The sequence below is a fragment of the Arthrobacter sp. AOP29-A2-19 genome (assembly GCF_058138025.1).
Genome location: NZ_CM176894.1, coordinates 3615665 through 3672125, shown reverse-complemented (window position 1 = coordinate 3672125; position 56461 = coordinate 3615665). Strand labels below are relative to the sequence as shown.

Below are 56461 nucleotides of genomic sequence, written 5' to 3'. Positions count from 1 at the left end.
CCGCGGGAGCCCTGCCGCCAAGCCCCCGGGCAGCACGGCGGCACGACGACGGCCCGGCCGCCTTCCCAGCGAAGGTGGCCGGGCCGTCGCCGTACCTTGGCAAACGCGAGAACCGGGTGCCGCGCGACCCGTCCCCGGTTGCCTACGCCCGCGGCCCGGCGGGCGCGAACGCCCCCCGGTACCGCGCGCCCGGGTGGGTTTCCGGGAGGCGGTCGCGGCCGAACAGCTTGCGGCGCAGCGTCCCCTCGGCGTACTCGGTCTTGGCCAGACCGCGGCGCTGGAGCGTGGGCAGGAGCTGCTCGTTGAACTCAATGTAGGTTCCGGGCAGGCGCCAGTTGATGACGTTGATCCCGTCCACCCCCGCCGCCTGCCACGCCTGGAGCTGGTCGGCGATCTGGTCCGGTGTGCCGGCCACAACGCCGCGGTCGATCCGGCTCTCCGCCAGGTCCGCGAGCGTGGGCTCCCGATCCGGCGTCGCCTTCCGAAGCCACTCCACGTGTCCCTGGCCGCCGTTGTTGGGGATGTCCTTGAGCCGGGTGTCCGACGGCAGTCGTGTCCCGTCCGGCAGGACGCCCAGCGAGGCGTGCGTCAGGTAGCCGACCACCGAGGAATACTCGGCGTAGTCGGCCCGTTTGCGGGCCACCTCGGCGGCCGTCGCGCCGACGATGAACGTGATGCCCTGGAAGAACGCGATGTCCTCCGGGGCGCGTCCCGCCTCGACCGCGAGCGTCCGCGCCCACTCCGTGTGCTGCCGGGCGACGTCCGGATTCGGCGGACCGATGAAGACGGCCTCGGCGTGCCGCGACGCGAACCGGATGCCGCGGTCCGAACCGCCGGCCTGAAACAGCAGCGGGGTGCGCTGCGGCGAAGGGGACGGCAGGTGCGGCCCCTCCACGCGGTAGCGTTCGCCCACGTGGTTGATCTTGTGGATCTTGGACGGATCCGAGTACCGCCCGCCCTCGCGGTCCACGAGCAGGGCGCCGTCTTCCCACGATCCCTCCCACAGCTTGTAGACGACGTCGAGGTACTCGTCGGCCCAGTCGTAGCGAGCGTCGTGCTCCACCAGCTGCGGCAGCCCGAAGTTTCGGGCGGCGTTTTCCTGGGTGCTGGTCACGATGTTCCACGCGACGCGCCCCTTGGACAGGTGGTCCAGCGTAGAGGCCTGGCGGGCGAAGTTGAACGGGTGGTTCTGCATGACGTTGGACGTGTACGCCAGGCCGATGTTCCTGGTGACCACGGCGAGCGCCCCGAGCAAAACGGCCGGATCGTTGGACGGAATCTGCAGTCCCTCGTTGACGTTGTCCACGTGGGATCCGCCCGCCGGCCCGTACAGCCCCGTGACGTCGGCGAAGAACATGGCGTCGAACAGCCCGTCCTCGAGTGTCCTGGCGAGGTCCAGCCACAGGTCCAGCCCGTTGAATCCGGTCTGTCCGGCATCCGGGTGCCGCCACTGGCCGTGGTGGATGTGGGAGGGAGTGTTCATCAGGAACGCGTTGAAGTGGAGTGGTTTGCTCATGCCTGCTGCTCCTGGGTCCGTCCGGCGGCGCCGACGAAGATCGGGGTGGTCTGGTGGTCTCCGGTCAGCCGCTGTTGGCCCACTGCGCGGGCGCGATACATGACCGGGTTGTGCTGCGCGAGGACACGGGCGTTGCGCCAGTGGCGGTCCAGCCGGCGCGACTCGGACGCCGCCGACGCGCCGCCCACCTCGAACAGGCGGTTGGCGACGTCCAGCGTCTGTTCGGAGATGAAAATCTGCGCCTCGGAGACGAGCGTGTCCAGCTCCTCCACGTCCGGGTCGTCGACCGGCCCGTGGCGGGACGCGTCGGCGACGCGCTCGACCTCCAGCGCGGCGGCCCCGAACGCCGCCTCGAGGGCGAAGACCGTGCTGCTGATGCGGCCCACCACCTCCTGGACGAGCGGGTCGCGCCGCGGGCTGTCGCCGACGCCGTGGGAGAACACCCGCCCGCGGCCGAGGACGTATTCGATCGCGTCGCGGCGGGAGGCCTTGGCGATGCCCACGAGCGCGGCCAGCAGGACGGCCTGGACATAGGACGCCGTGAATCCGGGCCGTTCCCCGGAGGCCGACCATTCGACGTTGTCCGTCTCCACGGGCACGCCGGTGAGCCGGGTGGTGCCGGACGCCGTCAGCCGCTGGCCGAAGCCGTCCCAGTCGTCGACGAGCTCGAGCCCGGGCGCGTCCCGGTGGACGGTGGCCCTCACGCTCCCGCCGTCCTCGGTGTCCGCGTGCACCCGGATCCAGTCGGCGTACAGGCTGCCGGTGCTGTAGAACTTGGTTCCGTCGAGGCGGTGGGCGCCGTCCCGGGCGGAGAGGATGGTCGAGTTCCTGCCGGGGGCGTTCCCCTTCTCCGTCGTCGCGTTGCCGAAGATGTCCCCGGCCACGACACGCGGTAGCCAGCGGGCCCGCCGTTCGGCGTCGGCACCGGAGACGAGGGACTCGACGCTCGTGAAGTGCGCCCGAAGGGCTTGGACCAGGTTCGAGTCCGCCGCGCCGAGTTCCACCAGCAGCAACAGGGTCTGGGACAGCGTCGCTCCGCCGCCGCCCCAGCTGGCGGGCACACGCACCGCGGTAAATCCGGCCCTCTTCAGCCTCTCGACGGCGTCGTACGCCAGCGTCCTCGAGGTCTCCCGCGCGGCGGCTCCGGCCGCGATCTCGTCCAGGACGGGTCGGAAGCGCGCCAGCAGTGCCCGGGTCGTGGGCGCCGGGCCCGCGTCGGCCGGACGCGCGCCGGCGTCGTGGGTTTGGTTGTGCGTGGCCGTGGCGGTCATGCCAGTCCCTTCGTTGCGTGTCCGAGCCGCGGGGCGGCGCCGAGCAGGCTCTTGGTGTACGGGTGCGAGGGGTTCCCGAAGACCTCTTCGGCGCGTCCGGCCTCCACCACGCGGCCCTCGCTCATCACCGCGATCTCGTCGCTGACGTGCCGCACCACGCCCAGGTCGTGGGAGATGAACAGGTAGCTCAACGCGAACTCGCGCTGCAGCTCGTCGAGGAGGTCCAGGACCTGCGCCTGGATGGAGACGTCGAGCGCCGACACGGGCTCGTCGCACACGATCACGTCCGGCCCGGACGCCAGCGCGCGGGCGATCGCGATGCGCTGGCGCTGTCCGCCGGAGAGCCGCAACGGGTTCCGGTTGGCCACGGCCGGGTCCAGCCCGACCGTTTCCAGAAGCTGCGCGACCTCGTCGCGCCGGTCCCCCCGGTTCAGCTTGCCCGTGTCGATCAGGGAGTCGGACAGGATCTCACCCACCGTCCACTGCGGATCGAAGGAACCGAGCGGGTCCTGGTAGATGGCGGCGATCCGACGGCGGTTGGGTCGGCGCTCGCGTTCGGGCAGGCCGCTCCACGGCTTGCCGAGGAGCCGGACCCCGCCGGCGTCCGGGGCGGTGAGGCCCAGCGCGATCCGGGCGACGGTGCTCTTGCCGGATCCGGACTCCCCCACGATGCCCAGGGTCGCGCCCCGGTTCAGCGAGAAGGAGACGTCCGCGACGGCGACCCGTGCGGTTCCGTCGGGGTTGCGGTAGGTCTTCCGCAGGCCGTCGCCGACCAGGATCGGCCCCTCGACGGCGGCGGGTAGGCCTCCGGTCGGCTGCCCGGCGCGCCGCTCCTGGATCAGCCGGTGCTGGCGCTCCGAGATGCCGACGGGGGTCTCGGCCAGTGGGGTTCCGCGGGGACGGTCCGTCGGCACAGCGCGCAGGAGCTTGCGCGTGTACTCGTGCCGGGGGTCCTGGAGGACCTGCTCCGCCGTTCCCGACTCGACTATGCGGCCGTGGCGCATGACCGCGATCCGGTCCGCCATGTGCCCGACGACGGCCAGGTCGTGGCTGATCAGCAGCAGGGCCGTGCCCTGTCCCTTGAGGTCCCCCAGCAGCGCGAGGATCTGCTTCTGCACGGTGGCGTCGAGCGCCGTCGTCGGCTCGTCGGCGACCAGGAGGGGCGGGTTCAGCGCGATCGCGGAGGCGATGAGCGCGCGTTGGCGCAGGCCACCGGACAGCTCGCCGGAACGCTGGCGGATCCGCTGCGCGGGGTCCGGGATCCCGACATCGGCGAGCAGTCCCAGCACAGTATCGTGGCGCTGTCGACGGGTCTGGCGGGTGTGCAGCCGCAGGGCGTCCTCGATCTCGCGACCGATGGGGCGCAGGGGATCCAGGGAGACGAGGGCGTCCTGAAGGACGTAGCCGACCCGGGTCCCGCGGACCTTCCGCCACTTGGCGGGCGAGTTGCGCCGCTGGTCGATTCCGCCGATCTCGATGCGGTCGGCCTCGACGCGTGCGTTGTCGCCGGTCAGCCCGATCAGCGAGCGCGCCGTCACGGACTTTCCGGAGCCGGACTCCCCCACGATGGCGAGGCACTCCCCGGGGGCGATGTCGAAGTCGATTCCGTGGACCACGGGCGCGGCATCCTGCGGCGCGCCGAAGGCGACGCGGAGGTTTCGGACACTGACCACCGCGGGCGGCGTTTGGGTGTCGGCTGGAGTGGGGTTGGTCATCACTTGTCCTTGAGTTTGCGCTGGAGACCGTTGCCGAGGACGGTGGTGGCGGCGGCGCTGAGCACGATGAACAGCCCCGGGAAGAGCGTGATCCACCAGGCGATGCTCATGTAGCCGCGGCCCGCCGCGAGCATCGAGCCCCATTCCGGGGCGGGAGGCGTGGCGCCGAGGCCGAGGAAGCTGAGCGAGGAGGCCCAGACGATCGCCTGCCCGACGCCGAGTGTGGCGAGGACGAACAACGGGGCGGCGACGTTCGGCAGGATGTGGCGGCGGATGATGAACCACCGGGACCGGCCCTGCACGATCGACGCCTCGACGTAGCCGGAGCGCCGGACGGAGAGGACCTGGGTGCGGATCATCCGGGCGTAGCCGGGAGCCGTCGAGAGGCCCACCGCAAGGGTTGTCGTCACCACGCCGGGGCCGAGGATCGTGATGACGAGCAGGGCCAGGAGCAGGCCCGGGAACGCGAAGAGCACCTCCAGGAACCTGGAGACCCCGAAGTCCACCTTCCGGGTTCCCAGCCCCGCCATCGCGCCGAGCACAACGGCGACGCCGAGGCCGATCACCGTGGCCAGGATGCCGATCAGCAGCGAATCGCGGGCGCCGTGGATGACGCGGGTGAAGACGTCGCGCCCGGACTCGTCCGTGCCGAACCAGTGCCCGGCAGACGGCGCGGCGAACGCGTTGGCCGGTTCCATGGCCAAGGGGTCCCCGGACGCGACGAGTCCCGGAACGGCCGCCGAGAGACCGAGCGCCAGGATCACGGCGGCCGGGATCGCGATGTCGAGGGGGACGTTGAGGCGCGGACCGCGCCTGGCCGCGGACGGCCCGCCGGCGCCCCCGGCATCGCGTGGGGTCGAGACCCCGTGGTTCTGCTCAATGGTCTGTGTCATGGTGCCTCCGATGGGGACTGGTCCGTTGCGGACGTGCCGTGCGCGGGCGGTGGAGCGATCGTGCGGTTCGCGGCGCTCATGCTTCGCGCAGCCGGGGATCGACGAGGCGGTCGGCGAGGTCGCTCAGGAGCGTGACCACGATGTAGATCGCGGCGACCAGGATAACGACGCCGAGAACAACCGGGACGTCGCGGACGAGCACCGACTGCAGCAGGGTGCGCCCGATCCCCGGACGGGCGAAGACCGTCTCCGCGACCACCGCGCCGCTGATAAGCGAGCCCATGGCCCAGCCGGACAACCCGATGCCGGGGAGCGCCGCGTGGCGGAGGGCGTGGCGCAGGCTCACGCCCGTCTCCGCCTCGCCGCGCGCGCGTGCGGAGAGCGCGAACGGCGAGCGCATCGCCGTCTGCATGGACTCGCGCATGACCTGTCCCAGGAAGCCGGCCAGGGGGATGGCGAGGGTCAGGACGGGCAGCACCCGGCTGGGGAGGCCCGGCGCGCCGCTTGTGGCCGGCAGGAGCTGCAGGTTGACGCTGAACAGGAGGATCAGGAGCGTCCCGAGCCAGAACTGCGGCACGGCCGCCGCGACGATCTCCAGGATGTTGCCGATCGCGGCGGCGGTTCGGCCCCCGCGGGCGGACCACAGGGCCAGCAGGAGGGCGAAGACCCAGGCGGTGGCCAGCGCGGCGACGGCCAGGACCATCGTGTTGCCCAGCTGCTCGCCGAGGATGTTGGCCACCGGCTGGCGGAATTGGTACGACTGCCCGAGGTCGCCGCGGAGCAGGTTCCCGAGGTAGGCGACGTATTGGACGAGGACCGGACGGTCCAGCCCGTTGTTGGCGCGCGCCTCCTGGCGCATCTCCTCCGTGGCGTTGTTCCCGGGCCCGCCGAGCAGCGCGTCGACGGGATCGCCCGGCACCAGGCGCAGGGCGAAGTAGGAGAGGGTGGCGACGGCCCAGAGCACAAAGAGCGCTCCGCCGAGGCGCTGCGCGATCCAGCGGGCGGCCGACGGCGTGGCGACACGGGGGCGGACGGGGACGGAGAGAGCGGGAGCGGTCATCAGCGGTCCAACCATGTGTCGTAGAAGGTGGGCATGCCGAGCGGGGAGACCAGCCGGACGCCTTCGACGTCGGCGCGGAAGCCCAACCGGGTCTGCTGGTCGAAGATCGGGAGGTTCAGGTACTGCCTGTGGATGAGCCGTTGGGCCTCGGTGTAGCCCTGCCGGCGTTCCTGCTCGTCGGCGGTCGTGGCCGCGTCCCGCAGCAGGACGTCGATCTCCTCCGCCACCGGCCCCTCGAGCCCGTGGTTGTTGGCGTGGTAGCCGCCCTCGACCACCGAGGCGATCTTCGATGTGTCGTGGGTGAGGTTCAGGACGGCCGGGGAGTTCTTCGTGTAGTACAGCGGGGACAATCCGTAGCGCCACTGGTAGCGCTTCTCGTTGAAGGAGGTCGGTTCCTCCTGGCTGATGAGCAGCTCGAAGCCGACGGCCTTGGCGCTGGCCTGGAATTGTTCGAGCACGGGCACCGGAACCAGCACGGCGTCGGTCTGGATGACGGTGGACGATAGCCGCTTGCCGTCCTTGGTCCGGTATCCCTCCTCGTCGCGCCCGGTCCACCCGGCCTCGTCGAGGAGGGCGTTGGAGCGCTCGACGTCGGTTCCGAAAACGTCCGGGTCCTGGAGGTTGTACTTGGTGATGCTGCTCAGCACGGAGTTGGAGCGTTCGACGGTGCCGAGGAAGATGCTCTTGAGCGCGGCGGCGACGTCGACGGAACGGACGAATGCCTGGCGGACGCGCACGTCGTCGAACGGCGCCTCCTTGGTGTTGAGGGTCAGGTTGACCACGTGGCCGGGGCGCGAGCCGATGAGCGTCTCGAGCGCGGGATCGGCGTCCGCGGCGATCGCGTCCTGCGGCTGGATGACGTCGATGACGTCGACCTCGCCCGCCTGGAGGGCGGAGTACCGCGCCGCGTGGTCGGGCAGGAACCTCCAGACGATCCTGTCCAGGTAGGCCGGACCCGCGTGGCCGGCCGTCGGGGCCGGCGTGTGGTATCCGTCGTTGCGGACCAGCGCGATCTCGCGCTGCTTGCTCCAGCTCTCCACCCGGAACGGACCCGTGCCGACCGGGGACAGGCAGTTTGCGTCCGCCCCGCGGGCCAGGGCCTTCTGCGACTGTATGGGCACCCACACCTGGGCGAAGTGCTCCAGCAGGGCGTTGTCCGGTTCGGAGAGGTGGAGGCGCGCGGTGAACTCGCCGACGCGTTCGACGGACGCGATCTTCTCCACCGCCAGCAGGGCGGTGCTCGAGAGCGTCTCCGGGTCCTTGATGTACGCGACGTTCTCGACGATCGTTTCGGCGTTGAGCCGCTGGCCGTCCGTGAAGAAGACGTCGTCCTTGACGGTGATGTCCAGCGACAGGCGGTCCTCGGACCACTTCCACGACTTGGCCAGCCACGGGCCGATTTCGCCGTCCTCGTCCTGGAAGAACAACGGCTCCAGGTACTGCGTGGACACGAGCGCCTGGGGGACGTTGCCGGACACGATGGGATCCAGGCAGCCCGGCTCGTTGTCGCCGGTGGCGTAGGTGAGGGTGCCGCCCGCGACGGGCTCGCCCGTGCGCGCGCCCTGCTCGGCCTCGCCGCCTCCGCAGGCGGTCAGGGCGAGGACGCCGGCGGCGATGGAGGCAAGCGCGGCGACGCGGCGGCCGGACCACCCGGATCGCCGCGGGTTGGTCCCTGCGTGCTGGCGCGGGGCGTCCCGGCCTGGTGGCGGCGGGTACGCCGGCTGGCGGTTTGTCACGGTCTACTCCTCGAACCCATGCGCGCCGGGGCCGGCGCACGTCTTGGTACGAGTTGACCGGAGCCCGCCGCGGGATCCAAGGAGCGCGTAAAGGGGTCACACACGGCGACATGCGCGGCCACGAATCGGCCCTTCCGGCGTCACACTCCCGGGTGCCGTGCCGCCCGCGCGCGTCATACGCGGTCATGTGGGTCACGCGCCGTCACATGCTTGACCCCGGGAGCGCCGCGGACGCGCTTGTGGCCGACCTCCGGAAGAGGCCGGCCACACGAGTGGTCGATCGGGCGCCCGCGCCGGGGCCTAGGCCCTCCCGCGGATCAGGTCCGCGCACCTCTCGCCGATCATCATGGTGGTGATGTTCGGATTGACGGTCACCAGCTCCGGCATCACGGACGCGTCGGCGACCCGCAGGCCGGTGACTCCCTTGACGCGCAGCTGGGGATCGAGCGGCGCCGCCGAATCGGTGTCCGCGCCCATCTTCACGGTTCCGGCCGGGTGGTAGACCGTGTTGTGCGTCTTGCGGATGTACTCGCGGATTTCGTCGTCGGACTGGACGTCCGGGCCGGGGTAGAGCTCGCGTCCGGCCCATTCGGCCATCGCGGGCTGCGCCACGATCTCGCGGGCCTTGCGGATGCCGGCGACCATCACGCGCATGTCGTGACCGTCCTCGTCCGTGAAGTAGCGGGGGTCGACCATGGGCTTGTCCCGGTAGTCGCGGCTGCGCAGCCGGACCGTTCCACGGGAGCGGGCGTGCGTGACGTTTGGGGTCAGGCAGAATCCGTTCTCCGTGGTCGGGTAGCCCTGGCGGAGCGTGTGCATGTCGAAGGGCACGGTGCCGTAGTGCATCATCAGGTCCGGCCGGTCCAACCCCTCCTCGGTGGGCGTGAAGACGCCGATCTCCCACCACTGGGTGGACTGCTCGACCATGGGCCTCTTCGCCTCCCACTGGATGACGCCCTCCGGGTGGTCCTGGAGGTTCTCGCCGACACCGGGCGAGTCCACCAGGACCTCGATCCCGTGGTCGGTCAGGTGTCCCGCCGGGCCGATGCCGGAAAGCATCAGCAGTTTCGGGGAGTCGATTGCCCCGGCGGACAGGACCACCTCGCGGCGCGCGGACAGCGTGTGCGTGGTGCCGAAGGCCGAATCGACGACGTCGACTCCCGTACAGCGGCGGTCGTCGCCGAAGTTCAGCACCCGGGCGCGCAGGCCGGTGAGCAGGGTGAAGTTGGGGCGGTCCATGATCGGGTGGATGTAGGACACGGAGCTCGAGGAGCGCGTGCCGTCGCCCCGCCGGTTGATCTGGAAGAAGTTGGCCCCGTTGATCACCGTTCCGCCGTCGTTGAAGCGGGCGCGCGGGATGCCCGCCTGCTCGCAGGCGTCCAGGATCGCGACGCCGGACGGGTCCGCCGGCGGCACGTTCATGAGGTGCACGGGACCGGAATCGCCGTGGTGCGGCGCGTCCGGTCCCGCATCCTCGTTGGTCTCCAGGCGCTGGTAGAGGGGGTAGGCGGCGTCGGCGTTCCATCCGGCGGCGCCGTGCACGGACTCCCACTCGTCCAGGTCCTCCCGGGGCGCCCAGAAGGCGATGCAGGAGTTGTGGCTGGAGCATCCGCCCATCACTTTGGCGCGCGCGTGGCGCATAAAGGAGTTGCCGTTCTCCTGCGGCTCGATCGGGTAGTCCCAGTCGTAGCCGGACTCCAGGAGCTCCATCCAGCGGTCCAGCTGCAGTATCTCCGGCAGGTCCCGGTCGTCGGGACCTGCCTCGACGAGTGCCACCTCGACGGAGGGGTCCTCGCTCAGCCGTGCAGCAACGGCTGCCCCCGCGGAGCCTCCCCCAACGACGATGTAGTCGAATTCGCGCCCGTTCAGCGTTTCGTTCTGGGTCATGGCGTCACTTTCCCTGTCCGTGGTCCGCAAACCAACCGGTGACCTGCGGATCCGTGTTCTGGTAGATGTGTTTGGCCTCTTGGTATTCGGCGAGGCCGCTGGGGCCGAGCTCCCGGCCGACGCCGGACTGGCCGAAGCCGCCCCATTCGGCCTGCGGGAGGTAGGGGTGGAAGTCGTTGATCCAGACGGTGCCGTGGCGCAGCCGGCCGGCGACCCGCTGGGCGCGCCCCGCGTCCTGGGTCCAGACGGCGCCGGCAAGCCCGTAGTGCGTGTCGTTGGCCGTGGCGACCGCCTCGTCCTCGCCGGAGAACGTCTCGACCGTGACAACGGGCCCGAAGGCCTCGTCCACCACCACGGACATGCCGCGCCGCACGCGGTCCAGGACGGTCGGGAGGTAGTACTGGCCCGCGGCCAGGTCCCCTCCGCCGAACGCGCCGCCGCAGCGCAGGCGCGCGCCCTCGGCCACACCCGCGCGGACGTAGGCGTCCACCTTGTCCCGGTGCGCGGCGGAGATCAGCGGCCCGGTCTCCGCGTCCTCGTCGAACGGTCCGCCCAAGCGGATGCCCTCGGCGCGGCGGACCAGCTCGTCCACAAACCGCCCGGCGATGGACTCCTCGACGATCAGGCGGGCGCCCGCGGAGCAGACCTGGCCCGAGTGCACAAAGGCCGCGTTCAGGGCGTTGTCCACGGCGGCGTCGAAGTCCGCGTCGGCGAAGACCACGTTGGGGTTCTTGCCGCCGAGTTCAAGGGCAACCTTCTTCACGGTCGACGAGGCGGCGGCCGCGATCCGCTTGCCGGTCTCGAGGCCGCCGGTGAAGGAGACCATGTCCACGTCCGGGTGCTCGGACAGCGGGGCCCCGGCCTCGGCGCCCGCGCCCGTGACCAGGTTGGCGACTCCGGCGGGCAGACCGAGCTCCTCGAAAACGTCCATCATGAGCATGGCGGTGGACGGGGTCAGCTCGGACGGCTTGAGCACAAACGAGCAACCCGCCGCGAGCGCCGGCGCCATCTTCCAGGCCGCCTGCAGCAGCGGGTAGTTCCAGGGCGTGATCATGCCGCAGACGCCGACCGGCTCGTGGACGACCCGGCTGACCACGCTGTTGTCCCCGGCGTCGACCACGCGGCCGGCCTCCTGGCCGGCGAGGCGGCCGAAGTACTCGAAGCACGCGGCGATGTCGTCCATGTCGATGCGGCTCTCGACGATCCGCTTGCCCGTGTCCAGCGACTCGGCGCGGGAGAACTCCTCCCGGCGTTCGCGCAGCCGCGCGGCGGTCCTCAGGAGGAGGTCGCCGCGGCGCGGGGCCGGGACGCTGGACCACACGCCGGAGTCGAAGGCGGCGCGGGCCGCGGCGATGGCCAGTTCGGTGTCCTCGCGGGCGGCCTCCGAGACCGTGGCGACGACGGAGCCGTCGGCCGGGCAGACGATCTCCCGGGTGGCCCCGGAGCGGGCCGCGGTCCAGGCTCCGTTGATGTACAGGGACGTGGCCGCGGGTGCGGGTGCGGTGGTCATGGTGTCTCCTTCTCGGCGTGGTTCCGGTCGGTGTGGTTCGGGTCGGTGTGGTCTGATGTCCCGGGTGAGGAAGGCCGAGGCTCGGGGAGAACGGCCGCGGCGGGCACCAGCGCGTCCTCTTCCACGGTTTCGTAGTCGCCCTCCCACTCGGCCTTTGGCGCAACGCTCTCGGCGACCGTGCTGGACGCCAGCGTCTCCCGGTTTTGGTGGAGGAACTCCAGGTGGACCTCGTAGTGGTCCAGCACATCGGCGATGACCTGCTCGCGCGAGGACCCGAAGAGGTCGTAGCCGTGGCTTCCCTCGAGGGAGAAGACCTCCATGCGGTAGTACTTCTCCCCCGCGGCGGTCGACTTCGCGTAGGAGGGGACGTCGTGCTGCACCGGGTAGACCTGGTACTTGAAGACGCGCTCCTCGCCGAGCTCGACGTAGAGGTCGGCCGTTTCGATGCCGACCTGCTCGACGATCCCGCCCTCGAGCCGGGCGTGGACGCCCTGCGTGACGAGCTCTCCCCTGACCTCCTCCAGGGCGGGACGGGCGACGTCCTCCACAAAGCGCTGCGCCTGGCGCCGGCCGGGATAGCTCATGGCGCGGGAGAGCCGCTGGCGCCATCCGCGGCGCGCGTCCTGGCCCGCGGAGTTTGCGCGCGACGAGAGCACGGAGGGCAGGCCGGCACGGAAGCTGGCGGCCAGCGCCGTCTCCACGCGCAGCGCCTTGTAGAGGCCCAGCATGATGAACAGCAGGACCACCGAGAAGGGCAGGCCCATGATCACCGTCGCGCTCTGCAGCGTGGGCACGCCGCCGACCAGCAACATGGCCAGCGTCAGCAGTCCGGTGGCCATCGCCCAGAAGATCCGCAGCCAGCTGGGCCCGTCGGAGTCGGCGTCCTTGAGGTGGGAGGTGAAGTTGCTCATCACCAGGGCGCCGGAGTCCGCGCTGGTCACATAGAACAGGAGTCCGGTGAAGGTGGCGATGGCGGCGCTCACCGGCGCGGCCGGGTACTGCTCCAGCAGGCCGTAGAACGCGCGCTCCGGTGTGCTCATGGCCATTTCCCCGAAGGCCGCGTTACCGCCCATCACCAGGTCCAGCGCGCTGTTTCCGAAGATTGAGATCCAGAGCAGGATGAACGCGAAGGGCACCACCAGCACGCCTGTGACAAACTCCCGGATGGTGCGGCCGCGGGAGATGCGCGCCAGGAAGAGGCCGACGAACGGCGCCCAAGCGATCCACCAGGCCCAAAAGAACAGCGTCCACGAGTTCAGCCAGTCGTCCGGGCGGTCGTAGGCGAACGTGTCCAGGGCCATCGCGGGGAAGCGCGAAAGCGTGTCTCCGATGTTCTGGATGATCGCGTCGAAGAGAAACGTGGTCTTGCCGGCGATCAGGACGAACAGCATCAGCGCGACGGCCAAAAGGATGTTCAGTTCGGAGAGGCGGCGGATGCCCTTCTCCACACCGCTCACGACGGAGACGGTGGCCATCGCCACGGCGATCGCGATCAGGGCGATTTGGACCGCCGTCGTCTCCGGGATGCCGAACATGAAGTTCAGGCCGTAGTTCAGCTGCGCGACGCCGATGCCGAGGCTGGTGGCGATGCCGAAGATCGTGCCCAGGACGGCCGCGATGTCCACGGTGTCGCCGATGCGACCGTGGATCCGCTTGCCGAGGATCGGGTAGAGCGCCGAGCGGATGCTCAGCGGCAGGTTGTGCCTGTAGGCGAAGTAGCCCAGGGCCAGTCCCATCAGCGCGTAGAGGCCCCATCCGAGGATCCCGTAGTGGAAGAGCGTCCAGGCCATGGCCTGGCGCGCCGCGGCGACGTCCCCGCCCTCTCCGGTCGGAGGCTGGAGGAACTGCGTGACCGGTTCGGCGACCGAGAAGAACATCAGGTCGATCCCGATGCCCGCGGCGAAGAGCATGGCGGTCCACGTGAACAGGTTGAAGGTGGGCCGCGAGTGGTCCGGGCCCAGCCGGGTCTTGCCGACCTTGCTGACGGCGACGGCCACCACAAAGGCGAGGACCAGGACGACAACCAGCGAGTAGTACCAGCCGAACGTGGACCCGACCCAGGCCACCACCGTGTTGATGACGGCGTCGGCGGATTCGCGATCGAGGATGGCCCACAGGGCGAAGGCCAGGATGGCGATCGCGGAGCCGAAGAAGACGGTCTTGTTGACCCGGGATTGTTCCTGCGGGCCGGGCGGAGCGGATTGGGTGTCGGCGGAGTTCATGTTCGTCCTTGCATCGAGGCTGGAATCGTACAGAGCAGAGGGTCCGCACCATCGCGCCGTTTGGCCGGACCGGTTGCCCACGCTAACAAAGGGACCCGGACCCGGGTTCGGGGTTGCGCGCGCAAATATCACAGTCGATCCGGTGACCAAGCCCACGCGCACGTGTGGCCGGCCTCGCAGGGAGACCGGCCACACGGCGTCGTGCATTCGGCGGGCGCACGTCCCGCTCGCGCTACAGCGCCGCGGCCTCGCCCACGGCCTTCGCCACGGCGTCCGCGACGCGCGGGTCGAGCGGCGACGGCACGATGTGGTCCGCGGCGAGCCGCTCCCCGGCGAGCGCCGCGATGGCGTTGGCCGCCGCGATCTTCATGGCGGGCGTGATGCGGCGCGCGCCGGCGTCCAGCGCGCCGCGGAAAATGCCGGGGAACGCCAGCACGTTGTTGATCTGGTTCGGGAAGTCCGAGCGGCCCGTCGCCACGACGGCCGCGTACTTGGCCGCCACGTCCGGCAGCACCTCGGGGTCCGGGTTGGACAGCGCGAAGATGATCGCGTCCTCGTTCATCCCGGCGAGGTCCTCCTCGGCCACCTTCGACGAGGAGACGCCCACCAGGACGTCCGCGCCCTCGAGCGCCTGGCGGATGCCCCCCATGATGTCGTTCTTGTTGGTCTTGGCCGCGTACTTGGCCTTGATCGCGTTCAGGTCGTCGCGCTCGCGGTGGATGGTGCCCTTCGAGTCCACGAGCACCACGTCCCCGACGCCGGCGTTCACGAGGATCTCGGCGATCGCGATCCCGGCGGCGCCCGCGCCGCTGACGACGACGCGCAGGTCCCGGAGCGTCCGTCCGGTGACCTTCGCGGCGTTGGTCAGGGCCGCGAGGACCACCACGGCGGTGCCGTGCTGGTCGTCGTGCATGACCGGGCAGTCGAGCGCCTCGATCAGGCGCTCCTCGAGCTCGAAGCAGCGCGGGGCGGCGATGTCCTCGAGGTTCACCGCGCCGAAGCTCGGGCGCAGCCGGACCAGCGTCTCGATGATCTCGTCGACGTTGGTGGTGTCCAGGACCAGCGGGATGGAGTTGAGTCCTCCGAAGGTCTTGAAGAGCGCGGACTTCCCCTCCATCACGGGCAGCGACGCCGCCGCGCCGATGTCGCCGAGCCCCAAGACGGCGGTGCCGTCGGAGACCACCACAACGAGGCGCGACGCCCAAGTGTGGGTGGCGTGCTTGGCCGGATCCTCGGCGATGGCCCGGGAGACCTGGGCGACGCCCGGCGTGTAGGCGATGGACAGGGCGCGCTTGGAGTCCAGCGGCATGGTGGACTCGACGGAGAGCTTGCCCCCCTCGTGGGAAGCGAAGATCTCGTCTTCGGTGATGGGCGCGATGATGGACTGTGAATCTGTGGTTGCGGCGGACATGCGTCACTCCTGAAAAAGAAAGTCTCTGAACGGTCAGCGGGCGTGGCGCGGGTTCCGCGGGAAACATCGCGGCCCGTGTTCGGGCGGCGGGATTCCTGCCTCGCTCTGCGGATGCCGGCCCGGGGTGGGGGCACGCACCTTCGCAGTGGTCAGTACTTTCTTTAGACCTCGCTTTCCACGGTACGTCATGGCGGGGCGCCCCGCCATGTGCGGCTTCGGAAAAAGTCGTGGACAAAAACTTGACCCGACGGCGCACAATATCCCTATGACCAGCGACGCGACGGGCACGGGGGACTTGGGCCCCGACCATGTGGACCTCAGTATTTCCGCCAGGGTGCTGGCGGACCGCCTGCCGCCGGGATTCGTACTCGGCGCGGCCACCAGCTCCTACCAGGTGGAGGGCGCCGTGCGGGAGGACGGCCGCGGCCCCAGCGTCTGGGACACCTGGCTGCGCGATCCGGAGGCGGCCGTGGACGGTTCCACCGCCGACGTCGCCGCCGACCACTACCACCGGATGCCGGAGGACGTCGCCCTGATGGCCGGCATGGGCCTGGACGCCTACCGCTTCTCCGTGGCCTGGCCGCGGATTTTCCCGGACGGGGGATCGATTCCCAACCGCCGGGGGCTGGACTTCTACCACCGCCTGCTGGACCAGCTGGACGCCCGCGGCATCGCGCCGATGCTCACCCTGTTCCACTGGGACACTCCCCAGTACATCGAGGACGACGGCGGGTGGCTGGAGCGCGACGCGGCGCACCGCTTCGCCGACTACGCGGCGGTCATGGGCCGGGAGTTCGGGGACCGGGTCCGCTGGTGGTGCACCGTTAACGAGCCGGCCACGGTGGCCGGGAACGGCTACGGGGCCTCGCTGCACGCCCCCGCGACAAACTCGGGGGTCAAGGCGCTCCGGGCCGTCCACCACCTGCTGCTCGGCCACGGCCTCGCCGTCCAGGCGCTCCGCGCGGAGGGGGTGTCCGGCGGCATCGGCATGTCCAACGTCCACTCCCCCAGCGAACCGGCGGACCCGGGAAGCTTCCTGGACCGGGCCGTCGCCGGGATCGTGGACACCCTCTACAACCGGCTCTTCGCGGACCCGGTGCTGCTGGGCACCTACCCGTCCCTGGTCCAGGCCGCCGCGCAGATGGCGGACCTGCGGATCCAGGACGGCGACCTGCAGACCATCCACCAGCCCCTGGACTTCTATGGTCTGAACTACTACATGCCCACGCTGGTGGCCGCCGGACCCGGCAAGGACGGCCCGCTCCCGGCGTCGCTGGTGCTGCCCACCGGCGGCGAGCCGGAGGACGCGACCACGCCCTTCCACATCGTCGAGTGGCCCGACGCCGAACGGACGGCCTACGGGTGGCCCGTGGTGCCGGGACACCTCGGCGTGATGCTGGGCCGCATGCGCGACCGCTACCCGGACATGCCGCCCGTCTACATCACCGAGGGCGGCGTGAGCTTCGAGGAGGAACCGGAGACGGACCCGGACACCGGGATCAGGCAGGTCCACGACACGGCCCGCGCCCACTATCTCCGCGACCACCTCACCGCCGCCCTGGACGCCGTGGGAACTGCCGGTCCCGCCGAGGGGCTGGAGCTAGGGGGCTACTTCGTGTGGACGCTGATGGACAACTGGGAGTGGGCCGCCGGCTACCAGCAGACGTTCGGTCTGGTCCACGTGGACCGCGAGACCCTCGAGCGGACCCCGAAGGCCTCCTACCACTGGCTGGCCAAGGTGCTCAGCCACCGTAACGGCCGACCCGCGGACGCCGATTCGCCCGAACCCGACGCCGTGGAGGCATGATGGTGCCATGCCGTCGGAGACCACCGCCCTGACCAAGTCCACGCACCACGAGGCACTGCCCGCGCCGGAGGCGAAGCGGCTGGCGCAGGCGCTCGGAGAATCGGCGGACGCCACCGTGTTCGTGGACGGCACGGCGCTGCGGCTTTCCGCCGGGGCCGCGGAGGCCGTGATGGACCTGCTGGCCCGCCTGGGCCGGGGCGAGGCGGTCACCATCGCCACCAGCGAGCTGCTCCTGAACACGTCGCAGGCCGCGCAGTTGGCCGGCGTCTCCAACACGTACATGCGCAAGCTGACCGACGCCGGAACCATCCCGGTCGAATACCGGGGCAGCCACCGCCGCATCCGCCCGCGCGACGTGCAGGCGTGGCTCGACGCACGCGCGGCCGCCGGGCACGCGGGGGACACTTTGGTGGGGGACGGCGCCGCGGCGCCGTCGTCCGGGGCCGTCGCGCCCTGACACACCCGGCGCCGGTCCCAGAACCGTCGCACAACCGTTGCCCGCGCGTGCTGTGTCCCGCCGCTCCGCGGACCTAGGGTGATCCCACGCGCCGCACCGGCGGCGCCCGGGCCACAGGAGAGCACCATGTCCGTCCCCTCGACCGCCCCGCGCGCACCGCTTGCCGCCCTGGCCGCGGTGGCGCTTCTCGCCCTGTCCGCCTGCTCCGGAGCCGGGCCGGGGCCCGGACCCTCCCCGGATTCCGGCGGCTCCTCGGCGGCGCGGGGCACAACCCCCTCCGCGTCCCCCATGGAATCCCCCGGCGCCGCGATTCCCTCCGCCATGCCCGTGGCGCCGTCGTCTGCCGGCACCGACGGCGCGGCGGCCAGCCTCACGGCGATCGCGGCCCTGACGGTCTTCTACGTCGCCTTGGACGACGGCGGGGTGTCAGGGCCGGCGATCGGCTGCGGGGACAGCGTGGTGCCCACCACCACGGGCCCGGTGGAATTCACCGACCAGATCGCGGCGGCCATCGAGCACCTGCTGGCGGACCGCGAACGCTTCCTCGGGGAGTCCGGCCTGATGAACGCCCTGCACCGGTCCGACCTGGCGTACGTCTCCTCGTCCATCGAGGGCGACACCGTGACGGTGCTGCTGACCGGGCAACCCGTGTCCGGCGGCACGTGCGACGACCCGCGGATCCAGGAACAGCTCCGGCACACCGCGATGACCGCGGCGGGGACGGTCCGGGCCGAGATCCTCGTGGACGGCACCCCGATCGAGGAGGTCATGAGTCAAAAATGATCGGACCGCCCGGCATTCCCGGAAGAACAACCGTTGCCTATTCGGCAACACGGGTTGCTAGGATGTGTCGGTGACCACACCCAAAACGCCACTTGCCGCCAGCGACCCGGTCCAGACCGAGGCAGACGTCGCGCTGGCCCGCGCCGAGGCTTCCCACCGCCACGAATCCCTGTTCTCGCAGCGCGCCGCCAACATCAAGCAGTCGGCCGTCCGCGACGTCTTCGAGATCTCGCTGCGGCCCGGACTGGTCTCGCTCGCCGGGGGAAATCCGTTCCTGCAGTCGCTGCCGCTGGAGAAGATCGCCGGCATGGCCTACCGCCTCATCACCGAGGAGGGCCTGTCCGCGCTCCAGTACGGCGGCGGCCAGGGGACGCCCGAGCTGCGCGCCCAGATCTGCGAGGTGATGGCCGATGAGGGCATCACCGACGCCAGACCGGAGAACGTCGTTGTCACCACCGGATCGCAGTCCGCGCAGGACGTCGCGTGCAAGGTGTTCTGCAACCCCGGCGACGTCGTCCTGTGCGAGGACCCGACTTACGTCGGCGCGCTGAACACGTTCGAGTCCCACGAGATCACGGTGGTTCCCGTCCGCATGGACGAGCACGGCCTGGTCCCCGAGGAGCTGGAGGCGCGCATCGTCGAGGTCCGCGACGCGGGCGGGTCCATCAAGTTCCTCTACACGATCCCCAACTTCAACAACCCGTCCGGCATCACGCTCGCCGAGGACCGCAGGCAGCGCATCGTGGACATCTGCCGCGCGGCGAACATCCTGGTGGTGGAGGACAATCCGTACGGGCTCCTGAAGTTCGACGGCGAACCCCACACCACGCTGCGCGCGGGCAACCCGGAGGACGTCCTCTACATGGGCTCGTTCTCCAAGATCCTGGCCCCGGGGCTGCGGATCGGCTGGGCCCTGGTCCCCGAGCACCTGCTGCGCCGCTTCTACCTGGCCAGCGAGGCGGTCACGCTCTGCCCGCCGACCCTGAACCAGGCGCTGATCAGCGCCTACCTCGACGGCCACGACTGGCGCGGCCAGATCCGCACCTACCGGTCCCTGTACGCGGAGCGCTGCGGCGCCATGCTGGACGCGCTGGAGGAGTTTATGCCGGCCGGCGTCGAATGGACCCGGCCCGAGGGCGGGTTCTTCGTCTGGGTCACCCTGCCCGAGGGGATCGACACGTACCCGTTGCTGCAGAAGGCCATCGACGCCGGGGTTGTGTTCATCCCGGGCGCGGCCTTCACCCCCGGAAACGAGGACAGCAACAAGCTGCGCCTGGCCTTCAGTGCCGTCGCGTCGGACAAGATCCACGAGGGGGTCAGGCGGCTGGCGCCCGTGTTGGCAGAGGCGATCACCCAGTAGCGGCCGCGGTGCGGGCCTCTCCTGGGGGCGCCCGCACCGGGCCCCTTGGACACGGAAATGCCCCTCCACCCGCGCGGTGGAGGGGCATTCCCATGCGGCGACCGCCGGTCGGGAGTTGCTAGGCGTCGACCGCGATGGCGGTGATGACCGGGCTGCGGCGGTAGGTGCGCTTCATCCAGACGGACACGGCGTCGCCGATCACCTGCTCCGGATCGCGGTTCTTCGCGCCGTTGAGGGCCTTCTCGATGACCGCGATGGCCGGCTTGAAGTCGGCCGGCTCGTGCACAAAGCCGCGCGGGAAGAACTCGGGGTCCTCGACCAGCTTGTTGGTGCGCGGGTCGATGATCGCGAGGATGGTGATGGTGCCGTCCTCGGCGAGCTGGATGCGCTCCTGCAGGGAGGCCTCCGTGGCCTTGCCGACCACGCCGTCCTCGACGTAGACGTAGCCAGCGGGGATCCGGCCGCTGATTCGGGCCTTGCCGTTGTGCAGGTCCACGGTGACGCCGTCCTCGGCGATGATGACTTGGTCCGCGGGGACGCCCGTGCGGACCGCGAGTTCGCCGTTGGAACGCAGGTGGCGGTGCTCGCCGTGCACGGGCATCACGTTCTTGGGCTTGATGATGTTGTAGCAGTAGACCAACTCGCCGGCGGACGCGTGGCCGGAGACGTGCACCTTGGCGTTGCCCTTGTGGACCACCCGCGCGCCCAGCTGGGTGAGCTGGTTGATGAGGCCGTAGATGGCGGTCTCGTTGCCGGGGATCAGCGAGCTGGCCAGCAGCACGGTGTCGCCGTCGTTGATGTTGATGACGTGGTCGCGGTTGGCCATGCGGGCCAGGGCGGCCATCGGCTCGCCCTGCGAACCGGTGCAGATGAAGACGGTCTTGTTGTCCGGCATCTTCTCGAGCGCCTTGAAGTCCACCAGCAGGCCGCGCGGCACGTTGAGGTAGCCCAGCTCGCGGGCGGTGGTCATGTTGCGGACCATGGAACGGCCTACGAAGGCGACCTTGCGGCCGTGCTCGTGCGCGGAGTCCAGGATCTGCTGGATGCGGTGGATGTGGCTCGCGAAGCTGGAGACGATGATGCGCTTCGGGGACTTGCGGAAGACCTCGTCGATGGCCGGCAGCAGGTCCTTCTCCGACGTCGTGAAGCCGGGGACGTCCGCGTTGGTCGAGTCCGTGAGGAACAGGTCGACGCCCTCGGCGCCGAGGCGCGCGAAGCCGGCGAGGTCCGTGATGCGGTTGTCCAGCGGGAACTGGTCCATCTTGAAGTCGCCCGTGTGCAGCGCCATGCCGGCGCCGGTGCGGATGGCCACGGCCAGGCCGTCGGGGATGGAGTGGTTGACGGCCACGAACTCGAGGTCGAACGGCCCCATAACGGTGCGGTCGCCCTCCTTGACCTCGACGGTCTTCGGGTTGATGCGGTGCTCCTTGAGCTTGGCCTTGATGAAGGCCAGCGTCAGCTTGGAGCCGATCAGCGGGATGTCGCGGCGTTCGCGCAGCAGGTACGGCACGCCGCCGATGTGGTCCTCGTGGCCGTGCGTGAGGACGATGCCGACGACGTCGTTGATGCGGTCGCGGATGGCAGTGAAGTCCGGGAGGATAACGTCGACGCCGGGGTGGACCTCCTCGGGGAAGAGGACGCCGCAGTCGACGATCAGCAGCTTGCCGCCGAACTCGAAGACGGTCATGTTGCGGCCGATCTCGCCGAGGCCGCCGAGCGCCACGACGCGCATGGCGCCGTGGGCCAGCTTGGGAGGGGTGGACAGTTCTGCGAGTGCCTTCGACATGTGTTCGCTTTCCTCAGGGTGTCTGGGATTTCGTTGTTTGCGGCGGCAGGCTGTCCTGCGACGTTGGTCCGCGGTGCTTCAAAATTGGGGTGGATCAAAAAATGTGGGGACGCATCATGTGCGGCCGGCCGGTCCGGCGCGGTACGCGGCGCCGCCGGCGGGGTTCATCGGCGGTGCGCCTGCGCGGAGCGAGACGGGCTGCGGGCAATAAGGCATCACCCCGACTCTACCGCCCGGCGGTCGAGTTCCCCAGCCGGTCACCGGCTCCTGCTGTAGATCCACGGCAGCGACGTGATGTCCAGGCGGTGGCGCGGGGTCCCCGCGCCCCCCCGGGCGGCGGGCGAGGGATCCTGGCCGGGGCCGCCCCGCCCGGCGGCGCCGTACTCGGCGTCGCCCTCCCAGAGGACGCTCTGCCCGCCGCCGGGCAGCGACAGCATGCGGCTGCTGAACGTCTCGGGGGCCGCGGCCGCGGCCGACGCGACGGCCTCCCGCACGGATGCGGCTTCGGTCAGGCCGTGCAGCGTCACCCATGTGGGAGTAACCAAGGACACCTCGCCTCGACCGTGGCGCTCGAGCATGTCCGCGGGGCGCAGCCAGAGGTGGTCCAGGTGCTCGTCGGCGTTGAGCACAATCTCCTGGTCCGGCGCCGGGGCCAGGAAGAACCAGGTGCGCAGGCGTTTGGGCGCGCTGGCCGGCGGCAGCCAGACGGAGAGGTGCGCCAGCGAGCCCGGATCGACCGCGAGTCCGGTCTCCTCGAGGGTCTCACGGGAGGCGGCGCGCCTGGCCGCGGCGTCGAGCCCGTCGTCGCCGCGGTCCCCCGGGTCCACGTAACCCCCGGGGAAGACCCACGCGCCGGCGAAGGATCCGCGGTGCCGCAGCCTCTCGAGGAGGAGGACCTCCGGCCCCCCGTCCGCGTCGCGCAGCAGGACGACGGTCGCCGCGTCGCCGTGGAGCCCGCTGCTGTCGCTCATGTGGTGGTCGGCTCCCCGCCGCCGTCTATGGCCACGCCCGCGCGCGGGGCGTCCGCGAGAGCGTCGTACCGGTCCCTGGCGTCGAGTATCCCGGCCGCGTTCCGCTCCGCCCAGGTGCGGACGGCGTCGAGCGGGCCGAGCAGGGTCCGCCCGGTGTCCGTCAGCGCGTACTCGACGCGCGGCGGCACCTCCGCGTAGACGGTCCGCCGGACCAGCCCGTCCCGCTCCAGCGAGCGGAGGGTCTGCGTGAGCACCTTGGGCGTCACTCCCCCGATCGCCGCGCGCAGCACCGAAAAGCGGCGGGCACCGTCCTTCAATCCCTGGAAAACCAGGGGCGTCCACTTGTCGCCGATCCGCTGCAGCACCACGCGCGAGGGGCAGTCCTGCTCCATCACATCGAATCGCTGGACGGTATCCATGGGGTTACTTTATGACGTTGGGGTAGCCAGTATCAAGTTGATACCATGGCGGCGAACGCACCGCCGGCCGGCGGTGCCGACGCCAACGAAGGGATTCCCATGAAGATCGCAGTCTACGGAGCCACGGGCATGGTCGGGCGCGAGATCGCGGCCGAGGCCGTGGCGCGCGGCCACGAGGTGACCGCGGTGTCCCGCGGCGGCGCGGACGTTCCGGGCGCCTCCGCACGCGCCGCCGAGTTGGGCGACCTCGCCACCTACAAGCAGCTCGCCGGGGCGCACGACGCGGTGGTCTTCTCCGTCGCACCCCCGCGCAATGGAGACTCGCACGCCGCGTTCGTGGACGCCCACGAGGCCATCTCAGAGACCCTGGTCCCGGCCCGCGTGTTTGTGGTCGGCGGCGCCGGCGCCACCGAAGTCGACGGCGTCCAGCTGAAGGACCTGCCCGGGTTCCCCGACGCCTACCGGCCCGAGGCCGTCTCGATGGCCGAGGTGCTCGAGGCGTACAACTCGGCGTCCGGCCTGAACTGGACCATGCTGGCGCCCGCCCCGCGGATCGCGCCGGGCGAGCGCACCGGCACCTACAGGCTGGGGGTGGACTCGCCGGCCGGCGACGCGGTGTCCACCCAAGACTTCGCCGTCGCGGTGTTGGACGAGCTCGAGGCACCCAAGCACGAGAACCGGCGCTTTACGGTCGCCAACTAGGCACGGGGCGCGGCGCCGGGCCGTGGATGCGGGCCGGCGGCTGCCCGGCCGCGGCCCGGTGTGCTTTGCTGGGGTCATGCGCATTGACTACGACGCCGGATCGCTCCCGTCGCGGGAGGTCTACTCCCTGCTGACCGCCCTGGTCATCCCGCGGCCGATCGCCTGGGTCTCCACGATCGACGGCGACGGGGTCGCGAACCTGGCGCCGCATTCGTTCTTCACGGTGGCCTCGACGGATCCCGGGATCGTCCAGTTCACCTCCGTGACCCGCAAGGACACCCTGCGCAACATCGAGGCGAACGGCGAGTTCGTGGTTAACATGGCGCCGCGCGCGCTGCTGAAGCAGGTGAACGCGTCCTCCACGGGTTTTCCGCACGGGACCAGCGAGTTCACCCAGGCGGCCGTCCGCCCCGAGCCGAGCCTGACGGTGGCGCCTCCCCGGGTCGCCGACTCCCCCGCCGCGATCGAGTGCGCGCTGCACCAGGTCATCCCCGTGGGGAGCTCGTTTCTGGTGCTCGGGCTGGTGAGGCACATCGCCGTCGACGACTCCGTGGTGAACGACGCCGGCCGGCCGGATCCGCGGGCGCTGGATCCGCTGGCCCGCCTGGGCGGCAACGGATACTCCACGCTGGGCGAGATCCTTCATGTGGACCGGATCAGGCTCTCCGACTGGAACACCGGCGGGCGCTGACCCGGGGCGCGCCTAGGACGCGGGCGCCGCATACCGGACGCCGCGCGCGCGGAGCCGCTCCAGCTGCCACACCATCCACGGGCTGAACGCCCAGGGGGTCGCGGCAACCGCGGACTCGAGGTCCTCCGGGTTGACCCACTGGTACTCGGCGACCTCGCTCGGCACGGGGCTGGGATCGGCCACGGCGCGGGCGAAGTACACGGGGCAGAACTCGTTCTCGACGATGCCCGAGGCGTCCACCGCGCGGTAGCTGAAATCGGGCAGCACCAGTCCCAGCGACTCCACCTGCAGGCCCAGCTCGTAGGTCGCGCGGCGGCGCACGGCGGCGGCCATTTCCTCTCCCGGGCCGGGGTGGCCACACACGGAGTTGGTCCAGACGCCCGGCCAGGCCTTCTTGTCCAGGGCGCGGCGCGTCACCAGCACACGGCCGTCCGCGGCGAAGACGTGGCAGGAAAACGCCAGGTGCAGCGGGGTGTCGTCGGTATGGACGGTGGCCTTGGGCGCGGTGCCGATGGGGTTGTTGGACCCGTCCAACAGGACCACGCTCTCGGGCACCGCGGCACGCGTCCCGTCCGATTGCTGCAACATCAACCCACCTCGCCTTGGCCTTTCCGGAACCCTATCCGATCGGCATCGACGAGGCACATCCGCCCGGGTTCCGCCCCGCGTGCCGGGGCACGGTGGCCGCCGCCGCTAGAACGGCGCGAAGGATCCGACCCCGGCGAACCAGCCGCCGCCGACGCCGTCCCACAGCACCGCGTTCGCCGGCTCCGCGGCCCCCGTGGCGCCACCCCCGGCCCGCACCGGATCCCCGGGTCGCCTCAGGCCGCTCCCCTGGGCCATCAGCGGTTCGGCGGCGCCGACCGCGACCGCCACGATCTCGCCGACGACGATCACGTGGTCGCCGCCGTCGTACATGTTCCAGGACCGGCACTCGAGGGTCGCGGCGTTTCCCGTGAGCACCGGGACCCCGCCGTGCGGGGCCCAGGCGGGCGCGGACGCGGACGGCCGGCCCGCGAAGTGCAGCGCCGCGTCCGCCTGGTGCATGCCAAGCACGTTGACCGCGAACGGCGAGGACTGCAGCACCCGGGTGGCCTTGGACGTGCGCCGGAGCGTGACCTGCACGAGTGGCGGGTCCACGGAAAGTGCCGCGAACGCGGTGACGGTCGCGCCGTACGGCTCGCGGTGTTCGTCGAAGGTGGTGACCACCGCGACGCCGGTGCCCAGGCGGCCGAACGCGTCGCGCAGGACGGCGGGCCGCACCGCCCTCAGGACCTCTTGCCGGGTCATCGGTGGCTCCTTTGGTATCGGTCGTCAAAAGGGGACGGCGGCCGGGCCGCCTGGCGCGGCGGCCGGACCGCCGCTCCCGGCTAGGCCTCGGGGTCGAGCACGAAGTCGTACGTGGTCTGGACGCCCTTGCCGCTCTCGGCGGGCCGGATGTCCAGGAGCAGCTCCGGCTTCACGGCGGTCGCAATGTCGTCGTCGTTGTGCGCGTCGCCCGGGAAGTACAGCTGGGCGGTGAGCAGCTCGTGCCCCGGCGCCGAGACCTTCAGGTGCAGGTGGGCCGGACGCCAGGCGTGCCAGCCCGCGGCCGCGATCATCTGGCCGCAGGCGCCGTCGGTCGGGATCTGGTAGGGCGCGGGCTGCATCGTCCGGATCTGGAAGTTGCCCTGCCCGTCGGCGATGAAGCTGCCGCGCAGGTTCCATTCCGGGATGTTCGGCGCGAACTGCGAGTAGAAGCCGTCCTCGTCGGCGTGCCACAGCTCGATTTTGGCGTTCGGCAGCGGGCTGCCGTCCGTGCTGCGCACCTGGCCCTGGAAGAGCAGCGGGGTGCCCTTCTCGTCCGCGCGCATGTCGATCGTCGCCGGGGAGTTGTGCTCCGGGGAGTTCGGGGCGTAGTAGGGGCCCTCGATGGAACCCTTGTTGCCCTTGCGGTGGCTGGTGGCGACGTCCTCGACGGAGTGCTCTAGCCACACGTCGAGGAACAGCGGCCACTCGCCGTCCTCGCCGACCTTGATCAGCCAGGCCTTCAGGGCGTTGAACTCGTCGTAGGTGACGCGTTCCTCGAGCACGATGTCGTTGGCGGCCTTGATCAGCTTGCCCGCCAACAGGTTCACCCGCTCGGTGGAGGCCTGGATGGTCGCGGTCTTGCCGGACTGGCGGAAGCGGTCGGTGGCCGCGTTTCCGCTGGCGGCTGCGCTGGCTTCGGTTTCGGTGCTCATGGCGACGTCCTTGTCTGTGTGTGCGTGGGTTGGATGCTCGGGTGTTTGCTGCCGGGCCGGGCCGGCGTGATGTGGGTCTCGCGCGTCTTGCTTCAATGTAGGCGGGCGTTTCCGGGAGGGGAAATACCCTTTTCGGCCGGATTGATATGCGTGCAAGATCAATCCGGCCGCGCGCCTAGCGGATCGAGTTGGGGTGCTTCGCCAGCGGAGTCACCTTGATCTTCATGTAGGGGTACATGGGGAAGGCGCTGAGGATCGCGTGGAGCTCGTCGTTGGACTCGACGTCGAACAGCGAATAGTTCGCGTACTCGCCGACGACCCTCCAGATGCCGGCGAACCGGCCGTCCTTCTGGAGTCCCTGCGAGTACTCCTTCTCGAGTCCCTGCAGGCGGGAGATCTCCTCCGCGCCCAGGTGCGGGGGGAACTGGATGTCCATGCGGGCCAGAAACAGCATGTGGCTCTCCTTCGTGTGGTCGGTGTGGCGGGGTGGGGGTGCGGTCAGTTCATGCGGTAGCGGGCGAGCTTGTCCTCGTCCACCTCGGCGCCCACCCCGGGGAGGTCGCGGACACCGATGGTTCCGTCCACGATCCGGATGGGGTCGGCGAGGAGGTCGTCCGCCATGTCCAGGAAGTTGGACAGTTCGCCGGCCCGGCGCGACGTGGCCTCGTGGGCCGCGCCGAACGTGACGGTGGCGAGCGATCCGATCTGCGTGTCGATCTGGTTGCCCATGGTGACGTCGACGCCGAGGCCGGTGCACAGGCCCAGGATTTCCTGGGCCTCGGTGAAGCCGCTGCGCGCGGTCTTGATGCAGATCGAGTTGCAGCCCCCGGAGAGCAGCTCCCGGGAGACGTCGCCGGCCGTGGGCACGGATTCGTCGCCGACGATGGGGATCGGCGATTTGGAGACGAGGCGCTGACGGCTCATGGCCTCCTTCGCGTCGCACGGCTCCTCCAGCCGGGTGATGCCCAGCCCCTCGGTGCGCCGCAGGACCTCCAAGGCCTCGTTCGCGGTCCAGCCGCGGTTGGCGTCAAGATACAGTTCGACGTCGTCGCCCAGGCCCGCGCGGAGGACGTGGCAGGCCTCGATGTCCAGGGCGAGCGGGCGGCGTCCCACCTTGAGCTTGAACGTGGTGATCCCGTACTCCTCGCCGAAGCGAAGCGCCTCCTCCAGCAGCTCCTGGGCCGGACGGAACCCCAGCATGTGGCTGACGCGGAGGCGATCCGTGTAGCCGCCGAGGAGCCTGTGGACGGGCGTGCCCAGCGACTTGCCGATAAGGTCCCAGAGGGCGATGTCCACGGTCCCCTTGGCCACCTGGTTGTGTATGGTGCGGTCCAGGACCGCGCGCACCTTGCCGCGGTCGAGGACCTCCAGCCCAACGAGTTGCGGCGCGAAGACCTTTTCGACGATCGAGACGATCGAGTTCTGCGTCTCCCCGTAGGTGTAGGGGCGCGGCGGGGCGTCGGCCGTGCCCACCAGTCCATCGTCGGTGTGGATCCGTATCAGGACGTGCTCCGCGGTCTCCACCTCGCCGCTGGCGAACTTGAGGGGGTGGGTGTACGGGATGGCGTAGGGGATCGCCTCGATCCGCTCGATTTTCACGCTGTTGTTCCTTCCGGGGAGGCGGGTGGGTCGAAGAGGGCCAGGAAATTCCGGACCAGGGGGCTGTTGTTGCCGCTCTTCCAGGCGACGGCCAGGTCGACGACGGGGGCGTCGCGGAGGGGGCGGAAAACGATTCCCTGCAGGGCGAACATCCGGCGCGTGGTGGGCACCAGTGCGACGCCGGTTCCCGCCGCGACGAAGGACAGCAGGGTGGACGTCTCGCGGGCCTCCTGTGCAACGTCGGGGCGGAAGCCAGCCTTGCGGCACGCCTCCATAAAGATGCTGTTCACGGCCGAGGTCTGCGGATAGCAAATGAACGCCTCCGCCGAGAGCTCCGCCAGGTCCAGCGTTCCCCGCGAGGCCAACGGATGGTCCTCGGGCAGCGCGACCACCAGCGAGTCCTGTTCGAGGAACTTCAGTTCGATTCCCTCCGTCCGCACCGGCGGCCGCAGGACCGCGACGTCGATGCGCCCTTCCTCGAGCGCCTCCTCCATCTGCGGGGTCAGCATCTCGCCCTGGACCTTGAGCCGCAGGCCGGGCATCCCGCGACGGGCCGACTCCACGATGCGCGGCATCAGCCGGTAGGTCGCCGAGCCGGAGAAGCCGACGCGGATAACGCCGCTGGCGCCCTCGCCGACGAGCCGCACGTCCTGGCCCAGCTGATCGAGCTCCGCCAGCAGTACGCGTGCGCGGGCCAGGAGCAGTTCCCCGGCCGGCGTCAGGTCGACCTTGCGGGTAGTGCGCGCCAGCAGTTTGGTTCCCAGCTGCTCCTCGAGTTGCTTGATCTGCTGGGAGAGCGGCGGCTGGGCCATGTGGAGGCGGAGCGCGGCGCGGCCGAAGTGGCGCTCCTCTGCCACGGCCACGAAATAGCGCAGCTGTCGCGTCTCCATTGGCGCTCCTCGGTTCGGCGGGGCGTGTGCCCCACGCAACACCATAGGGCCGAAGCATTAGTTCCCGGAAATACCTCTTTAGCCTTGTTTGATACGCAAAACATATAACTGGCCGTCCACGTCGTACTACCGGCGCACAGGCTACAGGCCGATCGGCAAGGCGGCAACGACCCAGACGCTTCCGTCCTTGGCACTCGGGATCGTCAAGAGCAGGGCGCCGCGCGGGGCGGCGGATTCCTCGAACTCGATGTCGCCCGAGAAGGGCCCGAGGTCCGGTCCCCCGCTGCCCGTGACGTGGCCCCGCCCCAGTGGCTCCGTGGAGTCCCACCCGAACACGTAGACCAGAACGTTCCCCTCGAACGCCCGCGCCCGGCCCTCGACCGTAACGGGGGACTCGATGGTTTCGGCGGCCCGGGGGCTGGCGACGTCGATCTCGGAGGTCGTGGCGCCGATCGTGTACCAGTTTCCGTCGCTCATCTGGCGGACCAGCACGGTGGTCGCGGGACCGTCCTTGGCGGCACGGACCTCGACCTCGCCCGACCGGCTGTCCCCCTGGAAAAACGCGCCGATGATCGGGCCGGTGAATCCAGCCAGATCCTCCGCGAATCCCGTGGCGGCGGCCAGCGGTTCGGCATACTCCACGCCGCCGCGCGGATCGGGCCAGACGACGTTCGCGGCCTCCGCGCTCGGGAGTCCGTCCCTGCCCGGCGTTCCGCTTCCCGAGGGCGCCGGCGTCGCGGAGCCGGTGGCGGTCGGCGTGGCGGTTGGCGCCGTGGGCGCGGCCGTCTGGGTTGGGGCCGGCGACGGCGCGCCGGTGGTCCCCCCCGGGGCGTTCAGCAGCACGATGATCCACACGACGGCGGCGAGCAGGAGCGCTGCGAGCACCATAAGCGCGATGCATTGTCCGGTTCCCGAGGCGGAACCCTGGGCGCGTTCCATGCGCGCAACGTACCACCGGGAGGTTTGCGCCACTAGGCCGGGCGGGCTCGGTGACCGAACCGCAACCCGGCCGCCCCTAGTCGAGCAGGAGAGCGGGCTCCTCCATGATCGCCGCGACGTCCGCCATAAAGCGCGCGGACAGGTCGCCGTCCACCACGCGGTGGTCGAAGCTGCCGCCGAGCGTGGTGATCCAGCGCGGGATCACTTCACCGGACACCACCCAGGGCTTGAGCTTGATGGTGCCGAACGCGACGATCGCCACCTCGCCGGGGTTGATGATGGGTGTGCCGATGTCGATGCCGAGCGCGCCGATGTTGGTGATGGTCAGCGTCCCGTCGCGCATCGACTCGGGGCGGGTCCGGCCCTCGCGAGCCGTGGTGGCCAGCTCGTTGAGGGCGATCGCCAGTTCGCGCAGCCCCAGGTCCTGCGCGTCCTTGATGTTCGGGACCAGCAGGCCGCGGGGCGTCGCGGCGGCGATGCCGAGGTTCATGAAGTGCTTCACGCGGATCTCGGCGCCATGGTCGGTGTCCACCCAGCTGGCGTTGACGCTGGGGTTGCGGGCCGCCGCCCAGACCACGGCCTTCGCCAGGATCAACAGCGGGGACACCTTGATCCCCTCGAAGTCTCGGCTCTTCTTCAGCCGCTGGACAAACTCCATGGTCCGCGACGCGTCGACGTCCACGAAGATGCTGACGTGGGGCGCCGAGAACGCGGACTCCACCATGGCCTTGGCCGTGGCCTTGCGCACCCCCTTGACCGGGACGCGCTCGATCCGGCTGTCCAGCGGCGCCTCCTTGGCGGCCCAGAACGTCGGGGCCGCGGCCTGCTCGGCCTCGCGCTGGGCCTGGTAGGACATCAGGTCCTCGCGGGTGACCTCGCCGCGGCCGCCGGTGCCGCGGACCTTGGACAGGTCCACGCCGAGCTGCTTGGCGATCTTGCGGACGGGGGGCTTCGCCAGGACCCGCCCCAGGAATTCCGCGGCCATTGGGCCGGCGGAGGCGGCGGCGGACGCGGCGCTCCACGACCGGGGCGCGCCGGCCGCGGCGGCGGGTGGTGCCGCGGGTGTCGGGACCGCTGGCGCGGCCGGCGGCGCCTCGGCCGCGCCGGCGCCCGCGCGCAGGCGGGGACGGCGTCGCACCGGGTCGGCCTTGGGACCCGAGCCGACCAGCGGTCCGGGCGCCGCCTTGTCGTCGCCGGCGGCGACGGGCTCGTCCGGTTCGGCGACCTCGATGGGAAGGTCCGGCACCTCGGCGGCGCCGTCCCCACCGCCGGGCGCCCCCGCCGCGACCGTCTCGTCGACGGAGAACAGCGGCGCGCCGACGGCGAGCGTCTCGCCCTCCGCGGCGTGGAGTTCCGTCACGGTGCCGGCATAGGGGCTGGGGAGCTCCACCAGCGACTTGGCGGTTTCGATCTCCACGAAAATCTGGTTGACGACGACGGTGTCCCCGGGCTTCACCTTCCAGGAGACGACGTCGGCCTCGGTCAGGCCTTCGCCGACGTCGGGGAGTGTGAAGGTGCTCATGGTGTCTCCTGTGTGGCGGGCGTGGTGGAGGGGTGCGCGGCGGCTAGTAGCTGAACGAACGGTCCAGCGCGTCGAGCAGCTTGTCGATGTCCGGGAGGTACTGCTCCTCGACCTTGGACACCGGGTAGGGCATGTGGAAGCCGCCGACGCGGATCGCCGGGGCCTCCATGGACAGGAAGGCGCGCTCGGAGACGCGGGCCGCCACCTCGCCGCCGACGCCGCCGAAGGTCGGCGCCTCGTGGGTGACGATGAGCCGGCCGGTCTTCTCCACCGAGGCGACCACGGTGTCGAAGTCGATGGGACTGATCGAGCGCAGGTCGATCACCTCCACCTCGCGGCCGTCCTCCGTGGCGGCCTCCGCCGCGGCGAGGGCCACGGGCACCAGCGGGCCGTAGGTGACGATCGTGGCGTCGGTGCCCTCGCGGACAACCTGCGCGCTGAAGGCGTCCGGCGCAGGGTTCTCCGTGTCGACGTCGCCCTTGAGCCAGTAGCGGCGCTTGGGTTCGAAGAAGATGACGGGATCCTCGCACGCGGCCGCCTGCTGGATCATCCAGTAGGCGTCGTTGGCGTTGGAGGGGCTCACGATGCGCAGGCCCGCCGTGTGGGCGAACAGCGCCTCGGGCGATTCCGAATGGTGCTCGATCGAGCCGATGCCGCCGCCGTAGGGGATGCGGATGACCACCGGGGCGCCGAACCGGCCTTCGGCCCGGGCCCGCATCTTGGCCAGCTGCGTGGTGATTTGGTTGAAGGCGGGGAACACAAAGCCGTCGAACTGGATCTCTGCGATCGGCGTGTACCCCCGCAGTGCCAGGCCGATGCTGGTGCCGACGATGCCGGACTCCGCCAGCGGGGAGTCGACGACGCGGTCCTCGCCGAACTCGGCCAGCAGCCCCTCGGTCACGCGGTAGACGCCGCCGAGGCGGCCGATGTCCTCGCCGATCAGGAGCGACTTGGGGTTTTCGTCGAGCACGCGGCGGAGCCCGGCGGTGATCGCCTTCGCGATGGTCATGGAGGTCATCGGGAGGACTCCTTAGTGGAAGCGGCCCCGTCGGCGAAGCCCGCCTCGTAGTCGAGGTGCCAGCGCAGCTCCTCCTGGATCAGCGGGTGCGCCTCGGCGTAGACGTTGCGGAAGGACTGCTCGAGGCCGGGCACCTCGAACGCCAGGGCCTCGCGGCGCACGCGGGCTGCCATGGCCGCCCCGTCCGCGGCGACCTGCTCGAAGAACGCGTCGTCCGCGTACCCCTCGGCACGCAAGTGGCGCCCCAGGCGGGTCAGCGGGTCCTTGGCGATCCACGGCGCCTCGTCCGCGCTGAGCCGGTACTTGGTGGGATCGTCCGCCGTCGTGTGCGCGCTCATGCGGTAGGTGAAGGCCTCGATGAGGACGGGGCCCTCGCCGCGGCGGGCCCGCTCCAGGGCCCAGCGCGTGACGGCCAGCACGGCGAGGACGTCGTTGCCGTCCACACGCACGCCGGGGAATCCGTAGCCGTGCGCGCGTTCGGCAAGCGGCACCTTGGACTGGACGCTGAACGGGACGGAGATGGCCCACTGGTTGTTCTGGCAGAAGAACACCACAGGGGACTTGTAGCTGGCCGCGAAGACCATGGACTCGTGGACGTCGCCCTCGGACGAGGCTCCGTCTCCGAAGTAGGCCACGACCGCGGTGCCGTCCCGCTCCAGTCGGTCGCGGTCCCAGCCGGCCTGGTCGCGCTGCACACCCATGGCGTATCCGGTGGCGTGGGGCATCTGGGCCGCCAGCACCATCGTGTACATGTGGAAGTTGTTCTCCCGGGGGTCCCAGCCGCCGTTGGAGATGCCGCGGAAGATCCGCAGCATTTGGGGAAAGTCCACGTCCCGCGTCAGCGCGACCCCGTGCTCGCGGTAGGTCGGGAAGATGTAGTCGTTGGGACGGGTGGCGCGGCCGGAACCAATCTGCGCCGCCTCCTGTCCGCGGAGCGGAACCCAGAGGGCCAGCTGCCCCTGCCGCTGCAGCGCCGTGGCCTCCTCGTCGAAGCGGCGCGTCAGCGCCATGTCCCGGTAGAAGCCGCGCAGGACGTCGGCGTCCACGTCGGCGACGTATGGCGAGTAGTCGGCGTCGAACCCCAGCGACCCGTCGGGGCCCAGCAGCTGGACCATTCCGGGCTCGCCGACGCCCGTCTCGGTGACTTCCTGCCCTGTGGACGTCATACGCCGCTGCCCTTCGTTTGAAAATATGCCCGGCGGGGAATACATTCCCCGCCGGGCATATGACGGAAACATTTCACACCAGCCTACTGGCCCGGCGGAAGCCTCCCCCGTTCTGTTACCGACTAGGAAACCACGGGGCGCTTTGGATAGATGCTACAAACCTCGAGGAATCGGGTGTTGGCCTCCGGCTCGCCGATGGTGACCCTCACGCCCTCGTTGGCGAAGGCGCGCACCGACAGCGCGTGCTCCGCGGCCACCCGTGCAAAATCCGCGGTGTCCGCGCCGAGATTCAGCCAGACGAAGTTGCCTTGTGCGTCCGGAACATCCCACCGAAGGTCCCGCAGCCCCTGGACCACGCGCGCGCGTTCGTCGACCAGGCTTTGTACCCTTTCAACAACCTCGCCGTAGTTTTCCAGCGACGCGACCGCAGCCTTCTCCGCGAGCGAGGACACGGCGAACGGCGTGGCCAGCACGCGGAGGTACTGGGTGATCGCCGGGCGGGAGACCGAGTAGCCCACGCGCAGGTTCGCGAGGCCGTGGGCCTTGGAGAAGGTCCGCAGGACCACCACGTTCGGATGCCGGCGGTACATCTCGATGCCGTCCACCGCCTCGCCGTGGCGGACGAACTCGATGTACGCCTCGTCGATGACCACCAGGACGTTGCGGGGCACCTTGGCGAGGAAGTCCTCGACCTCGGCGGTGGTCAGCACCGGTCCGGTGGGATTGTTCGGGGTGCAGAGGAGCACCACGGACGTGCGGTCGTTGACGGCGGCGGCCATGGCGTCGAGGTCGTGGCGGCCGTCGGCCAGCAGCGGCACCTTGACGGAGCTCGCGCCGGTCGCGCCGACGCAGATCGGGTACGCCTCGAAGGAGCGCCAGGCGTAGACGACCTCGTCGGGGACGCCGTCGTCGTTCTGGCCCGCGAACGTCTGGAGGATCTGTGTGAGGGCTCCGAGGCTGCCCGCCCCGGTCACCACGTCCTCGGCCGGGACGTTCAGGAAGGTTGCCAGGGCCTCGCGCAGCTTCGTTGCCACGGGATCCGGGTAGCGGTTGTAGTCGACGCCCTCCCTGATGGCGGCCAATACGGCCGGCACGGGTGGCAGCGGGTTCTCGTTGGAGGACAGCTTGTAGGCCGTCATCCCGCCAACGGCTACCGGCGGCTTGCCGGCGGCGTACTTCGGCAGCGACTCGAGCACGGGACGGGGCTGCACCTCGTTGGGCGCGACGGAGTTCTCTGTGGTCATGCCCCAAGCCTAACGCCGGGGCATCTTTCTCACGCCCGGGGCGGAGGGCGGTGAGAAACCATTTCGCTAATCGCAACGTGGGCCGGGATTCCCTGAAACGCGAAGTTGGGAGGCTGGGGCCAACGAATTCAGATCAAAGTGGAGGTTCCGATGGGTCCCGCTGAGCAGCTCACCACCCGCACCCGGGCACAGACACCGGCACTGGCCATGCGCCCGGGTCGGTGGATCGACAACTGGAACGCCGAGGATCCGCACTTCTGGGAGGGCATCGGCCGCGAGACGGCGCGGGTGAACCTGAAGTGGTCGATCTTCTGCGAGTTCCTCGGTTTTGTGGTGTGGCAGCTGTGGTCCATCGTGGCGATCTACCTGCCGGCGGCCGGCTTCGACCTGACCACCGGGCAGATCTTCTGGCTGATCTCCATGCCCAGCCTCGTGGGGGCCACCCTGCGGATCCCGTACACCTTTATGGTGGCCCGGTTCGGCGGCCGCAACTGGACTGTGGTCTCGGCGCTGCTGCTGCTCCTTCCGGCCGGCGGCCTGGCCTGGGCGGTGTCCGATCCGACCACGCCGTTCTGGATGATGCTGACGCTGGCCGGCATGGCGGGCTTCGGCGGCGGCAACTTCGCCAGCTCGATGGCCAACATCACCTACTTCTACCCGGCGAAGGAGAAGGGCTGGGCGCTGGGCCTGAACGCCGCCGGCGGAAACCTCGGCGCCGCCGTCGCGCAGCTGATCGTGCCGCTGGCGGTGACCGCCTTCGCCGCCGGCGCGCTGCACCTCCCGATGGCCGGACTGGTGTGGATCCCGCTGATCCTCGTCGCCGCCTGGGGCGCGCGCCGGTACATGCACAACCTCAGCCACGCCAAGGGCGACGTGGCGGGGTCGCTCGCCGCGCTCCGCGAGCCGCACCTGTGGGTGATCGCCGTGCTCTACATCGGGACCTTCGGCTCCTTCATCGGGTTCTCCGCCGTCTTCCCGAAGCTGATCAAGGACACCTTCCCCGAGTTCTCGACGTTCGCGGTGGCCGGAGCCTCGCTCTCCCTGGCGTTCCTCGGCCCGCTCGTAGGATCGCTGGCCCGGCCACTGGGCGGACGCCTGGCCGACCGCATTGGCGGGGCCAGGATCACCGTCGCGGCCTTCGCCGTGATGGCCGCGATAACCATCGCCGTCACGCTGACGCTGCCGCTGGGCAACTTCTGGCTCTTCCTCGGCCTGTTCATCCTGCTCTTCTCCGCCAGCGGAATCGGCAACGGCTCCACCTACCGGATGATCCCCACGGTCTTCGCGCTGCGCTCCGTCACCAAAGCGCCGCCCGCGGCCACCGCGGGAACCTCCGCCGTCTCGCCGGAGCGCCAGGCCTCCGCCGCGCTGGGCCTCATCTCGGCCATCGGCGCCTACGGCGGCTTTATGATCCCGCAGGCCCTGGGCGCCTCCGCCGGCGCCACGGGCGCGTACACCTCGGCGTTCGTCGGCTTCGTCTCCGCCTACCTGTTTATGCTCGCCCTCACCTGGTTCTGCTACCTGCGTCCCGGAACCGCGTTCGCCCGGCAGGGGGTCTAGCATGACCGCCGCGCGCGCCACCGCGACCCACTGCCCGTACTGCGCCCTGCAGTGCGCCATGACGGTGGGGCCCGCTACCGGTGGGGCCCCGTCGTCCGCGACGGGCGCCCCGGCGCGGGTGGAGGTCGAGATCCAGGGACGCGACTTCCCCACCAACGGGGGCGCGCTCTGCCGCAAGGGATGGTCGGCGGCCCAACTGCTGTCCTCCCCGGAGCGCATCGTCCGCCCGCTGCTGCGCGGGACCAACGGCGAGCTCCGCCCGGTGGGGTGGGCCGAGGCCCTCGACGCCGTCGCCGACCGGGCCCGCTCGATCCGCCGCGAACACGGCGCGAACGCGGTCGCCGTGTTCGGCAGCGGGGGCCTGACCAACGAGAAGGCCTACCAGCTCGGCAAGTTCGCCCGCCTGGCGCTCGGCACCGCGATGATCGACTACAACGGGCGGTTCTGCATGTCCTCCGCGGCGGCGGCCGGCAACCGTGCGTTCGGCATGGACCGCGGCCTGCCGTTCCCGCTGACCGACCTCGGAGGGGCCGGCACGATTCTCCTGCTGGGGTCCAACGTCGCCGAGACGATGCCCCCGTTCGTGCGCCACCTGCAGGGCGCGCGCGACGCCGGCGGCCTGATAGTGGCCGATCCGCGGCGCTCCGCCACCGCGCGGCTGACCGAGGACGGCGGAGGGCTGCACCTCCAGCCCACGCCGGGCACCGACCTCCAGCTGTTGCTCGGGCTCGCGCACGTGCTCCTGACAGAGGATCTGGCCGACGAGTCCTACGTAGCCCGGCGCACCACCGGACGCGACGCCATAGCGCGCTCCGTCGCCCCGTGGTGGCCCGAGCGCGTGCAGGCCGTGACCGGAGTCCCCGCCGCGCTGGTGAGGGAGACCGCCCACCGGCTGGCGGCGGCGGCCCGCGCCGCGCGCGATGGCGGCCCGCGCGTGTACGTGCTTACGGGGCGCGGAGTGGAGCAGCACGCGAACGGCACCGACACCACCACGGCAGCGATCAACCTTGCCCTCCTTCTCGGCCTGCCGGGCACAACGGCAGGCGGCTACGGGACCCTGACCGGCCAGGGGAACGGGCAGGGCGGGCGCGAGCACGGGCAGAAGTCGGACCAGCTTCCGGGCTACCGCAGGATCACCGACCCCGCCCACCGGGCGCACGTCGCCGCCGCGTGGGGCGTCGACGAGTCCCTGATCCCGGGACCGGGCGTGCCCGCCACCGAGCTGCTCCACAGCCTCGGCCTGCCCGGCGGACCGAAGATGCTGATGGTGCACGGCGCCAACGTCGCGGTGTCCGCGCCCGATGCCGGGCGGGTGATCGACGGGCTGCGGCGGCTGGACTTCCTGGTGGTGTCCGACTTCTTCCTCTCAGAGACGGCGGCCGAGGCCGACGTGGTGCTCCCGGTGCTGCAGTGGGCCGAGGAGGAGGGCACCATGACCAACCTGGAGGGACGCGTGCTGCGCCGCCGCCGCGCCTCCGAACCGCCCGTCGGGGCGCGCTCCGAGCTGTGGATCCTGTCCGAGCTGGCTCGGCGGCTGGACGCCCCCGGCCGCTTCCCCGCCGACCCCCGCGAGGTGTTCGCCGAACTGCGCGAGGCCTCGCGCGGCGGACTCGCCGACTACTCCGGCGTCAGCTACGAGGCGCTCGACGCCGGCGCCGCCATGTACTGGCCGTGCCCCGAGTCCCCCGCTCCGGCCAAGTCGCCCGATTCGGCCGGCCGCGGCCTCCGCGGCACCCCCCGGCTGTTCCTCGACGGATTCGCCCACCAGGACGGGCGGGCGCGCCTGGTGCCGGTGCGCGTCGGTCCCCCGGCGCAGGAGCTCAATGTCCCGGGTTCGCTTACGTTGCTCACCGGACGTCTGCTGGAGCACTACCAATCCGGCGCCCAGACCCGACGGGTGGGAGAGCTGCTCGCGGCACAGCCGGAGCCGCGCGCCGAGTTGAACCCCGCCACGGCCCGGCTCCTGGGCATCGCCGACGGGGACTTCGTATCCGTCCGCAACGAACGCGGCCAGGCAGTGGCCCGCGCTAGCCTGAGCCCGGACGTCCGGCCGGACTGCGTGTTCCTGCCGTTCCACTTCGGTGGCGCGGGGAGCGCCAACCTGCTCACGCCGGCCCTGACCGATCCGATCAGCTCGATGCCCGCGTTCAAGAACACGTCGGTGGTCGTGCGGCCCCTGGACCCCGATCCGGTCCTGCCCGCCGCCGGGCCGGCCCTGTCCGTGGCGGGTGCCCGATGAGCGCCGCACGCCCGGCGGTCGCCGCCGGACCGGGCGGGCCGGAGCGCATCGTCGTCGTCGGGTTCGGTCCGGTGGCGGCTCGCCTGGTGGAGGAGCTGCTCCCGCGCGTCGCCGCCGGCGACGTCGCGGTGACCGTGCTGGGAGCCGAGCGCCATGCCGCGTACAACCGCGTGCTGGTCGCCGACGTCGGCACCGGCCGCACCACGCCGGCGGCGGTGGCGCTGGCCGACGCGGCCGAGCTCGAGGAGGCCGGCGTCGCCGTCCGCCTCGGAACCTCGGCCGTGCGCATCGACCGCGCCCGACGGACCGTGGCGACCTCCGACGGCTCCAATGTTCCCTATGACCGGCTTGTGTTCGCCACGGGCGCGCGGCCCGCCATCCCCGTACTGCGCGGCCTGGACTTTTCGCCGCACGGCGAGCCCTCCCTCCCGGAGGGCGTCATCGCGCTGCGCGGGCTGGACGACGCCGCCCACCTCCTGCCGGTCGTGCGCTCGGGCGGACACGTGGTGGTCCTCGGCGGCGGCATCCTCGGCGTCGAGGCGGTGCTGGCGATCCGGGAGGCCGGGGCGTCGGCGACGCTGGTGCACCACGGCGACGTTCCGCTGGCCCGTTCCGTGGACCCCGACGGGGGCCGAGTCCTGGCGGCCGCCCTCGAGGGCGCCGGCGTCGGCGTCACGCCCCGGGCGAAGGCCGTCGCCGTGAAGCTGGAGTCGGGCCGCTTCGCGGGGCTGGAACTCGACGACGGGTCGGTGGTGCCCGGCGACGCGCTGGTCATTTCCGCCGGTGTCCGCCCGCGGACCGGGCTGGCCGAGGGCTGCGGCCTGGTGGTGGAGCACGGCATCCGCGTGGACCGCTTCCTGCGCGCCGACACCGAGGACCGGGTGTTCGCGATCGGCGATTGCGCCGCGGTGGACGGGCGCGCGCCCAGCGGGCTGGTGGGCCCGGGGTGGACCCAGGCCGCGTTCCTGGCCGGATACCTGGCCAAGAACCCGCTGCGCCCCTTCGGCGCCGGGGCCGGGGCCGCGCCGGCCACCGGCTCCCCCGCCGCGCGCACGGCGGCGTCCTTCCCCGGGACCGCGACGGGATCCGGCTCCGTGGCGCAGCCGGGTGTCCCCGCGGAACGTCCCGGTGTCATCGTGCTCAAGGCTCGGGGCGTCGATTTGGCGGCGGCGGGAGCGGTGGCCGTCGGCCCCTGGGACCGGGGGCCGGAACGCGTCAGCGTCTGGGTCGACCCCGCGCAGGGACGCTACTGCAAGATGGTCACGGTGGACGGTGCGCTCACCGGATTCGTCGCGGTGGGCATGCCGCGCACGGCAGCCGAGTTGGTGCTGCTGTACGAGCGCGGGAGCGAGCTGCCGGCCGACCGCAGCACCCTGTTCCGCCTCGACGACGCGGCCCTCCCGGCGGCGGCCGCCCCCGCGGGCGAGCACGACGTGCTGTGCAGGTGCAGCGGCGCGACGCACGGCGAGGTCGCTGCCGCGGTCGACGCGGGAAGCGCGACGGTCGGCGACGTCGGCAGGGCGTGCCGCGCCGGGACCGGGTGCGGCGGATGTCGGCAGCGGATCGAGGAGATTCTGGCGAAGTCGTCCGCGGTTCCGGCCTGACCTTGGCGCCGGCGTGTGTCAGGATGGGCCCATGCTGATCTTCGTCGTCCGCGTCCTTGTCAACGCACTCGCCCTGGCCGCGGCCGCGTGGCTGCTGCCCGGAATCACCGTGGGCTCGGAGGCGGCCTCCGAGGCCACCGGCAGCAACACGGTCGGTGTGGTGCTGGCGTACCTGTTCGTGGGGCTGATCTTCGGTTTGGTCAACGCCTTCGTTCGGCCCATCGTCGGCCTGCTGTCCCTGCCGATCACTTGCCTGACGCTGGGGCTGTTCGCGATCGTCATCAACGCGGGGATGCTCATGCTGACGTCGTGGATCTCCAGCTACACACCCGTGCAGTTCAATGTGGCCACCTTCTTCTGGGACGCCGTCCTCGGGTCGATCATCATCAGCATCGTGTCCGCCGTCATCGGCTGGGTGGTCCCGGGGCGCGACTAGACCGCGGGGCACCCTCCGCTCCCGCCCCGCGTCGTGGCGATCCGCCGCCCGTGCGCCTGAGCCGCAGGGTGTGGACGGTCGCGGTGGAGGCACCCGCGAACACGGCCCCGAGCGCCGCGTTCGCCTCCGCAACGGCGGGATCGCCGGAACGGACAACGTCCGCCGTCTGCCCCGAGTAGTTCCGCAGGTCGTGAGCCGCACCGAATCCGCCCTGCCGCCTGTCGATTCCGGCGGCGTAGCCGTCCAGGTACACCGTGACCTGGTTGCGTCCGTTGGCGTTCGTCGCCCCGTCCGTGCCCGGAACCGGATCGTCGACGTGCTCCAGCTGGAGCCCCCGCACGTCCGCCGGCAGGGTGGTGCCGCCGACCGGCGACCCCGCCGTCACCACGTATTCCACGTTGTACTCTCCGGCAAGTCTGTGGTCGACCGCCAGGTTCGCCGCGTGGATGCCGCCCTGGCTGTACCCAGTGAGCACCAGCGCGTCCCCGGGCCGCGCACCGACGCGCTCCAGGGCCTCCAACGCCGCCGCGGCAACGTGCTGGCTGCCCAGTCCCATGCCCTCCACCACGCCGCCCTCGTCCCATGGATTTGTTCTGTGGTCCTCGGTGTTCGCCGCATCCGTGCCGGCCGGCCCTCGCCCGTCGCCCGGCTGGGTACCGGGAAGCGTAAGGACGTGGACGGGTCCGTTGGCGGTCTGCACCGTGGTCACGAGCAGCGCGCCGGCGCCTGCGCTCCCCGCTTCCGCGGCCCCCTGCAGCGACATCAGTTCACCCATGCTTCCCGTGAAGGGCACGTCCGCCCGGGACGAGGCGCCGACGATCTCCAGCGGCCCAATGTCCACCCAGTCCAGGGAGCTCGCGACGCCGGCCAGGCGCGGGTACAGGCGCTCGGCGACCGAGGTCTCGAACGTCCCACCGTGGGCCTTGTCCCTCAGCCTGCCCAGCTGCGAGGCCACGGGGAACGAGGCCGGGAACAACAGCGGAAGGATGGTGCCGACCAGCGCCGGGGACTGGTTGACGAGGTCCTGCGTGGTCGCCGTCCGCGGGCGGTAGTTGTTGGTGTGGAGATCGTGCGCCAGTATCAGCGGCAGCATGGCGGCACGTGCGTCGTTGACCGCCCGCTGCACGCGGTGTTCGGCTTCCGCGTAGGCGGCCCGGCTGTGCTCGACCGCCTGGCCGACGGCGCCGACGTGCAGCTGCGCGCCCCGGGTAAGCAGCGAGGCGCGCCTCAGCCCCCATTCCGCCGAGGCGGCGACCACCGCATCCCCGGACAAGGCGAGCATGCCCAGCGAGAGCAGGGAGCCGTCGAGGCACCCGGCCGCCCCGCCCAGCTCCTCGGCGGAACGGCCCAGGAGCCCCCGTGCGCGCTCGAGTTCGCCCAGGTTGAAGTCGACGCTGGCAATGCCGCCGCTGCTGCGGTGGCTCAAGGCCCCCACCGCCTCTCGTTCCCCGGAAGCGGCCTCGATGTTTGCGCGGCGACGGCGTGCTCCAGGGCGGCCGCCAACGAGAGCTCGCGCACGGTGCGCAGCGCCGCGGCCCTGATCCTCGCCTGCGCGACGTCGTGCCGCGCCGAATCGACCGTCCCGGCGAGGATCCCCAGCTCGGCGGCCAGCAGACCGAGTTGCCGCTGGAAGGCCACGCCCGCCGGCGATACCCAGTGGAGGCCCCGCAGGGCATCAAGGCTTCGCCGGGCGGCGGCGACATACTCGTCGGCCTGCAGCGCACGCCGCTCCATGTCCTCCCACGCAGCATCACTCCATTGCCCGCCCACTGCTCCACCGCCCCTTCCCCGGCTTCCGGAGCCGGTCATTCAACGCTAGGGTCCCGCCGCACGCCCGACCCGGAGGGTCCCCCGACTGTGGAACCGCCGGCGCCGACCGGGCGTGTGGAGGGCAGGACACCAACTCTCGGCGTCGCCGCGGATCATGGAAGAATGGCCATATGGCTGATTCCGCGCGCACCTCCCTTGCATCCGAACCCCTGGCGCTTGGCGCCCTTGACGGCCGCTACCGCAGCGCCGTCGCGCCGCTGGTGGACTACCTCTCGGAGGCGGCGCTGAACAGGGACCGGGTCCACGTCGAGGTCGAATGGTTCATCCACCTGACCGGGCAATCGGTCCTGCCGGGTGCGCGGCCCCTCAGCGCGGAACAGGTCGCGGGCCTGCGCAAGATCGTCACGGACTTCGACGCCGCGGCCGTTGCGGAACTCGCCGAGATCGAGGCCGTCACCGTCCACGACGTGAAGGCGGTCGAGTACTACATCGGGCGCCGCCTCGGCGGCCTGGGCCTGGAGCACCTGACCCCGCTGGTGCACTTCGGATGCACCTCCGAGGACATCAACAACCTCGCCTATGCCGTCGGCGTCAAGGGCGCCGTCGACGACGTGTGGATGCCCGCGGCCCGCGCCATCGTGGACCAGATCGCCGCGATGGCCGGCTCCACGCGCGAAATCCCCATGCTGTCCCGCACCCACGGCCAGCCGGCCACGCCGACCACCCTCGGCAAGGAGCTCGCCGTGGTGGCGTGGCGCCTGCGCCGCCAGCTGGACCGGATCGCGCGCACCGAATACCTGGGCAAGATCAATGGAGCCACCGGCACCTACGCCGCCCACTACGCATCGGTGCCCGCCGCCGACTGGCAGGAGGTCTCCCGGACGTTCGTCGAGGGCCTCGGACTCACGTGGAACCCGCTGACCACGCAGATCGAGTCGCACGACTGGCAGGCCGAGCTCTACGCGGACGTCGCCCGGTTCAACCGCATCCTCCACAACTTCTGCACCGACGTCTGGAGCTACATCTCCATCGGCTACTTCGCGCAGATCCCGGTGGCCGGCGCCACGGGCTCCTCGACGATGCCGCACAAGATCAACCCGATCCGCTTCGAGAACGCCGAGGCCAACCTGGAGATCTCCAACGGCCTCCTCGACACCCTGGGCGCGACCCTGGTGACCAGCCGGTGGCAGCGCGACCTCACGGACTCGTCGTCGCAGCGGAACATCGGAACCGCCTTCGGCCACTCGCTCCTGGCCATCTCCAACGTCGCGAAGGGCCTCGACCGCCTCGACGTCGCATCCGAGGTCCTGGCCGACGACCTCGACCAGAACTGGGAGGTGCTCGGCGAAGCCATCCAGATGGTGATGCGCGCCGAGGCCGTCGCCGGGGTCGAGGGCATGGAGAACCCCTACGAGCGGCTCAAGGACCTCACGCGCGGCCACCGGGTGGACGCCGCCCGCATGAAGGAGTTCGTCGGCGGCCTGGGACTGTCCGATGCGGCGCGCGAACGCCTGCTGCAGCTGACCCCGGCCACGTACCACGGCATCGCGCCGGACCTGGTGGACCACCTGGCGAGGTAGCGCCGCCGACTAGGGGAGCGTGTCGCCGCCCACTGATGTTGTCGCTGCGACGGCGGCGGTGGCACAGTTGGCCGCATGATGCTCTCCGCGCGCATGCGCACCGCCATCGGGGACCGCGCCCTCCTGGCGGCGAAGGTCGCCGTGGCCGCGGGCGCCGCGTGGCTGCTGGCTCCGCTGATGCCGGGCACGGCCGACGAGTACCCGTACTACGCCCCGCTCGGGGCCGTCATCAGCATGCACCCGACCTTCGCGCAGTCCTTCCGCGTGGGGTTCGAGACGCTGCTCGGCCTGCTGTTGGGCGTCCTGTTGGCCGGCGCCTTCGTGCTCCTGGCGATCCCCCCGCTGCCCGGCATCATGCTGGTGACCGGGATCGGCGTCCTCCTCGGCGGCCTGCCCCGCGTCGGCGCCGGGCGCGACTATCTGCCGGTCGCCGCCCTGTTCGTCCTGGTGCTCGGCGGCGGCGACGCCGACGGATACTCATTCGGCTACATGACCCAGATGGCCCTCGGCGTGACCGTCGGACTGGCCGTTAACCTGCTGGTCTTCCCGCCGCTGCGGACGGCCACGGCCAAGCTCGACCTGGAGCAGTTCCGCGAACGCGTGGCCCGCGACCTCGAATCAATGGCGACGGACGTCGTCGAGACCTGGCCGCCGGACACGGAGCACTGGACGCATCGCGCCCAGACCCTCCTGGACGACGCCCGGCGGGTTCGCGCATCGCTGGATCTCGGCCACGAGAGCTCGGTGGGCAATCCCAGGGCACGCATCAAGGGTGTGGATCAGGCGGACGACTACGTCACCATGAACGCCCTGGACAGCGTGGTGTTCCAGATCCACGACCTCTCCGAGCTGCTCGCCGGGCCAACAGTGGGCGAGGGCATGGGCGGGGAACTGCCCGACCATTTCCGCGGCCTGGTCGCCGAGTGCCTCAAGGAAGCGTCGGCACTCACCGAGGCGGACGGCGACCGCACAAGCGACACACCGCAGCAGCCCTCCAAGCCCCTGGCAGCGCTGCAGGACTGGCTGGCGTCCCGGGACGACGACGACGGCGACCCGCGCCTCGAGGGGTCCGTGTCCAAGTGCCTGCACCGGATCCAGGACGCGCTCCTGACGGTGTAGTTCCGAAGGGCGCCCGCAGGCGCCCCCTAGATCCAGCCGCGCTCGACGGCGATGTCGGCGGCCTCGGCCCGGCTTGCCGCACCCGTCTTGCCGATCACCGAGGACACGTGGTTGCGCACCGTGCCCGGAGAGAGGTGCAGCGCCGCGGCAATGGCCGCCGCCGACAGTCCCCTGGCGGCCAGCTCCAAAACTTCCCGCTCCCTGTTCGTCAGCGGGTTCTGGCCCACGGCCAACGAATCGGCCGCCAATTGCGGATCGACGACGCGCAGCCCCCGGTGCACCTTGCGGATGGCGTCGGCAAGCTGCGCCGCCGGGGTGTCTTTGACGACAAACCCGCTGGCGCCCGCCTCGAGTGCGCGGCGGAGGTAGCCCGTCCGGCCGAAGGTCGTGACCATCAGCGAGCGGCAGCCCGGAGACCCGACGCGCAGCCGGCGCGCGGTCTCGATCCCGTCGACCACCGGCATTTGGATGTCGAGCACGCAGACGTCCACCGCATGCTCCCGCACCAGGGCCGGAACCGTGGAGCCGTCCGCGGCCTCGGCCACAACGTCCAGGTCCGCCTCCAGGTTGAGCAGGGCCACCAGGGCGCCGCGGACCAGCGCATGGTCGTCGGCGACGAGCACACGAATGCTCACCAGGTGACCTCCACGCGCGTACCGCCGGCCGCGGCGGCGCCCACCGCGAGGCGCGCGCCGGCGTCGTCCATCCGTTCCCGCATGCCCAGAAGCCCGTTCCCCGCCGGCTTCCCGGCCAAGCCAACGCCGTCGTCCTCAATGCTGAGCCTGCCCGGTTCCAGCCGGATGTGGCACCGGCTCGCGCGCGCGTGGCGCAGCACGTTTGTGCCGGCCTCCCGCAGCACCCACCCCAGGGGCACCACAAGATGGGGGTCGATGGCTGCCGGGTCGCCCGTCTCAACCTCCACGTCTAGCCCGGCGCCGGCCAGGGTGATCTCGAGGGCCTGGATTTGGGACCGGAAATCAGTGCCCCGCAGGCCACCCACGGTGGCCCTGACGTCGGCGAGCGCGCCGCGGACCAGTCCACGGATCTCCGCGATCTCCGACCGGCTGCGTTCGGGATCGATGTCCAAGAGGCGTTCGGCGAGTTCGGCCTTGACCGCGACGACGGTGAGCGCGTGCCCAAGGACGTCGTGCACGTCGCGCGCCACCCGTTCGCGCTCGGACACGACCGCGAGGTCCTGGCCGATGCGCCGGGACCTGCTGTCCGCTTCCATGAGCGCGCTGGTGACCATGTTCACCACGAAAACACCGACCATGATGAAAACGATGAACATGTAGTCGCCGGGCTGCCCCACCGCCAAGACCAGGGCGAGCGCCCCGGCGATGGAGCCAAGACCGACCCACCAGCCGGAGCGGCGCGGGAGCAGGTAACAGGCGTAGGCCGGAATGAAGGGTGCCATGTAGATGGCCTCCATGCCGATGAGGGCACCCATGCCCAACATCACCGCCAGCATGGAGCCGAGGCCCGCCCAATTCCAGTGGGCGAAGCGCAGTCCCCCGCCGTTGGGCCGGTCCAGCGCAACGAATGCCGCCAGATAGATGCCCGCGAAGAGGACAACGAGTCCGAGTCCCGCGGCGGTTCCTGCCGGCCCGAGCCCCTCCGCCAGCACGGCCCCCACGGTGTAGCCGAGGAAGATGAGCCAGACGGCGGGCAGCACCCAGCCGTGGCGTGCCCAGCCGGATGGTTCGCCGGCTTCCTCGGCGGACCGGGCCGCCACACGCGTTGAGTCCGCGTTCACTGCCGCCGCCTCCCCCGCCGGACGCCGGCGATCGCGATGGCCCCAAAGACCAGGACCCATGCCACCACATTAGCCAGTAGCCCGCCCAGGGTGTCCGCCGTTTCGCCCGAGGTCGCCATGGCCCCTTCGAGGGTGGGCCAGCGGACGAGACCGACGTAGCCGTACATGGGCGTGAGTCGCGCGAACTCGAGGATCCCCCCGGACAACGGCATAAAGACATTTCCCACGAAGGACATCAGCACCAGGACGCCCGTCGCCACCCCCAGTGCGGACTCGCTCTTGAACAGCATGGCCACGGCGAACCCGAACAGGGCGAAGACGGCCGACCCGGCGAGGGTCAAACCGAACGTCGCGGCCCAGATCCACGGATCGTCAGCCGCAGCCCCGGTGACCGCGCCGATCGCGTAGACCACCAGCACGCTCAGGGACGTGGCCGCCAGCGAGGCCACGACCTTGCCGGCGACCAGGGATGCCGGGGTGACCGGGGTGAGACCCAGCTGGCGCCCCCAACCCTGCATCTGCTCGATCGCGGCGCCGCCCGTGGTGGAGGTTGCGGCCAACGCCGCCCCGTAGGCCGCCATGGAGGCCATCACGTAGAACTTGACGTTGCCGTTCCCCGCCGCATCCCCGCCGTACCCCATCGACACGCCGAAAACGACATACATGGCGGACGGCATCAAGACGATGAACATCAGGTTGGAGACGTCGCGCAGTTGGCGCGTCAGGTCGATGCGCAGATAGGTGGCGTTCACCGGGCGCTCCTCTCCATGCCCGACGCGAGCCCACTGGTTAGACGCATAAAGGCGCTCTCGAGGCTCGGGGAGGAGACCTCCAGGTCGCGGGCGCCGTGGTCTCGCAGCAGGGCGAGGGCCACCACGTCCGAGTTGCTTGTCGCCACACTGACCCGGGCGCCGGCAAGGTCCACGCGGATCACGCCCTCGATCAATCGCAATTCCCGCACCGACTCGTCGCGGGCCCGCGCGCCCTCGATGCCGGCGGCGGCTAGCGTGGCGGACACGGTTCGCCCCGCGGCCATCGACCGGACCTGGGAGGTTGGACCGTCGGCGGCGATCCGGCCGTCCACAACCAGCACGGTGCGTTCGGCGAAGGTCTCCGCCTCCTCGAGGTAGTGCGTGGCGAAAAGGACGGTTCGGCCCGATGCGGCGTCCTGCCGCATGGTGTCCCAGAATTCGCGGCGTGCGTTGACGTCCATCCCGGCCGTGGGTTCGTCGAGGACCAGCAGGTCCGGGTCCGGGAGCAAGGCGAGGGCGAACTTGACGCGCTGCTGCTCTCCCCCGGAGCACCTTGAGACTTTGCGTCCGCCAATCCCGGCGATTCCCGCGCGGTCCATCACGGCGCCCACGCGGCGCTTCGCGCCGTGGAGGGAGGCAATGGCCTGTACGGTCTCGCGGACGGTCAGGTCCCGGAGGAGGCCGCCTGTCTGCATCACGGCGGAGACCCTGCCGTCGCGGACCGCCCTGCCTGGCGTGGTTCCCAACACGGTGGCCGTGCCGCTGTCCGGCATCGTGAGCCCCAGGATCATGTCGATTGTTGTGGTCTTGCCGGCCCCGTTCGGTCCGAGGAAGGCGACGATATCCCCCACGTCGACGGACAGGTCGATCCCGTCGACGGCCGTGATGGTGCGCCCAGCGCCGCGGAACGCCTTCCTGACTCCGCGGAGCTCCAGCGCAGTGCCGGCCCCGTTGTCTGTGGTTCCCCATGTGCTCATGGATTCAGCCTTCCGCACCGCGGAGGCCGCAGGATGGGTCCCGGGACACGGATCGCCCATGACAGCCGTCATGGTCCCTCAGGCACCGCGAACCGTGCGGTCACCGCCACCGGCGCCGCGTGATGCGAAGCCACAGGCAGCACGGCTGCGCCGATCCCCGGCGGACCCCGTGGCACTCCGGCACCGGAACCATCACGAACTCGCCGTCTTCGTCGACGGGGACGTGGCGCGGATTCGGCTGGTACGCATTGAGGAACACCTCGCACTCGCAGCAGCAGGCGCCCATCCTGGAGAGCCGCCGCACCAGCGCCGTGGCCCGCGGCGCCGCCTCGGCGCGGTAGCGTTCGGTGAACGCGTGGCCCCGGCAGCCGAAGTCCAGCATCCGGTAGAGGTAGCACACCAGGCACTCCCGTGCCCGGGGACTCGTCAGTTCCGCGGACAGGGACCGCAGCTCGCGCTCCAGGTCGTTGACGTCCAGCCCGCCCATGACTCTTCTCCCGTCCACCGGCGACGATCGCCGGTGCCTGAAGCATGGCAAGTGGAGAACACGCCCAGGGGCGCGCGCCCCACATTGTGGACGGCCGCGCGGTGGAGCCGCCTGTGGAGGAACGGCCCGCGGTGGGACGGCTCGGGTGGGACGGCTCGGAAGGGACGGTCACCCCCCCCAGAGCCAGCTACCGGCGTCGCTCCTGGAACCTCACGATGCGCTCCACTGCCTCGAGCACCGCCTCGCGTCCTGCCGCAAAACTGAGCCGGACGGCCCGGCGTCCGCCCTCGGCGTCGAAGTCCGCGCCGGGCACCAGCGCCACCCCCTCGTCCTCCAGGAGCGCGGCGCAGTAGGCGGCCGAATCCGCGAAGCCCTCCAGGGCGCCGCCGAGGTCGGCGTACAGGTAGAAGGCGCCGTCCGCAGGCGCGACTTTGCCCCAGCCGAGGCGTCCGACGTTGTCCAGCAGGGCCGCCCGCGTGTCCGCGAACTCGGCGACAAAGGCCTCGGCCTGGGCGTACGACTCCTCGGTGAAGGCCTCGATGGCCGCATACTGGGCGGGCGCGGGCGGGCAGAGTGCCACGTTGCCGGCGAGCGCATCCACCGTCGGCAACATGTCGTCGGGCACGATCGCCCAGCCGAGCCGCCACCCGGTCATGCCCCAGTACTTGGAGAAGCTGGAGACGACGACGGCGTTCCGGTCCAGTTCCCACGCGCACACTCCCCGGCGGTCGGCCGTTGCCCCGTCCGCGTAGGTGATGCCGTGGTAGATCTCGTCGCTGACCAGCCGGACGCCCCGGTCGGCGCACCATGCCGCGAGATCGGCGAGTTCCGCGCGGGAGACCATCGTGCCGGTCGGGTTGGCGGGCGACGCCAGCACCAGGCCGGCGAGCGGGCCGTGTTCGCGCTCGGCCGCGTCGAGCAGTTCCGGCGTCGGCTGGTAGCGGGACTCGGGGCCGCAGTCGAGCTCCACAACATCGGCGCCCAGCGCGCGCAGGATGTTGCGGTACGCGGGGTAGCCCGGTCGGGCGAGCGCCACCCGGTCGCCCGGGTTGAAGGCGGCCAGGAACGTGAGCATAAACGCCCCGGAGGATCCGGTGGTGACGGCGACGTTGTGCACCGGCAACTCGATTCCGTACCAGCGCCGGTAGTGGTCGGCGATCGCCGTCCGGAGGACCGCGAGGCCCAGCGCCGGCGTGTAGGTGAGCGGCGTGTGGGAGGCGTGGAGCGCGGCGGCGCGGTCCGACACCCCGGTCGGCGCTCCCCCGCTGGGCTCGCCGGCGCACAGGGACACCACGTCGCGGCCCCGGGCCCGGAGCTCCGCGACGCGCCGCAGGATGTCCATGACCTGAAAGGCGGGCACCTGGGCGCGGCTGGCGACGGTGAGTTGGCGTTTCACGGGACACTCCTGCAAAAGGACGACGGCGGTCGCGTCCAGCTTTCCACACCGTCGCACCGCCACGCCGGGCACGGGCGGCCGCGGGGTACCCTCCCGCCGGGAAACGAGTGGGGCGGCACCCGAAGGCGTCGCCCCACCCGCCGCCGAACAGGACTACTGGCGGTTGCCCTCGCTCGCGTCCGCGCCGGTCGGCGGCAGTCCGCCGGCGTAGCGGTTCCGGAAGTGCGCCTGGAACTCCGGATCCGCGCGGATCTCCAGAATCAGCGAGACCCCGAGGAGCCCGACGATGATCGTGAACGGCAACGCGGAGAGCATCGCCGCCTGCTGCAGGGCGGACAGGCCGCCGACGACCAGGAGCAGGACGGCGCACGCCCCGGTCAACACGCCCCACAGCGTGAGGACCGGCTTGGTGGGGTTCAGGGTGCCCTTGGAGGAGAGCATGCTGAGCACGTAGGTGTTCGCGTCCGCACCGGAGATGAAGAACAGCGCAACCAGCACCACCGTGACAACGGCGGTCAGCTCGGGCACCGGAAGCTGGTCAAGCATGGAGAAGAACGCGGAGTTGATGTTCGCCGTCGTCGCCTCGCCGATCCCGGCGCCGTCCATGTCCATCTTGATGGCGGATCCTCCGAAGATCGTGAACCAGGCGAAAAACACGAGGCTGGGCACGCCGAGGACGCCGGCAACGAACTGGCGGACCGTGCGGCCCTTGGAGATCTTGGCGAGGAAGACGCCGACGAACGCGCCCCAGCTGAGCCACCAGGCCATCATGAAGTAGGTCCACCACTGCATCCACTGCAGGTCGTCGGCGGTCGACGGCGTGTAGAGGCTCGTAGCGAAGAAGTCGCTGGCGTACTGGCCCACGGAGCGAAAGAACAGGTTGCTGATGAAGTTGGTCGGCCCCGCGACAAGCACGTAGATCGCGAGCGCCAGGGACAGGCCCATCGTGATCTGGCTGATGTACTTGATGCCGCGGTTGACGCCCGAGAGCGCGGAGAGCGTGAACAGGACGGTGATGATGGCGATGATGGCGATCTGGATAGGCAACGTGGTGGGGAACCCCAGGATGCGGTTCAGCCCCTCGGCGATCTGCGAGGCGCCGAGGCCAAGGGACGTGGTGGTCCCGAACAGGGTGGCGATGATGGCGAAAATGTCGATCGCCTTGCCGAACCAGCCGTCCACCAGCTTGCCGAGAACCGGCCGCAGCATCGGCGAGACCAGCCCCGGGCGGCCCTTCCGGTGGGTGGAGTAGCCGATGGCCAGGCCGAAGACGCCGAAGATGGCCCAGGCATGCGGTCCCCAGTCGAAGAAGCTGAACTGCATGGCCCGCACGGCCGCGTCCATGGTCTCCGCGTCGGCGAGCGCGTGGGGCGGCGCCATGTAGTGGGAGATGGGTTCCGCCACGCCGTAGCTGATCAGGCCGATGCCCATCACGGCGGACAGGATCATGGCCAGCCACGCCCAGGTGCTGTGCTCCGGGCGGCTGTCGGCGGAGCCGAGCCGGATGGTGCCGTAGCGGCTGAAGCCCATGAACAGAAGCAGGCCGATGCACAGCAGGGGCACCACCAGATAGCTCCAGCCCACGGACGCGGCCGCCCAGTTCATGCTGGCGGTCATCACGGAACCGAGGCTGTCCGGGGACGCCGCGGCCCAGACGACGAAGACGGCGATGAGTCCCACCGAGAGCAGGAAGACCGCTCCCGGTCTGCCGTCCGGTGCCCGGCGCGGCGTCCGGGGACGCGGCGGGGCCGATGGGTTGAGTTGTTGCACCACGGGTTTCTCCTTTTTTGCTCGTTCGGAGGGCCCGCGGGCCCTTCGGCTCAAAGTTGGGTGAGGTCGTCGCTGTCGTAGAAGCGGCCGGCCTTGTAGACGATGGGGCTTGCCTCGGTGACCTCGGCATGCCGGACGCGGCAGATGAACACGGTGTGCGTCGTGGCCTGGAAGCGTTCACGGATCTCCGCCTCCAGCGACGCGGGGGAACCGTCGATCAGGGGGCTTCCGTGCGGCCCGGCGTGCCAGTCGACCTCGGCGAACTTGTCGGCCGACTTGGAGGCGAACGTGGCGACCGTGGCCCGCTGGTCGGTGCCCAGGATGTTGATTCCCAGGTGGGTCGCGGCGTGGAGCGCGGGATACGTGGAGGACGTCTTCTGGATGCAGACCATCACCAGCGCCGGGTCCAGGGACACCGAGGCGTAGGAGTTGACCGCGAGCCCCTTGGGCACGCCGTTCTCCTGCGTGGTCACCACGGTGACCCCGGTGATGAACTTGCGGTTGAAGGTCTTCATGACCTCGTGGTCTGGGTCCCCGGAGAGGTCGTCGACGACGAGCTCGTCGGGCTTCCGCGCGTCGCGGAGGTGGCGGACGCCCAGGCTGTTGAGCAGCTCCGACCCGTCCCAGGTCACTTCCTCGCGGTCGATGCGGCCGTCGACGAGGGTCACGTGGTTGCAGCCCCTGGTCTGGACCCGCTGCTGGGTCGGGGGGACCCCCAGGAAGGGCTCGGTGTGCGTGCCGGTGGTGGTCCAGAAGATCGCCGCCGAGTTTCCTTCGGTCACCACGGCGTCGATCGTGGTGCTGAGGTCCGGGAAGCCGGCGCGGACCGCGAGGATCTCGTCCTGGAGCTGCTTCAGGGTGGACGTCTGCCCGCTGGCCCGGCTGACGCGGACGTAGTCGGGAGTGACAACAGACTGCAGGGCTTCGACGTCTCCGAGGTCCCAGGCCTGGCGCCAAACGTTGGTGAGGGTGGCTTTGAGTTCTTGTTGCATGGCAATGAACGTAATCCTGATCACATGCCAGCGTCAATGCCTTGGCCAAATATTCGAGTTAATTCTTTGTTTCACGCGGTTTTCGGCGCGACTTCGGCGAATTGCCTTGACGGGTCCGAATGCGGGACTTACGGTTTGTTGTATGCAACAGACGATGCAGCAAGTCGACCAAACAGGGGACCTCACGGAGGCCACACTCCTGGACAGGGTCCGCCAACTGGTCCTCGGCGGGGAGTTCCCCCCGGGCAGCCCCCTGTCCGAGGCCGTCCTCGCCCAGCAGTTCGACGTCAGCCGCACCCCCATCCGGGAAACGCTGAAGCAGCTGCAGCATGAGGGCCTGGTGGAGATCCGCCCCAAGGTCGGCACGTTCGTCCGCGAACCCACCCGCCGGGAAATCGTCGAGCTCTTCCAGCTCAAGGAGGGCCTCGAGGGGCTGGCCGCGGGCCTGCTGGCCCGGCGCGGCGACGTGCCCGAGCTGCGGGTGCTGGAGCGCAACGTCGAGGCCTCCGACCAGGCCTCGCTGGACCAGGACGCCGCCAGGTACGCGGAACTGGTCAACGAGTTCCACCGCACCATCATCACCGGCGCCGACAACCGCAAGCTGATCGAGCAGTACGACCGGCTGATGAACCAGCTGGCCTACCACCGGCTGGTTCTGCGCACCGCGGAGCACCCGGGACGCATCAAGACGTCCACCGGCGAACACCGCGCCGTGCTGGACATGATCAAGTCCAAGGACCACTTCGGCGCCGAAGCGGCGATGCGCAACCACGTTTACGCCTCGGCCCGGGAAGTGCTGACCGACTCCCGGACCGCCACCGACCACACACACCCCTAGCCATTCCGGCCGGCCGCACGGCCGACACGAAAGGAACACGCCATGCGCTTCTCCCTATTGCCCGCGGGCCGGCCATGACCGCCGCCGCCGCGGAGGCCGGGCGCTTCCCGGCCATCCGCAAGATCGTCTACTACCAGGAGGAGGTCCTCCTCGAAAACGGCAGCCAGCCCGCCGTGCCGGCCGTCCGCGCCAGCGTTGCCGCCGTCGTAGCGAACCCCTGGGTGGGCACGTCACCGGACACGGACCTCTCCCCCGCCACGGAGCGGCTCGCCCCGCAGCTGGCGCAGGCGCTCACCGAGCGGCTGCTCGAGGGCCTCGGCGGCGCCGAGCGCATCGAGGCCTTCGGCAAGGCCGCCATCGTGGGCACCGACGGGGAGATCGAGCACGCCGGCGCCCTCATCCACACGCCGTACTTCGGCAACCTGGTCCGCGAGTTCCTCGAGGGCACGTCCATCATCTGCTTCGCCGACGACCGCGCCGACGCCGGCCAGCCGCTGGTTGTGCCGCTGTGGCACAAGACGCACGCCGCGACCCGGAGCCACTACCAGACCGTCACCACCCGCGTCAGCGACGGGCCGCGCGCCGATGAGATCGTCGTCGTCGTCGCGGCGTCCACCGGGCCGCGGCCGCATCCCCGCATCGGGGACCGCGCCACCGATCCGGCAGTCACCTCGACCATCCTTGAAGGGATCCCCGCATGAACCCCCGTAAGATCATCACGCTCGTTGAAGAGACGCTCACCGAAGGCGGCCGCCCGGTCGAACCCGCCGCGCGCGTGGTCGTCGTCGCCGCCATCATCGACAACCCGTGGGACGGCCAGGGGTTTGTCGAGGACCTGAACCCCGGAATCGACGCCACCGCGTCGGACCTGGGCGCGCTGCTCGCGCCGCGCGTCGTCGAGGCGCTCGGCGTCCCGGTCGAGGCCTACGGCAAGGCCGCCATCGTGGGCCTGAACGGCGAGATCGAGCACGGGTCGGCGCTGATCCACACGCTCAAGTTCGGCGACCACTTCCGCAACGCGGCGTCCGCGACCACGCTGCTCCCGGCGGTGGAGAAGCGTGGACCGGCCGGCACCACGTTCGACATCCCGCTCAAGCACATCACCGACGCCACCATCCGCTCGCACCACCAAAGCATCGAGGTCCGGCTCGCGGACGCGCCGCATCCTGGCGAGATCGTCGTCGCCCTCGCCGCAGCGGCACAGGGCCGCCCGCAGCAGCGCCTCGCCGCCCTGAGCACGGAGCTGTAGGCATGACCCAGCCGCTGCCGATCGTCCTGCTCCATGGCGTGGGGTTGGACCACACCATGTGGGAGCCGTTCAGCACCGAGCTGGGCCGGCTCACCGGGGCGCCCGTCGAGGCGCTCGACCTGCCCGGCCACGGGGCGCGTCCGCCCCTGGCCGGGCCCACCACCCTCGCCGAGATGGCCGACGACGTCGCGGCGCGGCTTCCTGACCGGGCGCACCTCGTCGGCTTCTCCCTGGGCGCGCTCATCGCACAGCACCTCGCCCGGCACCGTCCGGACCGGGTGGCGTCGCTGACCAGCGTCAGCTCGGTGTGCCTGCGGACCCCGCAGGAGGCCGCCGCCGTGCGGGCCAGGCTGGAGAACGCCGACTCCGACTTCGCCGGAAGCGTCGAGGCGTCCATCCAGCGCTGGTATCCGTCCGGCGGCGGGACGGATCCGGAGCTGGTCGCCGGGACGCGCGCCACACTCTTGGCCAACCCCACCGCCTCATACCTCCACGCGTACAACGTCTTCGCCACCGGAGACGCGGAGATCGGCCCCGAACTGGGCCGGATCTCCGTGCCGTCGCTGGCCGTCACCGGGGAGCTCGATCCGGGCTCGACGCCGGACATGACGCGCCGCCTCGGCGAGGCGATCCCCGGGGCGCGCACCGCCGTCGTGCCCGGCGCCCGGCACATGCTGCCCGTCACCGATCCCGGCGAGCTGGCCGCCATCATCCACCACTTCATCGAAGAATCGAGCCGCGATCCCCATGTCTAAGCGATACGACCACTTCATCAACGGGCGGCACGCCGCGCCGGCGGAGGGCCAGTACTTCGACAGCACCAACCCCGCCACCCTGGAGGTGCTCTACGAGGCGGCCCGCGGCACGGAGGCCGACGTCGACGCCGCCGTTGAAGCCGCCTCGCAGGCCTTCAACAACCCGCTGTGGCGCGACCTCTCCGCCACCCGGCGCGGGCACCTGCTGCGCCGGCTCGCCGACCTCGTCGGGGAGAACGCCGACGAGCTGGCCACCATGGAAACCCAGGACAACGGCAAGCTGCTGCGCGAGATGCGCGGCCAGCTGGCCACGCTCCCGGAGTACCTCTACTACTACGCCGGGATGGCCGACAAGGTCCAGGGCAGCCAGATCCCCACCAACTC

At 70.7% G+C, this 56461-nt stretch carries 51 protein-coding genes (1 of these 51 only partly in view); 17 read left to right on the top strand and 34 right to left on the bottom strand.

Annotated elements, in window-relative coordinates; translation table 11 throughout:
- Positions 1 to 142: 142 nt before the first annotated feature.
- The 10 genes from AC3ZJJ_RS16965 to AC3ZJJ_RS16920 form a co-directional block, all read right to left on the bottom strand.
- Positions 143 to 1516: an LLM class flavin-dependent oxidoreductase gene (locus AC3ZJJ_RS16965; RefSeq protein ID WP_489892994.1), complete on the bottom strand. Its 1374-nt coding sequence runs from the start codon at positions 1514 to 1516 to the stop codon at positions 143 to 145.
- Positions 1513 to 2787 carry an acyl-CoA dehydrogenase family protein gene (locus tag AC3ZJJ_RS16960; protein WP_489892993.1) on the bottom strand — a complete coding sequence of 425 codons (1275 nt, stop codon included), beginning with the start codon at positions 2785 to 2787 and terminating at the stop codon, positions 1513 to 1515. Before AC3ZJJ_RS16960 ends, AC3ZJJ_RS16965 begins: the two co-directional genes overlap by 4 nt.
- Positions 2784 to 4502 carry a dipeptide ABC transporter ATP-binding protein gene (locus tag AC3ZJJ_RS16955; protein ID WP_489892992.1) on the bottom strand — a complete coding sequence of 573 codons (1719 nt, stop codon included), beginning with the start codon at positions 4500 to 4502 and terminating at the stop codon, positions 2784 to 2786. Before AC3ZJJ_RS16955 ends, AC3ZJJ_RS16960 begins: the two co-directional genes overlap by 4 nt.
- Positions 4502 to 5395 carry an ABC transporter permease gene (locus AC3ZJJ_RS16950; protein WP_489892991.1) on the bottom strand — a complete coding sequence of 298 codons (894 nt, stop codon included), beginning with the start codon at positions 5393 to 5395 and terminating at the stop codon, positions 4502 to 4504. Before AC3ZJJ_RS16950 ends, AC3ZJJ_RS16955 begins: the two co-directional genes overlap by 1 nt.
- 76 nt (positions 5396 to 5471) lie before the next feature.
- Complete coding sequence (locus tag AC3ZJJ_RS16945; RefSeq protein WP_489892990.1) at positions 5472 to 6455, bottom strand: ABC transporter permease; 984 nt, start codon at positions 6453 to 6455, stop codon at positions 5472 to 5474.
- Complete coding sequence (locus tag AC3ZJJ_RS16940) at positions 6455 to 8191, bottom strand: ABC transporter substrate-binding protein (protein WP_489892989.1); 1737 nt, start codon at positions 8189 to 8191, stop codon at positions 6455 to 6457. The genes AC3ZJJ_RS16945 and AC3ZJJ_RS16940 overlap by 1 nt, the downstream gene beginning before the upstream one ends.
- 300 nt (positions 8192 to 8491) lie before the next feature.
- On the bottom strand, positions 8492 to 10078 hold the full coding sequence (locus tag AC3ZJJ_RS16935) for a GMC family oxidoreductase (RefSeq protein ID WP_489892988.1): 1587 nt from the start codon (positions 10076 to 10078) through the stop codon (positions 8492 to 8494).
- A 4-nt stretch (positions 10079 to 10082) separates the two neighbouring features.
- Positions 10083 to 11588, bottom strand: coding sequence for an aldehyde dehydrogenase family protein (locus AC3ZJJ_RS16930; protein WP_489892987.1), 1506 nt, complete (start codon positions 11586 to 11588; stop codon positions 10083 to 10085).
- The gene (gene betT, locus AC3ZJJ_RS16925; RefSeq protein WP_489892986.1) at positions 11585 to 13810 is read right to left on the bottom strand and encodes a choline BCCT transporter BetT; all 2226 of its coding nucleotides are present in this window, start codon (positions 13808 to 13810) and stop codon (positions 11585 to 11587) included. Before betT ends, AC3ZJJ_RS16930 begins: the two co-directional genes overlap by 4 nt.
- 232 nt (positions 13811 to 14042) lie before the next feature.
- Complete coding sequence (locus tag AC3ZJJ_RS16920) at positions 14043 to 15221, bottom strand: NAD(P)-dependent malic enzyme (protein WP_489892985.1); 1179 nt, start codon at positions 15219 to 15221, stop codon at positions 14043 to 14045.
- 265 nt (positions 15222 to 15486) lie between these two features.
- On the opposite strand from AC3ZJJ_RS16920, the gene AC3ZJJ_RS16915 reads away from it, so the two are divergent.
- The 4 genes from AC3ZJJ_RS16915 (at position 15487) to AC3ZJJ_RS16900 (ending at position 19628) form a co-directional block, all read left to right on the top strand.
- A complete protein-coding gene (locus tag AC3ZJJ_RS16915) occupies positions 15487 to 17028 on the top strand; it encodes a glycoside hydrolase family 1 protein (protein ID WP_489892984.1) in 1542 nt (513 codons plus the stop codon).
- A gap of 7 nt (positions 17029 to 17035) precedes the next feature.
- Complete coding sequence (locus AC3ZJJ_RS16910; RefSeq protein ID WP_489892983.1) at positions 17036 to 17485, top strand: helix-turn-helix domain-containing protein; 450 nt, start codon at positions 17036 to 17038, stop codon at positions 17483 to 17485.
- A gap of 126 nt (positions 17486 to 17611) precedes the next feature.
- Positions 17612 to 18268: a hypothetical protein gene (locus AC3ZJJ_RS16905; protein ID WP_489892982.1), complete on the top strand. Its 657-nt coding sequence runs from the start codon at positions 17612 to 17614 to the stop codon at positions 18266 to 18268.
- A gap of 70 nt (positions 18269 to 18338) precedes the next feature.
- Positions 18339 to 19628: an aminotransferase-like domain-containing protein gene (locus AC3ZJJ_RS16900; protein WP_489892981.1), complete on the top strand. Its 1290-nt coding sequence runs from the start codon at positions 18339 to 18341 to the stop codon at positions 19626 to 19628.
- 118 nt (positions 19629 to 19746) lie between these two features.
- Here AC3ZJJ_RS16900 and AC3ZJJ_RS16895 read toward each other — a convergent pair whose 3' ends face one another.
- The 3 genes from AC3ZJJ_RS16895 to AC3ZJJ_RS16885 all read right to left on the bottom strand — a co-directional run bounded on the left by AC3ZJJ_RS16895 (position 19747) and on the right by AC3ZJJ_RS16885 (position 22804).
- Entirely contained in the window at positions 19747 to 21414 is a 1668-nt protein-coding gene (locus tag AC3ZJJ_RS16895; protein WP_489892980.1) for a ribonuclease J, read from the bottom strand.
- Between the two features lie 257 nt (positions 21415 to 21671).
- The gene (locus AC3ZJJ_RS16890; RefSeq protein ID WP_489892979.1) at positions 21672 to 22385 is read right to left on the bottom strand and encodes an NUDIX hydrolase; all 714 of its coding nucleotides are present in this window, start codon (positions 22383 to 22385) and stop codon (positions 21672 to 21674) included.
- Positions 22382 to 22804, bottom strand: coding sequence for a winged helix-turn-helix transcriptional regulator (locus AC3ZJJ_RS16885; protein ID WP_489892978.1), 423 nt, complete (start codon positions 22802 to 22804; stop codon positions 22382 to 22384). Before AC3ZJJ_RS16885 ends, AC3ZJJ_RS16890 begins: the two co-directional genes overlap by 4 nt.
- Positions 22805 to 22903: 99 nt before the next feature.
- Between AC3ZJJ_RS16885 and AC3ZJJ_RS16880 the strand changes: the two genes are divergently transcribed.
- Both AC3ZJJ_RS16880 and AC3ZJJ_RS16875 read left to right on the top strand, forming a co-directional pair.
- Complete coding sequence (locus AC3ZJJ_RS16880) at positions 22904 to 23506, top strand: NAD(P)-dependent oxidoreductase (RefSeq protein ID WP_489892977.1); 603 nt, start codon at positions 22904 to 22906, stop codon at positions 23504 to 23506.
- Between the two features lie 76 nt (positions 23507 to 23582).
- Positions 23583 to 24197, top strand: a complete 615-nt coding sequence (locus AC3ZJJ_RS16875) for a flavin reductase family protein (protein ID WP_489892976.1) — start codon at positions 23583 to 23585, stop codon at positions 24195 to 24197.
- 12 nt (positions 24198 to 24209) lie between these two features.
- On the opposite strand, the gene idi is transcribed toward AC3ZJJ_RS16875, so the two are convergent.
- From idi to hisC, 11 genes are all read right to left on the bottom strand, one after another.
- Positions 24210 to 24785 (bottom strand): isopentenyl-diphosphate Delta-isomerase, encoded by a 576-nt coding sequence (idi, locus tag AC3ZJJ_RS16870; protein ID WP_489892975.1) that lies wholly within the window; start codon positions 24783 to 24785, stop codon positions 24210 to 24212.
- A gap of 105 nt (positions 24786 to 24890) precedes the next feature.
- A complete protein-coding gene (locus AC3ZJJ_RS16865; protein ID WP_489892974.1) occupies positions 24891 to 25487 on the bottom strand; it encodes a flavin reductase family protein in 597 nt (198 codons plus the stop codon).
- 80 nt (positions 25488 to 25567) lie between these two features.
- Positions 25568 to 26419, bottom strand: coding sequence for a catechol 1,2-dioxygenase (catA, locus tag AC3ZJJ_RS16860; protein WP_489892973.1), 852 nt, complete (start codon positions 26417 to 26419; stop codon positions 25568 to 25570).
- Positions 26420 to 26594: 175 nt separating this feature from the next.
- Positions 26595 to 26873 (bottom strand): muconolactone Delta-isomerase, encoded by a 279-nt coding sequence (catC, locus tag AC3ZJJ_RS16855; protein WP_489892972.1) that lies wholly within the window; start codon positions 26871 to 26873, stop codon positions 26595 to 26597.
- A gap of 44 nt (positions 26874 to 26917) precedes the next feature.
- Positions 26918 to 28018, bottom strand: coding sequence for an enolase C-terminal domain-like protein (locus AC3ZJJ_RS16850; protein WP_489892971.1), 1101 nt, complete (start codon positions 28016 to 28018; stop codon positions 26918 to 26920).
- Positions 28015 to 28908: a LysR family transcriptional regulator gene (locus AC3ZJJ_RS16845; protein ID WP_489892970.1), complete on the bottom strand. Its 894-nt coding sequence runs from the start codon at positions 28906 to 28908 to the stop codon at positions 28015 to 28017. Before AC3ZJJ_RS16845 ends, AC3ZJJ_RS16850 begins: the two co-directional genes overlap by 4 nt.
- Before the next feature lie 141 nt (positions 28909 to 29049).
- On the bottom strand, positions 29050 to 29847 hold the full coding sequence (locus AC3ZJJ_RS16840) for a Gmad2 immunoglobulin-like domain-containing protein (RefSeq protein WP_489892969.1): 798 nt from the start codon (positions 29845 to 29847) through the stop codon (positions 29050 to 29052).
- Between the two features lie 76 nt (positions 29848 to 29923).
- Complete coding sequence (locus AC3ZJJ_RS16835) at positions 29924 to 31369, bottom strand: dihydrolipoamide acetyltransferase family protein (RefSeq protein ID WP_489892968.1); 1446 nt, start codon at positions 31367 to 31369, stop codon at positions 29924 to 29926.
- Positions 31370 to 31412: 43 nt separating this feature from the next.
- A complete protein-coding gene (locus AC3ZJJ_RS16830; protein WP_489892967.1) occupies positions 31413 to 32387 on the bottom strand; it encodes an alpha-ketoacid dehydrogenase subunit beta in 975 nt (324 codons plus the stop codon).
- Positions 32384 to 33553, bottom strand: a complete 1170-nt coding sequence (locus tag AC3ZJJ_RS16825) for a thiamine pyrophosphate-dependent dehydrogenase E1 component subunit alpha (RefSeq protein WP_489892966.1) — start codon at positions 33551 to 33553, stop codon at positions 32384 to 32386. Before AC3ZJJ_RS16825 ends, AC3ZJJ_RS16830 begins: the two co-directional genes overlap by 4 nt.
- Before the next feature lie 122 nt (positions 33554 to 33675).
- Entirely contained in the window at positions 33676 to 34797 is a 1122-nt protein-coding gene (gene hisC, locus AC3ZJJ_RS16820; protein ID WP_489892965.1) for a histidinol-phosphate transaminase, read from the bottom strand.
- A gap of 150 nt (positions 34798 to 34947) precedes the next feature.
- Between hisC and AC3ZJJ_RS16815 the strand changes: the two genes are divergently transcribed.
- From AC3ZJJ_RS16815 to AC3ZJJ_RS16800, 4 genes are read left to right on the top strand one after another with little or no spacing between them, the layout of a single operon-like run.
- Entirely contained in the window at positions 34948 to 36357 is a 1410-nt protein-coding gene (locus AC3ZJJ_RS16815; RefSeq protein WP_489892964.1) for an MFS transporter, read from the top strand.
- 1 nt (position 36358) lies between these two features.
- A complete protein-coding gene (locus AC3ZJJ_RS16810; RefSeq protein ID WP_489892963.1) occupies positions 36359 to 38596 on the top strand; it encodes a molybdopterin oxidoreductase family protein in 2238 nt (745 codons plus the stop codon).
- Entirely contained in the window at positions 38593 to 40200 is a 1608-nt protein-coding gene (locus AC3ZJJ_RS16805; protein ID WP_489892962.1) for an FAD-dependent oxidoreductase, read from the top strand. Before AC3ZJJ_RS16810 ends, AC3ZJJ_RS16805 begins: the two co-directional genes overlap by 4 nt.
- 31 nt (positions 40201 to 40231) lie before the next feature.
- Positions 40232 to 40636, top strand: a complete 405-nt coding sequence (locus tag AC3ZJJ_RS16800; protein WP_489892961.1) for a phage holin family protein — start codon at positions 40232 to 40234, stop codon at positions 40634 to 40636.
- Here AC3ZJJ_RS16800 and AC3ZJJ_RS16795 read toward each other — a convergent pair.
- On the bottom strand, positions 40605 to 42062 hold the full coding sequence (locus AC3ZJJ_RS16795) for a hypothetical protein (protein ID WP_489892960.1): 1458 nt from the start codon (positions 42060 to 42062) through the stop codon (positions 40605 to 40607). The genes AC3ZJJ_RS16800 and AC3ZJJ_RS16795 overlap by 32 nt on opposite strands.
- A complete protein-coding gene (locus tag AC3ZJJ_RS16790) occupies positions 42059 to 42370 on the bottom strand; it encodes a hypothetical protein (protein WP_489892959.1) in 312 nt (103 codons plus the stop codon). Before AC3ZJJ_RS16790 ends, AC3ZJJ_RS16795 begins: the two co-directional genes overlap by 4 nt.
- Positions 42371 to 42576: 206 nt before the next feature.
- Here AC3ZJJ_RS16790 and purB point away from each other — a divergent pair, with 206 nt between their 5' ends.
- Together purB and AC3ZJJ_RS16780 are read left to right on the top strand one after the other, a co-directional pair.
- Positions 42577 to 43986 carry an adenylosuccinate lyase gene (purB, locus tag AC3ZJJ_RS16785; RefSeq protein WP_489892958.1) on the top strand — a complete coding sequence of 470 codons (1410 nt, stop codon included), beginning with the start codon at positions 42577 to 42579 and terminating at the stop codon, positions 43984 to 43986.
- Positions 43987 to 44061: 75 nt separating this feature from the next.
- Complete coding sequence (locus AC3ZJJ_RS16780; RefSeq protein WP_489892957.1) at positions 44062 to 45105, top strand: FUSC family protein; 1044 nt, start codon at positions 44062 to 44064, stop codon at positions 45103 to 45105.
- Positions 45106 to 45131: 26 nt separating this feature from the next.
- Here the strand turns inward: AC3ZJJ_RS16780 and AC3ZJJ_RS16775 are convergent, their stop codons facing one another.
- The 8 genes from AC3ZJJ_RS16775 to AC3ZJJ_RS16740 all read right to left on the bottom strand — a co-directional run bounded on the left by AC3ZJJ_RS16775 (position 45132) and on the right by AC3ZJJ_RS16740 (position 53235).
- Positions 45132 to 45740 carry a response regulator gene (locus AC3ZJJ_RS16775; RefSeq protein WP_489892956.1) on the bottom strand — a complete coding sequence of 203 codons (609 nt, stop codon included), beginning with the start codon at positions 45738 to 45740 and terminating at the stop codon, positions 45132 to 45134.
- Positions 45737 to 46861, bottom strand: coding sequence for a sensor histidine kinase (locus AC3ZJJ_RS16770; protein WP_489892955.1), 1125 nt, complete (start codon positions 46859 to 46861; stop codon positions 45737 to 45739). The genes AC3ZJJ_RS16775 and AC3ZJJ_RS16770 overlap by 4 nt, the downstream gene beginning before the upstream one ends.
- Positions 46858 to 47613, bottom strand: coding sequence for an ABC transporter permease (locus AC3ZJJ_RS16765; RefSeq protein WP_489892954.1), 756 nt, complete (start codon positions 47611 to 47613; stop codon positions 46858 to 46860). Before AC3ZJJ_RS16765 ends, AC3ZJJ_RS16770 begins: the two co-directional genes overlap by 4 nt.
- The gene (locus AC3ZJJ_RS16760; protein ID WP_489892953.1) at positions 47610 to 48590 is read right to left on the bottom strand and encodes an ABC transporter ATP-binding protein; all 981 of its coding nucleotides are present in this window, start codon (positions 48588 to 48590) and stop codon (positions 47610 to 47612) included. Before AC3ZJJ_RS16760 ends, AC3ZJJ_RS16765 begins: the two co-directional genes overlap by 4 nt.
- Before the next feature lie 100 nt (positions 48591 to 48690).
- Complete coding sequence (locus tag AC3ZJJ_RS16755; protein WP_489892952.1) at positions 48691 to 49077, bottom strand: DUF2695 domain-containing protein; 387 nt, start codon at positions 49075 to 49077, stop codon at positions 48691 to 48693.
- A gap of 187 nt (positions 49078 to 49264) precedes the next feature.
- Complete coding sequence (locus AC3ZJJ_RS16750; protein WP_489892951.1) at positions 49265 to 50473, bottom strand: aminotransferase class I/II-fold pyridoxal phosphate-dependent enzyme; 1209 nt, start codon at positions 50471 to 50473, stop codon at positions 49265 to 49267.
- Positions 50474 to 50626: 153 nt separating this feature from the next.
- Entirely contained in the window at positions 50627 to 52243 is a 1617-nt protein-coding gene (locus AC3ZJJ_RS16745; protein ID WP_489895885.1) for a BCCT family transporter, read from the bottom strand.
- A 50-nt stretch (positions 52244 to 52293) separates the two neighbouring features.
- Positions 52294 to 53235: a flavin reductase gene (locus AC3ZJJ_RS16740; RefSeq protein ID WP_489892950.1), complete on the bottom strand. Its 942-nt coding sequence runs from the start codon at positions 53233 to 53235 to the stop codon at positions 52294 to 52296.
- Positions 53236 to 53377: 142 nt separating this feature from the next.
- Between AC3ZJJ_RS16740 and AC3ZJJ_RS16735 the strand changes: the two genes are divergently transcribed.
- The 5 genes from AC3ZJJ_RS16735 to AC3ZJJ_RS16715 form a co-directional block, all read left to right on the top strand.
- Complete coding sequence (locus AC3ZJJ_RS16735; RefSeq protein ID WP_489892949.1) at positions 53378 to 54073, top strand: GntR family transcriptional regulator; 696 nt, start codon at positions 53378 to 53380, stop codon at positions 54071 to 54073.
- A 74-nt stretch (positions 54074 to 54147) separates the two neighbouring features.
- On the top strand, positions 54148 to 54774 hold the full coding sequence (locus AC3ZJJ_RS16730) for an amino acid synthesis family protein (RefSeq protein WP_489892948.1): 627 nt from the start codon (positions 54148 to 54150) through the stop codon (positions 54772 to 54774).
- Entirely contained in the window at positions 54771 to 55322 is a 552-nt protein-coding gene (locus AC3ZJJ_RS16725; protein ID WP_489892947.1) for an amino acid synthesis family protein, read from the top strand. The genes AC3ZJJ_RS16730 and AC3ZJJ_RS16725 overlap by 4 nt, the downstream gene beginning before the upstream one ends.
- A gap of 2 nt (positions 55323 to 55324) precedes the next feature.
- Entirely contained in the window at positions 55325 to 56077 is a 753-nt protein-coding gene (locus AC3ZJJ_RS16720) for an alpha/beta fold hydrolase (protein WP_489892946.1), read from the top strand.
- Positions 56070 to 56461, top strand: partial view of an aldehyde dehydrogenase gene (locus AC3ZJJ_RS16715; protein WP_489892945.1) — the 5' portion only. The gene runs 1090 nt beyond the window's last position; the window shows 392 of its 1482 coding nt (coding positions 1–392); its start codon is at positions 56070 to 56072; its stop codon lies beyond the right edge, outside the window. Before AC3ZJJ_RS16720 ends, AC3ZJJ_RS16715 begins: the two co-directional genes overlap by 8 nt.

Coding starts and splice junctions, on each gene's coding strand:
- AC3ZJJ_RS16965 (WP_489892994.1), bottom strand. CDS start 1,516: ATGAGCAAACCACTCCACTTCAACGCGTTCCTGATGAACACTCCCTCC.
- AC3ZJJ_RS16960 (WP_489892993.1), bottom strand. CDS start 2,787: ATGACCGCCACGGCCACGCACAACCAAACCCACGACGCCGGCGCGCGT.
- AC3ZJJ_RS16955 (WP_489892992.1), bottom strand. CDS start 4,502: ATGACCAACCCCACTCCAGCCGACACCCAAACGCCGCCCGCGGTGGTC.
- AC3ZJJ_RS16950 (WP_489892991.1), bottom strand. CDS start 5,395: ATGACACAGACCATTGAGCAGAACCACGGGGTCTCGACCCCACGCGAT.
- AC3ZJJ_RS16945 (WP_489892990.1), bottom strand. CDS start 6,455: ATGACCGCTCCCGCTCTCTCCGTCCCCGTCCGCCCCCGTGTCGCCACG.
- AC3ZJJ_RS16935 (WP_489892988.1), bottom strand. CDS start 10,078: ATGACCCAGAACGAAACGCTGAACGGGCGCGAATTCGACTACATCGTC.
- AC3ZJJ_RS16930 (WP_489892987.1), bottom strand. CDS start 11,588: ATGACCACCGCACCCGCACCCGCGGCCACGTCCCTGTACATCAACGGA.
- betT (WP_489892986.1), bottom strand. CDS start 13,810: ATGAACTCCGCCGACACCCAATCCGCTCCGCCCGGCCCGCAGGAACAA.
- AC3ZJJ_RS16920 (WP_489892985.1), bottom strand. CDS start 15,221: ATGTCCGCCGCAACCACAGATTCACAGTCCATCATCGCGCCCATCACC.
- AC3ZJJ_RS16915 (WP_489892984.1), top strand. CDS start 15,487: ATGACCAGCGACGCGACGGGCACGGGGGACTTGGGCCCCGACCATGTG.
- AC3ZJJ_RS16910 (WP_489892983.1), top strand. CDS start 17,036: ATGCCGTCGGAGACCACCGCCCTGACCAAGTCCACGCACCACGAGGCA.
- AC3ZJJ_RS16905 (WP_489892982.1), top strand. CDS start 17,612: ATGTCCGTCCCCTCGACCGCCCCGCGCGCACCGCTTGCCGCCCTGGCC.
- AC3ZJJ_RS16895 (WP_489892980.1), bottom strand. CDS start 21,414: ATGTCGAAGGCACTCGCAGAACTGTCCACCCCTCCCAAGCTGGCCCAC.
- AC3ZJJ_RS16890 (WP_489892979.1), bottom strand. CDS start 22,385: ATGAGCGACAGCAGCGGGCTCCACGGCGACGCGGCGACCGTCGTCCTG.
- AC3ZJJ_RS16885 (WP_489892978.1), bottom strand. CDS start 22,804: ATGGATACCGTCCAGCGATTCGATGTGATGGAGCAGGACTGCCCCTCG.
- AC3ZJJ_RS16880 (WP_489892977.1), top strand. CDS start 22,904: ATGAAGATCGCAGTCTACGGAGCCACGGGCATGGTCGGGCGCGAGATC.
- AC3ZJJ_RS16875 (WP_489892976.1), top strand. CDS start 23,583: ATGCGCATTGACTACGACGCCGGATCGCTCCCGTCGCGGGAGGTCTAC.
- idi (WP_489892975.1), bottom strand. CDS start 24,785: ATGTTGCAGCAATCGGACGGGACGCGTGCCGCGGTGCCCGAGAGCGTG.
- AC3ZJJ_RS16865 (WP_489892974.1), bottom strand. CDS start 25,487: ATGACCCGGCAAGAGGTCCTGAGGGCGGTGCGGCCCGCCGTCCTGCGC.
- catA (WP_489892973.1), bottom strand. CDS start 26,419: ATGAGCACCGAAACCGAAGCCAGCGCAGCCGCCAGCGGAAACGCGGCC.
- catC (WP_489892972.1), bottom strand. CDS start 26,873: ATGCTGTTTCTGGCCCGCATGGACATCCAGTTCCCCCCGCACCTGGGC.
- AC3ZJJ_RS16845 (WP_489892970.1), bottom strand. CDS start 28,908: ATGGAGACGCGACAGCTGCGCTATTTCGTGGCCGTGGCAGAGGAGCGC.
- AC3ZJJ_RS16840 (WP_489892969.1), bottom strand. CDS start 29,847: ATGGAACGCGCCCAGGGTTCCGCCTCGGGAACCGGACAATGCATCGCG.
- AC3ZJJ_RS16835 (WP_489892968.1), bottom strand. CDS start 31,369: ATGAGCACCTTCACACTCCCCGACGTCGGCGAAGGCCTGACCGAGGCC.
- AC3ZJJ_RS16830 (WP_489892967.1), bottom strand. CDS start 32,387: ATGACCTCCATGACCATCGCGAAGGCGATCACCGCCGGGCTCCGCCGC.
- AC3ZJJ_RS16825 (WP_489892966.1), bottom strand. CDS start 33,553: ATGACGTCCACAGGGCAGGAAGTCACCGAGACGGGCGTCGGCGAGCCC.
- hisC (WP_489892965.1), bottom strand. CDS start 34,797: ATGACCACAGAGAACTCCGTCGCGCCCAACGAGGTGCAGCCCCGTCCC.
- AC3ZJJ_RS16815 (WP_489892964.1), top strand. CDS start 34,948: ATGGGTCCCGCTGAGCAGCTCACCACCCGCACCCGGGCACAGACACCG.
- AC3ZJJ_RS16810 (WP_489892963.1), top strand. CDS start 36,359: ATGACCGCCGCGCGCGCCACCGCGACCCACTGCCCGTACTGCGCCCTG.
- AC3ZJJ_RS16805 (WP_489892962.1), top strand. CDS start 38,593: ATGAGCGCCGCACGCCCGGCGGTCGCCGCCGGACCGGGCGGGCCGGAG.
- AC3ZJJ_RS16800 (WP_489892961.1), top strand. CDS start 40,232: ATGCTGATCTTCGTCGTCCGCGTCCTTGTCAACGCACTCGCCCTGGCC.
- AC3ZJJ_RS16790 (WP_489892959.1), bottom strand. CDS start 42,370: ATGGAGCGGCGTGCGCTGCAGGCCGACGAGTATGTCGCCGCCGCCCGG.
- purB (WP_489892958.1), top strand. CDS start 42,577: ATGGCTGATTCCGCGCGCACCTCCCTTGCATCCGAACCCCTGGCGCTT.
- AC3ZJJ_RS16780 (WP_489892957.1), top strand. CDS start 44,062: ATGATGCTCTCCGCGCGCATGCGCACCGCCATCGGGGACCGCGCCCTC.
- AC3ZJJ_RS16760 (WP_489892953.1), bottom strand. CDS start 48,590: ATGAGCACATGGGGAACCACAGACAACGGGGCCGGCACTGCGCTGGAG.
- AC3ZJJ_RS16755 (WP_489892952.1), bottom strand. CDS start 49,077: ATGGGCGGGCTGGACGTCAACGACCTGGAGCGCGAGCTGCGGTCCCTG.
- AC3ZJJ_RS16740 (WP_489892950.1), bottom strand. CDS start 53,235: ATGCAACAAGAACTCAAAGCCACCCTCACCAACGTTTGGCGCCAGGCC.
- AC3ZJJ_RS16735 (WP_489892949.1), top strand. CDS start 53,378: ATGCAACAGACGATGCAGCAAGTCGACCAAACAGGGGACCTCACGGAG.
- AC3ZJJ_RS16730 (WP_489892948.1), top strand. CDS start 54,148: ATGACCGCCGCCGCCGCGGAGGCCGGGCGCTTCCCGGCCATCCGCAAG.
- AC3ZJJ_RS16725 (WP_489892947.1), top strand. CDS start 54,771: ATGAACCCCCGTAAGATCATCACGCTCGTTGAAGAGACGCTCACCGAA.
- AC3ZJJ_RS16720 (WP_489892946.1), top strand. CDS start 55,325: ATGACCCAGCCGCTGCCGATCGTCCTGCTCCATGGCGTGGGGTTGGAC.